This is a genomic window from Cystobacter fuscus DSM 2262 (genome assembly GCF_000335475.2).
Lineage (GTDB): Bacteria > Myxococcota > Myxococcia > Myxococcales > Myxococcaceae > Cystobacter > Cystobacter fuscus.
On sequence record NZ_ANAH02000074.1, the window covers coordinates 1 to 56,505 of the forward strand.

At 70.5% G+C, this 56,505-nt stretch carries 50 protein-coding genes and 1 pseudogene (1 of these 51 only partly in view); 35 read left to right on the forward strand and 16 right to left on the reverse strand.

The genetic code is table 11. From position 1 onward, the window contains the following. Positions 1–191 precede the first annotated feature (191 nt). From D187_RS48040 to D187_RS48050, 3 genes are all read left to right on the forward strand, one after another. A complete protein-coding gene (locus D187_RS48040) occupies positions 192–2,141 on the forward strand; it encodes an FG-GAP-like repeat-containing protein (RefSeq protein ID WP_002631751.1) in 1,950 nt (649 codons plus the stop codon). Positions 2,142–2,188: 47 nt separating this feature from the next. Then, complete coding sequence (locus D187_RS48045) at positions 2,189–3,613, forward strand: glycoside hydrolase family 76 protein (RefSeq protein ID WP_002631750.1); 1,425 nt, start codon at positions 2,189–2,191, stop codon at positions 3,611–3,613. Between the two features lie 118 nt (positions 3,614–3,731). Then, a complete protein-coding gene (locus D187_RS48050) occupies positions 3,732–4,322 on the forward strand; it encodes a hypothetical protein (protein ID WP_155894084.1) in 591 nt (196 codons plus the stop codon). 9 nt (positions 4,323–4,331) lie between these two features. On the opposite strand, the gene D187_RS48055 is transcribed toward D187_RS48050, so the two are convergent. Both D187_RS48055 and D187_RS48060 read right to left on the reverse strand, forming a co-directional pair. Further along, positions 4,332–8,378 (reverse strand): hypothetical protein, encoded by a 4,047-nt coding sequence (locus tag D187_RS48055; protein WP_020918776.1) that lies wholly within the window; start codon positions 8,376–8,378, stop codon positions 4,332–4,334. Between the two features lie 118 nt (positions 8,379–8,496). After that, a complete protein-coding gene (locus tag D187_RS48060; protein WP_002628781.1) occupies positions 8,497–8,733 on the reverse strand; it encodes a hypothetical protein in 237 nt (78 codons plus the stop codon). Between the two features lie 211 nt (positions 8,734–8,944). Between D187_RS48060 and D187_RS56910 the strand changes: the two genes are divergently transcribed. Beyond that, positions 8,945–9,115, forward strand: a complete 171-nt coding sequence (locus D187_RS56910; RefSeq protein ID WP_002628780.1) for a hypothetical protein — start codon at positions 8,945–8,947, stop codon at positions 9,113–9,115. On the opposite strand, the gene D187_RS48065 is transcribed toward D187_RS56910, so the two are convergent. Further along, positions 9,112–10,509, reverse strand: coding sequence for an RIO1 family regulatory kinase/ATPase domain-containing protein (locus D187_RS48065; protein WP_002628779.1), 1,398 nt, complete (start codon positions 10,507–10,509; stop codon positions 9,112–9,114). The two genes, D187_RS56910 and D187_RS48065, sit on opposite strands and share 4 nt — an antisense overlap. A 50-nt stretch (positions 10,510–10,559) precedes the next feature. Next, a complete protein-coding gene (locus tag D187_RS48070) occupies positions 10,560–12,134 on the reverse strand; it encodes a phytoene desaturase family protein (protein ID WP_043435770.1) in 1,575 nt (524 codons plus the stop codon). Positions 12,135–12,486: 352 nt separating this feature from the next. Between D187_RS48070 and D187_RS48075 the strand changes: the two genes are divergently transcribed. From D187_RS48075 to D187_RS48085, 3 genes are read left to right on the forward strand one after another with little or no spacing between them, the layout of a single operon-like run. Further along, the gene (locus D187_RS48075; RefSeq protein WP_002628777.1) at positions 12,487–13,779 is read left to right on the forward strand and encodes a PAS domain-containing sensor histidine kinase; all 1,293 of its coding nucleotides are present in this window, start codon (positions 12,487–12,489) and stop codon (positions 13,777–13,779) included. Positions 13,780–13,839: 60 nt separating this feature from the next. After that, on the forward strand, positions 13,840–16,038 hold the full coding sequence (locus tag D187_RS48080; protein ID WP_002628776.1) for a cation:proton antiporter domain-containing protein: 2,199 nt from the start codon (positions 13,840–13,842) through the stop codon (positions 16,036–16,038). A 35-nt stretch (positions 16,039–16,073) separates the two neighbouring features. Further along, positions 16,074–16,892, forward strand: a complete 819-nt coding sequence (locus D187_RS48085; protein ID WP_002628775.1) for a helix-turn-helix domain-containing protein — start codon at positions 16,074–16,076, stop codon at positions 16,890–16,892. Positions 16,893–16,904: 12 nt separating this feature from the next. Here the strand turns inward: D187_RS48085 and D187_RS48090 are convergent, their stop codons facing one another. Further along, a complete protein-coding gene (locus D187_RS48090) occupies positions 16,905–17,381 on the reverse strand; it encodes a response regulator (protein ID WP_002628774.1) in 477 nt (158 codons plus the stop codon). A gap of 232 nt (positions 17,382–17,613) precedes the next feature. Between D187_RS48090 and D187_RS48095 the strand changes: the two genes are divergently transcribed. From D187_RS48095 to cutA, 12 genes are all read left to right on the forward strand, one after another. Then, positions 17,614–18,090, forward strand: a complete 477-nt coding sequence (locus D187_RS48095) for a chemotaxis protein CheW (RefSeq protein ID WP_002628773.1) — start codon at positions 17,614–17,616, stop codon at positions 18,088–18,090. Beyond that, on the forward strand, positions 18,087–19,601 hold the full coding sequence (locus tag D187_RS48100; RefSeq protein WP_002628772.1) for a CheR family methyltransferase: 1,515 nt from the start codon (positions 18,087–18,089) through the stop codon (positions 19,599–19,601). Before D187_RS48095 ends, D187_RS48100 begins: the two co-directional genes overlap by 4 nt. Beyond that, the gene (locus tag D187_RS48105) at positions 19,601–20,230 is read left to right on the forward strand and encodes a chemotaxis protein CheW (protein WP_002628771.1); all 630 of its coding nucleotides are present in this window, start codon (positions 19,601–19,603) and stop codon (positions 20,228–20,230) included. The genes D187_RS48100 and D187_RS48105 overlap by 1 nt, the downstream gene beginning before the upstream one ends. After that, positions 20,227–21,876: a methyl-accepting chemotaxis protein gene (locus D187_RS48110; RefSeq protein WP_002628770.1), complete on the forward strand. Its 1,650-nt coding sequence runs from the start codon at positions 20,227–20,229 to the stop codon at positions 21,874–21,876. Before D187_RS48105 ends, D187_RS48110 begins: the two co-directional genes overlap by 4 nt. Before the next feature lie 2 nt (positions 21,877–21,878). Further along, positions 21,879–24,065, forward strand: a complete 2,187-nt coding sequence (locus tag D187_RS48115; RefSeq protein ID WP_043435721.1) for a hybrid sensor histidine kinase/response regulator — start codon at positions 21,879–21,881, stop codon at positions 24,063–24,065. Continuing rightward, positions 24,062–25,117 (forward strand): chemotaxis-specific protein-glutamate methyltransferase CheB, encoded by a 1,056-nt coding sequence (gene cheB, locus D187_RS48120; protein ID WP_002628768.1) that lies wholly within the window; start codon positions 24,062–24,064, stop codon positions 25,115–25,117. Before D187_RS48115 ends, cheB begins: the two co-directional genes overlap by 4 nt. Positions 25,118–25,253: 136 nt before the next feature. Beyond that, positions 25,254–26,945 carry an ATP-binding protein gene (locus D187_RS48125; protein WP_002628767.1) on the forward strand — a complete coding sequence of 564 codons (1,692 nt, stop codon included), beginning with the start codon at positions 25,254–25,256 and terminating at the stop codon, positions 26,943–26,945. Between the two features lie 29 nt (positions 26,946–26,974). After that, positions 26,975–27,637: a hypothetical protein gene (locus D187_RS48130; protein ID WP_002628766.1), complete on the forward strand. Its 663-nt coding sequence runs from the start codon at positions 26,975–26,977 to the stop codon at positions 27,635–27,637. Next, positions 27,634–29,037, forward strand: coding sequence for a glycoside hydrolase family 1 protein (locus D187_RS48135; RefSeq protein ID WP_002628765.1), 1,404 nt, complete (start codon positions 27,634–27,636; stop codon positions 29,035–29,037). Before D187_RS48130 ends, D187_RS48135 begins: the two co-directional genes overlap by 4 nt. 50 nt (positions 29,038–29,087) lie before the next feature. Further along, positions 29,088–29,579: a PilZ domain-containing protein gene (locus D187_RS48140; protein WP_002628764.1), complete on the forward strand. Its 492-nt coding sequence runs from the start codon at positions 29,088–29,090 to the stop codon at positions 29,577–29,579. Positions 29,580–29,625: 46 nt separating this feature from the next. Then, positions 29,626–30,111 (forward strand): PilZ domain-containing protein, encoded by a 486-nt coding sequence (locus D187_RS48145; RefSeq protein WP_002628763.1) that lies wholly within the window; start codon positions 29,626–29,628, stop codon positions 30,109–30,111. 15 nt (positions 30,112–30,126) lie between these two features. After that, positions 30,127–30,465 carry a divalent-cation tolerance protein CutA gene (cutA, locus tag D187_RS48150; protein WP_002628762.1) on the forward strand — a complete coding sequence of 113 codons (339 nt, stop codon included), beginning with the start codon at positions 30,127–30,129 and terminating at the stop codon, positions 30,463–30,465. A gap of 9 nt (positions 30,466–30,474) precedes the next feature. Here the strand turns inward: cutA and D187_RS48155 are convergent, their stop codons facing one another. From D187_RS48155 to D187_RS51495, 7 genes are all read right to left on the reverse strand, one after another. Next, positions 30,475–30,810 (reverse strand): nuclear transport factor 2 family protein, encoded by a 336-nt coding sequence (locus tag D187_RS48155; protein ID WP_081714146.1) that lies wholly within the window; start codon positions 30,808–30,810, stop codon positions 30,475–30,477. A 128-nt stretch (positions 30,811–30,938) separates the two neighbouring features. Next, positions 30,939–31,910, reverse strand: coding sequence for a hypothetical protein (locus D187_RS48160; RefSeq protein WP_002628760.1), 972 nt, complete (start codon positions 31,908–31,910; stop codon positions 30,939–30,941). Positions 31,911–32,113: 203 nt separating this feature from the next. Then, positions 32,114–32,791: a PAQR family membrane homeostasis protein TrhA gene (gene trhA / locus D187_RS48165; RefSeq protein ID WP_002628759.1), complete on the reverse strand. Its 678-nt coding sequence runs from the start codon at positions 32,789–32,791 to the stop codon at positions 32,114–32,116. Positions 32,792–32,958: 167 nt separating this feature from the next. Then, complete coding sequence (locus tag D187_RS48170; protein ID WP_043435724.1) at positions 32,959–34,251, reverse strand: hypothetical protein; 1,293 nt, start codon at positions 34,249–34,251, stop codon at positions 32,959–32,961. Positions 34,252–34,373: 122 nt separating this feature from the next. Continuing rightward, entirely contained in the window at positions 34,374–36,005 is a 1,632-nt protein-coding gene (locus D187_RS48175) for a sensor histidine kinase (RefSeq protein ID WP_051256860.1), read from the reverse strand. Then, complete coding sequence (locus D187_RS48180; RefSeq protein WP_002628755.1) at positions 36,002–36,454, reverse strand: response regulator; 453 nt, start codon at positions 36,452–36,454, stop codon at positions 36,002–36,004. The genes D187_RS48175 and D187_RS48180 overlap by 4 nt, the downstream gene beginning before the upstream one ends. Then, a complete protein-coding gene (locus tag D187_RS51495; RefSeq protein ID WP_002628754.1) occupies positions 36,451–37,875 on the reverse strand; it encodes a sensor histidine kinase in 1,425 nt (474 codons plus the stop codon). Before D187_RS51495 ends, D187_RS48180 begins: the two co-directional genes overlap by 4 nt. A 337-nt stretch (positions 37,876–38,212) precedes the next feature. Here D187_RS51495 and D187_RS48190 point away from each other — a divergent pair, with 337 nt between their 5' ends. From D187_RS48190 to D187_RS48215, 6 genes and pseudogenes are all read left to right on the forward strand, one after another. Continuing rightward, on the forward strand, positions 38,213–40,204 hold the full coding sequence (locus tag D187_RS48190) for a S9 family peptidase (protein WP_002628753.1): 1,992 nt from the start codon (positions 38,213–38,215) through the stop codon (positions 40,202–40,204). Between the two features lie 81 nt (positions 40,205–40,285). Beyond that, entirely contained in the window at positions 40,286–41,251 is a 966-nt protein-coding gene (locus D187_RS48195) for a TerC/Alx family metal homeostasis membrane protein (protein ID WP_020918778.1), read from the forward strand. Positions 41,252–41,451: 200 nt separating this feature from the next. Then, a complete protein-coding gene (locus D187_RS48200) occupies positions 41,452–41,901 on the forward strand; it encodes a Fur family transcriptional regulator (protein WP_002628751.1) in 450 nt (149 codons plus the stop codon). A 340-nt stretch (positions 41,902–42,241) separates the two neighbouring features. After that, positions 42,242–42,478, forward strand: a pseudogene (rpsR, locus tag D187_RS59130) (30S ribosomal protein S18); the annotation flags it as partial. 37 nt (positions 42,479–42,515) lie between these two features. Continuing rightward, on the forward strand, positions 42,516–42,680 hold the full coding sequence (gene rpmG, locus D187_RS48210; protein WP_002628749.1) for a 50S ribosomal protein L33: 165 nt from the start codon (positions 42,516–42,518) through the stop codon (positions 42,678–42,680). 32 nt (positions 42,681–42,712) lie between these two features. Beyond that, complete coding sequence (locus D187_RS48215) at positions 42,713–42,901, forward strand: hypothetical protein (protein WP_002628748.1); 189 nt, start codon at positions 42,713–42,715, stop codon at positions 42,899–42,901. A 69-nt stretch (positions 42,902–42,970) separates the two neighbouring features. Here the strand turns inward: D187_RS48215 and rpmB are convergent, their stop codons facing one another. Then, positions 42,971–43,207: a 50S ribosomal protein L28 gene (gene rpmB, locus D187_RS48220; RefSeq protein ID WP_002628747.1), complete on the reverse strand. Its 237-nt coding sequence runs from the start codon at positions 43,205–43,207 to the stop codon at positions 42,971–42,973. A 12-nt stretch (positions 43,208–43,219) separates the two neighbouring features. Next, positions 43,220–43,522, reverse strand: a complete 303-nt coding sequence (gene rpsN, locus D187_RS48225; protein WP_002628746.1) for a 30S ribosomal protein S14 — start codon at positions 43,520–43,522, stop codon at positions 43,220–43,222. A gap of 240 nt (positions 43,523–43,762) precedes the next feature. Between rpsN and D187_RS48230 the strand changes: the two genes are divergently transcribed. The 5 genes from D187_RS48230 to D187_RS48250 all read left to right on the forward strand — a co-directional run bounded on the left by D187_RS48230 (position 43,763) and on the right by D187_RS48250 (position 47,805). Then, positions 43,763–44,416, forward strand: coding sequence for a hypothetical protein (locus D187_RS48230; RefSeq protein ID WP_438356985.1), 654 nt, complete (start codon positions 43,763–43,765; stop codon positions 44,414–44,416). 59 nt (positions 44,417–44,475) lie between these two features. Next, positions 44,476–45,045 (forward strand): hypothetical protein, encoded by a 570-nt coding sequence (locus D187_RS48235; protein ID WP_002628744.1) that lies wholly within the window; start codon positions 44,476–44,478, stop codon positions 45,043–45,045. Between the two features lie 6 nt (positions 45,046–45,051). Next, entirely contained in the window at positions 45,052–45,702 is a 651-nt protein-coding gene (locus D187_RS48240) for a hypothetical protein (protein ID WP_002628743.1), read from the forward strand. Between the two features lie 43 nt (positions 45,703–45,745). After that, on the forward strand, positions 45,746–46,477 hold the full coding sequence (locus tag D187_RS48245) for a putative metal-binding motif-containing protein (RefSeq protein ID WP_002628742.1): 732 nt from the start codon (positions 45,746–45,748) through the stop codon (positions 46,475–46,477). A gap of 101 nt (positions 46,478–46,578) precedes the next feature. Beyond that, positions 46,579–47,805 carry an Ig-like domain-containing domain gene (locus tag D187_RS48250; protein WP_002628741.1) on the forward strand — a complete coding sequence of 409 codons (1,227 nt, stop codon included), beginning with the start codon at positions 46,579–46,581 and terminating at the stop codon, positions 47,803–47,805. A gap of 10 nt (positions 47,806–47,815) precedes the next feature. Here D187_RS48250 and D187_RS48255 read toward each other — a convergent pair whose 3' ends face one another. Both D187_RS48255 and D187_RS48260 read right to left on the reverse strand, forming a co-directional pair. Further along, positions 47,816–48,643, reverse strand: coding sequence for a hypothetical protein (locus D187_RS48255; protein WP_002628740.1), 828 nt, complete (start codon positions 48,641–48,643; stop codon positions 47,816–47,818). After that, positions 48,640–51,171 (reverse strand): TonB family protein, encoded by a 2,532-nt coding sequence (locus tag D187_RS48260; protein ID WP_043435732.1) that lies wholly within the window; start codon positions 51,169–51,171, stop codon positions 48,640–48,642. Before D187_RS48260 ends, D187_RS48255 begins: the two co-directional genes overlap by 4 nt. A gap of 67 nt (positions 51,172–51,238) precedes the next feature. Here D187_RS48260 and D187_RS48265 point away from each other — a divergent pair, with 67 nt between their 5' ends. The 5 genes from D187_RS48265 to D187_RS48285 all read left to right on the forward strand — a co-directional run. After that, positions 51,239–52,123: a hypothetical protein gene (locus D187_RS48265; protein WP_051256861.1), complete on the forward strand. Its 885-nt coding sequence runs from the start codon at positions 51,239–51,241 to the stop codon at positions 52,121–52,123. Positions 52,124–52,269: 146 nt separating this feature from the next. Further along, positions 52,270–52,971: a hypothetical protein gene (locus D187_RS48270; protein WP_002623788.1), complete on the forward strand. Its 702-nt coding sequence runs from the start codon at positions 52,270–52,272 to the stop codon at positions 52,969–52,971. A gap of 239 nt (positions 52,972–53,210) precedes the next feature. Beyond that, a complete protein-coding gene (locus D187_RS48275) occupies positions 53,211–54,659 on the forward strand; it encodes a hypothetical protein (protein WP_076606362.1) in 1,449 nt (482 codons plus the stop codon). 202 nt (positions 54,660–54,861) lie between these two features. Next, positions 54,862–55,776 carry a metallophosphoesterase gene (locus D187_RS48280; RefSeq protein WP_002623790.1) on the forward strand — a complete coding sequence of 305 codons (915 nt, stop codon included), beginning with the start codon at positions 54,862–54,864 and terminating at the stop codon, positions 55,774–55,776. 213 nt (positions 55,777–55,989) lie between these two features. Then, positions 55,990–56,505, forward strand: partial view of a hypothetical protein gene (locus D187_RS48285; protein ID WP_002623791.1) — the 5' portion only. 105 nt of this gene lie beyond the right edge of the window; the window shows 516 of its 621 coding nt (coding positions 1–516); the start codon lies at positions 55,990–55,992; its stop codon lies beyond the right edge, outside the window.

A 56,505-nucleotide genomic window follows, 5' to 3' on the forward strand; every position in this document is an offset into this window, starting at 1 on the left:
AATTCTGAATAATTGTGATGATGGACACTCTGTGGTATCCTGCGGAGGTGGCCCACTGTCTGGCGGGCTCGACGGGGCAGGTCGCGCATCGCAGGCACCGCGAAAGAGACAGTCCTTTTCTGGGACGGCGGCGCAGTCAGCCCCTCCTCAAGGACGAACCCCTAGCAGTTCCAGCATGACGCGGAGCACAGATGAACATCGAGACGAGGCGGCTGCGCAGGTATCTCAAGGGCCCGATCCTGATTGCCCTGGCCGCGTTGGAAGCCAGCTGTGGACCCGCGGTCCTGGACGACACCTGGTTGCAGGAACTCGCCGAGCGCGAGTCGGCGGCGACCGTGGCGGCAGTGGACCACCAGCCGTTCAAGGTGCTGACCTACAACGTCCGGCAGGTGAACGCGGATGACACCGGCCTCTACGCCTGGACGCAGCGCAGCCCCGGCGTCATCAAGCTCATCTCCACGAGGAACCCGGACCTCTTCGGTGTGCAGGAGGCCTCGGCCGCGGCCATTCAAAACGATCTCATCAATGCCTTCCAGGCGACCTACGGCTACTACAAGCCCGGGAACGGAAGCCCGAAGATGATTTTCTACCGCCGGAGCCGGTTCCAGTTGGCCGCCGGCACCGACGTGCAGGGGTACTTCAGCATCCCCAATCCCTATGCCACGAGCGACGCGTGCCATCCGAATGCGTCCGGGCGGACCGCGTCCTGGATCAAGCTCGATGACACGCTGACTGGCCGCCAGTATTTCGTGGTCAACTCGCACCCCGCCCATGCCGTGGCGTGCGGCCTGGCGCGTGAGAAGAACGCCGAGCAGATCCGCGCCATCATCACCCAGAAGGCCCTGGGCCGTTCCGTCATCGTGTTCGGTGATTTCAACTCCGACCCCCAGCACCCGAGCTCGACCAACGACGACTCCATCTCCCTGCTGGAGTCGGGGGGCTCTCCCGCGCTGTTCCGCTCGGAGCGGCATACCGGGGCCACCACCGAGGACACCGCGACCTTCAACAGCGCCTGGAAGTCCCCGGCCACCAACAGCAACCGGCTCGATTACATCTTCGTGAGCGGTGGAGACATGACCACGTCGGACTACGTGGTCGACAGGAGCACCTACAACGGCATCTCGCCGTCCGATCACTTCGCCGTCATGGCGACCGTGCGTCCCGCGGTGTTCCAGCCGGGCTCGACGGTGGACGCGCACGGCACGGGCAGTTCGGCGAGCACGCGGTTCTATTTCGCCGACGTGACGGGTGACGGCTGCGCGGACAAGATCGCCTGGAACCCCACGTTGCTCAACGGCGCGACCCAGGTCTTCCGCTCCACCTGCAACGGGGCCTTCGATGCCGGAGTCGTGAACGACAACGGAGGGAGCGCGTCCGATGCGACCACCTTCTATTTCGCGGATGTGAATGGGGATGCGTGCGCGGACAAGATCTACTGGAACCCCACCTTCGACACCGGCCACACGCGGGTCTACCTGTCGAACTGTGACGGAACCTTCCGTTGGACGAACTCGAACGACAACGGAACGAGCGAGTCCAGTGCGACCCGATTCTACTTCGCGGACCTGACGGGGGATAAGTGCGCGGACAAGATCTACTGGAACCCGACCTTCGACTCGGGCCATGCGCGCGTCTACCTGTCGAACTGTGACGGAACCTTCGTCTGGTCGAACTCGAACACCGACGCGGGCAGCAGCCAGAACAGCGAAGCGCACTTCTCCTTCGCGGACGTCACCGGCGATGGCCGCGCCGACAAGATCCTGTGGGATCCCGCGGCGGAGTCGGGACGCACCCGGATCTACGCCTCGAACGGCAACGGCACGTTCACCCTCTTGAGCGCGCACACGGCCGGCACGAGCGGCGTGCCCGAAACGCGCCTCTACTTCACGGACGTCAATGGCGATGGTCACGCCGACAAGCTCTTCTGGCGCCCGGACTATCGCGAGGGCCGCCTTCAGATCTATCTCGGCTCGGCCACGGGTTTCGCGGGCGCGCCCCTCATGGACAACACGGGCTGGAGCCAGTCCGCCAACACCCAGTTCTTCTTCGCCGACCTCGATGGCAGCGGTGCGGCGGACAAGGTCTACTGGAACCACGCCGCGACCGACAGCAACTCCCGCGCCTACCTGTCCCGGTATTGAGTCCCAAAGCCAATCGTTCACGCGACATCCATCCCCAGGGAGAAACCATGTCCAAAGTGCTGCACGGTGTCGGCGCCCTCGCGGCGCTCTTCGTGTCCGTGCCTTCGGTAGCCGCGGCGGCCATCTGTAACAAGTATTGCGATGGCCGGGACCCGGCGCTGTCGCCGACGGATCGCCAACCGGTCACCGCCACCATCCACTCGCGGACCCTCGTCCTGCACTTCGACGATGACGACGCGATGGCGTGGGCGTCCATCGAGAACGGCAACCCGGGTGACGAGGTCTGGCTCGACCGCTCCTTCGATGGGGGACGCTCCTGGGCCTCGGGCAGCAAGCTCGGGACCACGACGACTCCCCAGGGGAGCCGTGGCTGGCGCACCTCGATGTTCAACGTGGACGACTGGGGCGCCCGTGGCGTGGGGGCGATGCGCGCCTGCGGCAAGGCCGGCGACCGGCCCGAGATCGCCTGTACCCCCTGGGCCCGCACCACGTGGAATGCCTGGGACCGGCGCACCGCCGCGGCGACCGCGCTGATGCAGTTCTATGACAACAACACCGGCCTCTTCAGCACCACGGGTTGGTGGAACTCGGCCAACGCACTGACGTCGATCATCGACAACATCCGGGTGTCCGGCATGCAGAGCTACAGCTATGCCATCGCCAACACCTACGACCGCAACCGCTCCGCCCAGGGCGGCAACTTCACCAACGACTACATCGACGACACCGGCTGGTGGGGACTCGCGTGGGTCGCCGCGTATGACCTGACCCACGACCCCCGGTACCTGGACACCGCCCGGGCCGACGCCGATTACATGGCGCGTTATTGGGACAACCTGTGCGGCGGCGGTGTCTGGTGGAGCACGGCCAAGACGTACAAGAACGCGATCGCCAACAGCCTCTACCTGCAACTCACCGCCGCGCTGCACAACCGCATTCCGGGTGACACCGTCTATCTGCAGCGGGCCCGCGCGGAGTGGTCCTGGTTCCAGAGCACCGGAATGATCAACTCGTCGAACCTGGTGAATGACGGCGTCAACCTGAGCACCTGCCGGAACAACGGGGATGTCACCTGGTCATACAACCAGGGAGTCCTGATCGGCGCGCTCGTCGAGCTGTACCGCGCCACCGGTGACAGTGCGCTGTTGACCCGCGCGCGCCAGATCGCGGACGCGTCGACCACGAGCACGGCGCTCAACTCGAACGGAATCCTCCGCGAGCCGTGTGAGAATGGCGGCTGCGGCGGCGACGGCCCCTCGTTCAAGGGAGCGTATGTCCGTGGATTGGGCGCACTCAACTCGCTGCTGTCCGATCATCCCTACACCGCCTATCTGCGCCGTCAGGCGGACTCCGCCTACGCGAAGGATCGCAACACCCTGGACGCGTATGGCCTGCATTGGGCCGGGGGCCTGGACTCCACGGACGCGGCTCGTCAGCACAGCGTCGTCGATCTGCTGAACGCGACGCCCTGAGCCCACGACGCGGCACACGGATGCTGTTGATCTACTGGAACCATGCCGCGACCGACAGCAACTGCCGCGCCTACCTGTCCCGGTATTGAGATCTCCTCCCGTTGTAGGCTGTGGGCACGTGCGAACATCGACACACCCCTTCGTGACGCTGCCTGAGTTCCCTCTCCGGGAGGACGAGCCGCTGGCACGGGGCTTCCTCGCGCTCGGGTTGGGGAGCTTCGAAGCCGCGGCCCGGCACGTCTGGTCTCTGCCCCATGGGCGCAACTCGGACCCGACGGACTTCCGCCTCGTTCTGCCGGAGGGACGAGGCACCAGCGGCACCAAACACGCGCTCCTCGCCGCCCTGGCGCGCGCGCACGGACAGCCCGTCGAGTTGACGCTCGGCATCTACGAGATGCACGAGCGCAACACGCCGGGTGTGGGAGCCCTCCTGGAGCGCGAGGGTCTGTCGGGCATTCCCGAGGCGCACTGCTACCTGGTCGTGCGGCACCAGCGCCGCGTGGACCTCACGCGCGAGGAGCCCGCCAGCGAGTCCACGGCCGCCCTGGCGTGCTTCTTCGAGGAGGGTCCACTCGCGCCGGAGGACCTTGGTGCCCCCCTGGAGGAGCGGCTCCGTGCCTTCGTGCGGAACTGGGCGAAGAAACGAGGCCTGGACGCCGAGCGGGTCTGGCGCACGCGGGAGGCGTGCCGCGCCGCATTGGGACGCTGAGAGAGTGCGTCAGGCGCCGACGAGGCCGCGTTGGAACTCGTTGATGTCGCCAATCAAGTCCGAGGCTCCCTTGACGACCCGGGCCGTGCCGAGAATGGCCTGGAGCGGACCCGTGATGCTGTTGAGTCCGGGGAACACGCCCGCCACGTCCAGGCCGAGCTGACCGGCCGCCAGGGCGATGTTGAGCGCGTCCTTGGGCTCGGCCTTGATGGCGTCCACCAGGTCCTTGGCGCTGCCAATGGCGCTCACCCCGTTGACGATGTTGCCGAGCAGCGGCACCGACCGGAGGCCCGCCTTGGCGCCGAACTTCGCGGCCTCCGTGGCGATGCGCTCCTTGAGTTCCCCGGGCAGCGCGTCCACGAAGCGGCCGAACATCCGCGTGAGGTTCTCGATGCCCTGGCTCCCGAAGGGCAGCTCCTGGCCCGCCACCTTGAAGTGCTCGCCCTGGCCGAGCAGCGCCGTGCCCGTCTGGGCAATCTCACTGAGCGCCCCGCCGATGTCGCCGCGTCCGAGCTTCTCGGCCGCCTCGAAGATGTTGGTCACCGCGCCCGAGTCCACCATGGCCGCGTTGAGCTCGTGGTCCTCGAACAGTCGGCCGATGCTGCCCGGAATCTTGGACAGCGAGTTGAGGAAGGCCTTGGCCGCCTCGGGGGCCGTCTCGGCGATGGTCTTGCCCGTGGTGGCGATACCGGAGAGGAAGCCGCTCACGTCGCCGCGCTGGAGCGCGCCGAACGCATCCCCCAGCGCCTTGCCCACCTGCTCGTTGCCCAGCAGGCTCGCCGCCGCGGCGAGCGTGTCTCCGGCCCATTCCGGCACGTGGAGCTTGTCGGCCAGCGCGCCCACCATGCGTCCGCGCAGGTCCGGCGGGATGTCCCCCAGCGCCTTGCCCAGCGAGCGCAGGGCCTCGCCCGGCTTGCCCTGGGCGAACTGGGCTCCCGCCTCCATCACGTCGAAGGCCGTGCCGCCCAGCGCCGCCACGTCCGCGCCGCTCTGGATGCCGAACGGCTTGAGCTTCTCCATGAAGCCCGCGTTCTGGGCGAGCGCATGGGCCGCCGCGTCCCGCACCGTCGCGTTGCCGAGGATCTCCCGGGCCCCCTGCACCAGGTCGCCCGACATCATCTTGTTGAAGGAGGCGTGCAGCTCGGGGTTGGTGACGAGCTGGTGGACCAGATCCTTGTCGGTGAGCAGCGAGCGCGCGATGCCCGAGAAGGCGTTGTCCGGCAGCTTCGCGGCCGTCGTGGTGATGGCCTTCTCGACGATGGACGGCGGAATCTTCCCCGCCGCATTGCGCAGGTTGGTGATCGCGGCCTGGAAGTCCCCCTGGCCCAGTGCCTGACCCGCCTTGAGCAGATCCGGCAGCCCCTTGCCCGCCTGGATCAGCTCGGACGGGGTGATGCCCAGCGCGGTGATGTTGTTGCGCAGGCCCTCGGGCAGCTTGCTCACGAGCCGCTCGCCCAGCTTGTTCAGCAGCTCCGGCGCCGCCTCGGCCGCCTTGCTCAGCGCGTCGATGCCCTCGTTGATCTTCCCATCGGCGAACGACCGCGCCGCGTCGAACAGGTGCGGCGCGGCCGCCCCCGCCTCGACCAGGTCCTTGGGCTCCAGGCCCGCCTTCGCGAGCATGCCCTGGACTCCCGGATCCTTGCCGATGGCCGAGAGCGCCGCGTCGCGCGCGGCATCGTTGCCCAGCAGGCCACGCAGGCCCTCCATGCGCGTCTGCTCATTGAAGAGCTTGCCCACCTGGGAATGCAGGTCGCGGTTGGTCACCACCTGGCGCAGGAAGGCGTCGTCCGTCAGCAGCGACTTCGCCGCGCCGAGCTGCGGCGGCAACTGCTGCGCCAGCCCCTTCATCGCCTGGGTGGTCAGGTCCGGCGCCGAGATGGCCGCTTCGCGCAAGCCGTTGAAGGCCTTGCCCCAGTCTCCCTTGGAGGCCGCGTCCGCCGCCTCGTACAGGTGAGGCAGCGCCGGACCCGCCGAGCGCAACTGCTGCTCGGTGATGCCCAGCTTCTGGAACTGCGCCTTCACACTCTGGGGCAAGGCATTGACGACCTTCTCGCCAATCTTCGCCGCCAGTCCGGGCGCCGCCTGCACCGCCGCCTGCACCGACTCCAGTCCGCCCTTCACATCCCCCTGCTGGATCTTCTCGAACGCCTCCAGCAGCTTGGGCGCCGCTGCTCCGGCATCCACCAGGTCCTGCGGCGTCAGGCCAATGCGCTCCAGCTGCCCCTTCACCGTCGGGTCATTGCCGATGGCCGAGAGCGTGGCATTGCGCGCGGCGTCGTTGCCCAACAGGCCGCGCAGGCCCTCCATGCGCGTCTGCTCATTGAAGAGTTTGCCCACCTGGGAATGCAGATCGCGGTTGGTCACCACCTGCCGCAGGAAGGCATCGTCCGTCAGCAGCGACTTCACCGCGCCGAGCTGCGCGGGCAACTGCTGCGCCAGCCCCTTCATCGCCTGGGTGGTCAGGTCCGGCGCCGAGATGGCCGCCTCGCGCAAGCCATTGAAGGCCTTGCCCCAATCGCCCTTGGAGGCTGCGTCCGCCGCCTCGTACAGGTGGGGCAGTGCCGGACCCGCCGAGCGCAACTGCTGCTCGGTGATGCCCAGCTTCTGGAACTGCGCCTTCACACTCTGGGGCAAGGCATTGACGACCTTCTCGCCAATCTTCGCCGCCAGTCCGGGCGCCGCCTGTACCGCCGCCTGCACCGACTCCAGCCCGCCCTTCACGTCCCCCTGCTGGATCTTCTCGAACGCCTCCAGCAACTTGGGCGCCGCCGCTCCGGCCTCCACCAGGTCCTGCGGCGTCAGGCCAATGCGCTCCAACTGGCCCTTCACCGTCGGGTCATTGCCAATGGCCGAGAGCGTGGCGTTGCGCGCGGCATCGTTGCCCAACAGGCCGCGCAGGCCATCCATGCGCGTCTGCTCATTGAAGAGCTTGCCCACCTGGGAGTGCAGATCGCGGTTGGTCACCACCTGGCGCAGGAAGGCGTCGTCCGTCAGCAGCGACTTCGCCGCGCCGAGCTGCGCGGGCAACTGCTGCGCCAGCCCCTTCATCGCCTGGGTGGTCAGGTCCGGCGCCGAGATGGCCGCCTCGCGCAGGCCGTTGAAGGCCTTGCCCCAATCTCCCTTGGAGGCCGCGTCCGCCGCCTCGTACAGGTGCGGCAGCGCCGGACCCGCCGAGCGCAACTGCTGCTCGGTGATGCCCAGCTTCTGGAATTGCGCCTTCACGCTCTGGGGCAGCGCGTTGACGACCTTCTCGCCAATCTTCGCCGCCAGTCCGGGCGCCGCCTGTACCGCCGCCTGCACCGACTCCAGCCCGCCCTTCACGTCCCCCTGTTGGATCTTCTCGAACGCCTCCAGCAGCTTGGGCGCCGCCGCTCCGGCGTCCACCAGGTCCTGCGGCGTCAGCCCGATGCGCTCCAGCTGCCCCTTCACCGCCGGATCATTGCCCACCGCGCCCAGCACCGCGTCGCGCGCCGAGTTGTTGGAGAGCAGCTCGCGCAGGGCCCCCGTGTCCGTCGGGTTGCGCATGAGCTTGCCGAACGAGTCGTGCAGCCCCGCGTTGGTGATGAGCTCGCGGGCCACCCGGTCATCCGTCAGCAGCGACCGGCCCAGCCCGGGCGGAAGGTTCTGCGCCAACCCCTTGAGCGCCTTGGTGGCCACCTCGGGCGCGGCGAACGCCGCGTCGCGCAGGTGCCCCAGCGCCTGCTCGGGGTGTCCTTGCACCACGGACTCCGCCGCCTTTTGCAGGTGCGGCAGCGCCGGACCCGCCTTCTGCACGTCCTCCGCCGTCAGGCCCAGCTTCTCCAGCACCTTGCGGTCCGCGGCCGCCGGCGCCTGCGTCGGCGCCAACGCCGGGGTGGACCCCAACCGCTGCTGCTGCTGGGCGGGCGTCATGCCCCGCTCGAAACCATCCCGCCCCTTGGGCTGCTGCGGCTTCACCTGGTTGCGCGTCGGCACGGCCGGAGCCGCCGCGGGCCGGGCCGGTCCCTGGGCGGGCTTCGCCTCGGAGGCCCGGGTGGAGGCTTGGGGCTTGGAACCACCGGCCTTGTCGATCGCCATGATGCAACCTCTTGAAAAGATAGGGGCGCCCACCGGTCAGCCCGGCGGCGGGATGTATCCAAAAATACCGAGATGGTGGATTATCGAATCTCGAGAGCCGGGAGTTGCGCCGGGAGGATCAGCGCTTGCCGCCCGCGGCGATGCCCTGGTTCACCTGCTCCAGGGCCTTCTGGGTGAGTTCGAGCGCTTTGGCCTTGTGGCCGCCCTTGTCATCGGGCGCGGCGTTGAGCGCGGCCAGCGCATAACGCAGGTGGACGAGGGCCTCGTCCAGCTTGGGCTGCCCCTCGGCGAGGGCGTGCTGGGTGAAGCCACCGAGGAAAAAGGCGACGAGGGCGGCGAGGACGGTGCGGCGCATGGAAACCTCTCTGGGGTGGGACAGCGGACGACGGGTTGTAGGAACTTCAGTGTTCCAGACAGGCAATCCCACTCGGACGCAGATTCACGCGCACGGGCCAACGACGGACGGGACCTTTGAGACGTTCACGGCCGAACAGGCTGGTTCCACTCCCCCCGAGGGGCTCGGCAAACCCTTTGCAGAGGAGCGCAGCACACTGAAGGAGCGTGCCATGCGCGGAGTCATCACTGGACGAGAGGTGCTCGAGAACCTCGGCATCATCTACCGGGAGTTCGGAGCGGCCTGTGTCATGCGATGTCTCTGGGTCCTCGCCCGGGGTCGCAGTACCACCTTCCTCGAGGTGGCGTGCCAACCCGGCCTCAAGCAGACCCGCTACTCCTAGGACTCGTCGTCCGGCTTGGCGGGAAGCGCCGGGTTCTTCTGGACGTAGGAGACCTGGGGACTCGATCCTCCGCGCCCCGGATGAGGCCCACCGCGCTCGGGCCGATCGCCCCGGCGGTCCATCGGACGCCCCCGCGGGCCCGGTGGCTGCGAGGAGCGCGGACCCGAAAGCCCCGCCTGACGCTGAGCGTCTCCGTTGCCACGTGGAGGGCGATCGCCTCGCGGAGGACGCTGCTCCCGCGAGGGCTGCCCGTCACGCGGCGGCCGCTGCTCCCGAGGACCCTGTTGCTGCTGCTGGAAGGGCTGCCCGTCGCGAGGAGACCGCTGCTCCCGAGGCCCCTGTTGCTGCTGCTGCTGGAAGGGCTGCCCGTCGCGCGGCGGCCGCTGCTCCCGGGGACCCTGCTGCTGCTGGAAGGGCTGACCCTCGCGCGGCGGCCGCTGCTCCCGGGGGCCCTGCTGCTGCTGCTGGAAGGGCTGCCCGTCGCGAGGAGACCGCTGCTCCCGAGGCCCCTGCTGCTCCCGAGGCCCCTGGTCGCGCCAGGGCCGGGAACCCTCCGCCTCCCGGCGCGGCGGGCGATCCCCCGGGGGACGAGGACCCCGGCCCTCCTGCGAGCGTGGACCTCCCGAGAAGCGCCGCTCGCGCGAGGGCTCCTGGAAGCGCCCGGTGGGCTCGAAGTCCGGCGTCAGCTCGCGCTTGACGTAGGCCCGCCAGATCTCCGCCGCGTCGCCCGCGCGCGCGCGCAGGCTCGGGTCCACCGCCTCGAAGTAGCGGCGCAGGTTCTCGATGTCGCGCTTGAAGAAGAACTCGGCCTGGCTGTTGGCCGCCGCGCCCACCACCTGCGGAAGGTCGATGATGGTGGCGCCCCGGTTGCCCAGCAGGATGTTGAACGCGGACAGGTCGCCGTGGATCAAATCACAGCACAACATCCGGATGGCCTGGTTGCGCAGGTCGAAGTAGAGCGCCGAGGCCTCCTCGGGCGTCAGCTGCGCCTCCTCCAGCCGCGGTGCCGGGTGACCCTCCAGGTCCAGCACCAGTTCCATGAGGAGCACGCCCTCGTAGAACATCACCGGCCGGGGCACGCACACGCCCGCCGCGTGCAGCTTGAAGAGCGCCTCCACCTCGGCGGTCTTCCACGCGTCCTCCGCCGCCGCCACGCCGAAGCGGCTGCCCTTGGCGATGGCGCGCGCGGTGCGGCTGTTGCGCACCTGGCGACCCTCGCGGTAGCCCGAATTGTTGCGGAAGTTGCGGTGCTCGCGCTCCTTGTAGATCTTGGCGGCCACCACCTCGCCGCCATGACGCACAAGGTACACGTCCGCCTCCTTGCCACTCTTGAGGCGGCCCACGACTTCGTCAATCACACCATCGGTCAGCAGGACTTGGAGCGCTTCGTTCATTCGTTTTCGCGGCGAAGGTCCCTGGGTTCTATCACGTCTTTCCGGGTGGCTCAGCCCACTCGTGCACGTACTCCCTCGGACGCTCCCTCGATGGGCGGGACGTACGGCCAGTCAGCCAGCGCTCCCTTGCCTGCCTCCCGTGAGAGGTAATCCGCGGCGATGTTGGCGCTCTCCATGATGGTGAGCAGGCCACTCCCCGGGTGCGTGCCCCCCCCCACCCAGTAGAGGGACTCCACGCTGGGGCTCTTCACATGGGGGCGCAGCGGCCCGAGCTGCATCCAGGTGTGGGACAGGTTGAACACCGCGCCCCGGAAGACATTGAAGTCGTCCCGCCACGTCTCCGCGGTGAAGTAGCGCTCGGCGCGGATGTGCTCACGCACCCCCTTCAGGCCCACCTTTTCCAACATCGTGGGCAGGCGCTCGCGCAGCGTGCGCTCGGTGGCGGCCCAGTCCACGGGGCGCGAGGTGTTGGGCGTGGGCACCAGCACGTAGAGCGTGGAGTGGCCCGCGGGCGCCCCGCTCTTGTCCGTCACGCACGGGTTGCACACGTAGAAGGGCGGATCCTCCACGTCCACCTCACGGTCCTCCAGCGCGTCCGCGTCGGTGCGCCGCGCGCTCTCGGAGAGGTAGATGAGGTGGTGGGGCAGCTCGTCGTAGACGCGGTCCAGGCCGTAGTAGGCCATGAAGGTGCTGCACGAGTACTTCGCCTTCTGCAGCGCGGCGTCCGTCAGCCGGGTGCCCGCGCGAGACTCGGAGGGCACGAGCTGCTGGGCCGCGTAGGGCAGGTCCGCGTTGACCACCACCGCGTCCGCCTCCAGCCGCTCGCCGCCCTGAAGCCGCACGCCCGCCGCGCGGCCGTACTCCACCAGCACCTGCTCCACCGGCGTGCCCAGGCGGAAGGTGGCGCCCAGGTCCTCCGCGCACTTCATCATCCCGCGCGACAGGGCCCGGAAGCCTCCCTCCACGTGCCACACGCCAAAGGCCAGCTCCAGGTAGGGAATGACGCCGAACACCGAGGAGCAGTTGGTGGGGTGCAGCCCCAGGTACTTGGAGGGGTAGGCCAGCGCGTAGGTGATGCGATCGTCGTGGAAGAAGCCGTCCAGGTGCTTGTAGAGCGTCTGCCAGGGCTTGAAGCGCAGCGTGGGGAACAGGCGCCAGGGCGCGTAGTAGCCGAGGCTGTCGGCCGCGGTGGCCATGAACTTCTCGTAGGCGAGCGGGTACTTCTCCCGGCCCTCCTCCAGCCAGCGGCGCAGCGCGGGGGCCTTGTCGGGGCCGAACTTGGAGACCTCGCGCTCCATGCGCGCCGCGTCACGCGTGGTGTCCAGGTGGGTGCCGTCCCAGAAGTGCACCCGGGTGTTGGTGTCCAGCGGCACCAGCTTCACGTAGTCGGAGATGCGCTTGCCCGCGCGCGTGAAGATGCGCTCGAGCACCCCGGGGAGCTGGAGGATGGAGGGCCCCGTGTCCAGCGCGTACTCGCCCGCCTCCCCGAGGGTGAGCCCCTTCATCCGGCCCCCGGGCACCGGGTCCTTCTCCACCACGGTGACCTTCAAGCCCAGGCCCGCGAGGTTGATTGCCGCCGACAAGCCTCCGGGCCCCGCTCCCACGACGATGACGTGACGAACCATGTCCCACACGATGCCTGGAACCCAGGAGAGTTCCAGCCCTCCTGACGGGCGAGCTCCATCGCCGCCCTCCACCTGACACCCAGGGTACGGACTCCGGCCCTCCGGACGTTGTCCCGCACGGATGAAAAAGGCCGTCTCGGGTGTCATTCTCCAGGCTCTCAGGGCCCTCCGGACAGGCGGTGGCTCCCTCGCCATCCCTCAGCCGGTATGGGCTCGGCCAGGGCCCTGGAGCGCCGCCCCCCTGGGGCTCCCCGTCCCCACACGCAGAGTGATTACGCATGGAACGGGCCCGGGGGCTGGCGCCGAGCGGCCCTCGCGTCAGGAGCCCTCGCGAAAGGAGGCGAGCTCGCGCATGGAACGGCTGCTCACCGTGCTCTCCCAGGGCTACCTGGCGATGAACAACCTCACCGGGGCGCTGGGCGCCTGGCTCGTCCACCCGCCACGGCCGCGAGCACGGGCCCGCTCGCAGCCGGAGCGCTCGCACCCCCGCGAGCCCGCCGTGTCCCACGACAGGGGACAGCGGGCGTCGGTGCTGGAATTGCTCGTGGAGCAGAGTGGGGACGCCATCATGATGGCGGACGAGCGGGGGGTCATGCGCATCTTCAACGCGGAGGCCGAGCGCCAGCATGGCGTGTCGCGCCGGGAGGTGCACGCGCGGGACTGGACGGACACCTTCGGCCTGCTCACCATGGATGGCCACCCCATCCCCCTGGAGGAGCTGCCGCTCTACCGCGCCCTCAAGGGCGAGCACGTGAGGAACTCGCGCTGGATGGTGCGCCGCCCGGACGGCACCGTGCGCATCCTGAGCGGCACCGCCTTTCCGCTCCACCACCCGGATGGCTCGCCCGCGGGCGCCGTGCTCACCGCGCGCGACGAGACCGAGCGCCTGGAGATGGAGCGCCGATGCGCCGAGTCGCTCGAGCGGCTGCGCCGGACCGCCGAGTTCCGCGAGCGCTTCCTCGGCATCGTCGGGCATGACCTGCGCAATCCCCTGGGCGCCATCGACCTGTCGGCCCGCGTGCTCGACCGCTCCGGCCACCTGGACGAGAGCGAGCACCGCATGGTGGGGCGCATCCGCGCCAGCACCGAGCGGATGACGCGGATGATCGGCGAGCTGCTCGACTTCACCCGCAGCCGGCTGGGCGGCGGCATGCCCGTGCATCCCCAGGTGGCCGACCTCGCCGCCATCTGCCGCGAGGCGTTGGACGAGGTGCGCATGTCCCTGCCCGGAGCGCGCGTGTGCCTGCGCGTGCTCGGGCACGGCGCGGGCGAGTGGGACGCGGGACGGCTGAGCCAGGTCATCTCCAACCTGGTGAGCAACGCCGTCCACTACAGCCCCAAGCACAAGCCCGTGCGCGTCACCCTGCGGGGCGAGGGCGTGGAGGACGTGGTGATCACGGTCCACAACCACGGCCCCCCCATCCCCCCGGAGCTGCTGCCCGTGCTCTTCGAGCCCTTCCGCCGCGGCCCCGGCAGCGGGCCCTCCAACCGGGACGGGCTCGGGCTCGGGCTCTACATCGTGCGGCAGATCGTGCTCGCCCACGGCGGCCAGTTGGAGGTGAGCTCCAGCGCGGACAAGGGGACGACCTTCACCGTACGGCTGCCCCGCATCCATCCCCACCTGCCGCCACCTCCCTTGGGTTGACGCGTCTGGCCACTGGCTGGTAAGTGCTCACTTAACACCCAACCCGCCAGGAGGATCCAAGTGCACGCCTTTACCCTCAGCGCGGTCAGTCTGCTCATCGCCCAGTTCATCGTCATCATCGGCCTGTCACGGCTGCTGGGGCGGGCGGGGCGGTGGATGGGCCAGCCGCTGGTGATCGCCGAAGTGCTGGCCGGCATCCTCCTGGGCCCCTCGCTGCTCGGGTGGCTGTGGCCCTCGGCCATGGAGACGCTGTTTCCGGTGAGCTCCATGCCGGTGCTCAAGATGCTCAGCCAGGTCGGGCTCATCCTCTTCATGTTCCTCATCGGACTGGAGCTGGATCCGCGGCTGCTCAAGGGGCGGGGCCACGCCTCGGTGGTCATCAGCCACACGAGCATCGTGGTGCCCTTCGCGCTGGGCGCGGGAGCGGCGCTGTGGTTCTACCCGCGGCTGAGCGACCCGTCGGTGCCCTTCAGCTCGTTCGTGCTCTTCATGGGCGTGGCGATGAGCATCACGGCGTTTCCGGTGCTCGCGCGCATCCTCACCGAGCGGCGGCTGATGCAGTCGAAGGTGGGCGCGCTGGCCATCACCTGCGCGGCGGTGGACGACGTGACGGCGTGGTGCCTCTTGGCCTTCGTCGTCTCCATCGTGCGGGCCACCAACCTGGCCGAGGCGGCGGTCACGACGGTCGTCGCGCTGGGCTACATCGCCTTCATGCTGGGCGCGGTGCGGCCCTTCCTCGCCCGGCTGGGCGCGCGCGTGGCCAGCCGCGAGGGGCTCAACCAGAACGTGATGGCGCTCACGCTCATCATGCTGCTCGCCTCGAGCTTCGCCACGGAGCTCATCGGCATCCACGCGCTCTTCGGCGCCTTCCTCTTCGGCGCCATCATCCCCAAGGAGGGAGGCCTGGCCGAGGCGCTCGCGGAGAAGCTGGAGGACGTGGCGGTGGTGCTGCTCTTGCCGCTCTTCTTCGCCTTCAGCGGCCTGCGCACGCAGATTGGCCTGCTCAACAGCACCGACCACTGGCTCATGTGCGGCCTCATCATCCTCCTGGCGTGCCTGGGCAAGTTCGGCGGCAGCGCGGTGGCGGCGCGGCTGACGGGCTCGAACTGGCGCGAGGCGGGTGCCATCGGCATCCTGATGAACACGCGCGGGCTGATGGAGCTCATCGTGCTCAACCTCGGCCTGGACCTGGGCGTCATCTCGCCCACGCTCTTCACGATGATGGTGGTGATGGCGCTGGTGACCACGTTCCTCACCACGCCGCTCTTGCGCGTCATCTACCCGCCGGAGCAGCTCGCCCTGGAGCGTGCCGTCACGCCCGCGCCGCTGACGCTGCCCACCGTGCAGCCCTTCACCCTGCTCATGTGCGTGTCGCATGGTCAGGCGGGCGCGGGCATGGTGACGCTCGGGCGGGCGCTCACCGGAGGCACCGAGGCGCCCAGCTCGCTCTATGCCCTGCACCTCATTCCCCCCACCGAGCGCGCCTCCTTCCACCTGAAGCACACGCCGGAGCCCCAGGTGGAGCAGCGCGCGGGAGAGGAGGGCCCCATGGCGGCGCTGCTCGCGCGCGCGCGGCGCACGGGCCTGGAGGTGCGTCCGCTGTCCTTCGTGTCCGCCGAGCCCGGGCTCGACATCTGCCGCACCGCCGAGGCCAAGCGCGCGGACCTCATCGTGCTCGGCTGGCACAAGCCGCTCTTCGGCCAGACGGTGCTCGGCGGCACCGTGCACGAGGTGATGAGCGAGGCGGCCGCGGACGTGGCGGTGCTGGTGGACCGGGGCCTGGAGAACGTGCGCCGGGTGCTGGTGCCCTACAGCGGCAGTCGGCATGACCGGGCCGCGCTGGGACTGGCGCGGCGGCTGCTCAAGGGCGTGGGCGCGGAAGTGACGATCCTCCACGTGACGTCGCCCACGCCGCAGCCGGGCCGCACGCCGGCGCGGCTGCTCGTCGACGAGCTCTTCCCGGGGGCCTCTGGCCAGGTGCACCTCAAGGTGGTGGCGAACTCCTCGCCCGAGGACGCGGTGCTCGCCGAGGCCGCCCAGGGTGGCTACGACTTGATGGTGGTGGGCGTGGGCGCGGAGTGGGGTCTGGAGGGCCACCTCTTCGGCCTGCAGCGCGAGCGGCTCGTGCGTGACTCGAACCTGTCGATGCTCGTCGTGCGCCAGCCGAGGCCCGCCGAGAAGCCCGCCACCGAGGCCGCCCTGCCCGGCACCAACGCCCCGTCGGCCGAGCCCCTGCGGGCCGGCGGCGGTGCCTCCTGACTCCCGGCACCCGGAAACGGAGCCCCTCCGACACCATGCACCCGGGAGCCACCCTCCGTTTGTTGCGAGTGGACGCGGGCCTGAGCCTGCGTGACCTGGCGCGCCGCATCGGCGTGTCCAGCGCCTACCTGAGCCGCGTGGAGAACGGCGTGGACGCCGTGCCCACGCCCGAGCGGCTCGCCGCCATCGCCCGGGAGCTGGACGTGCCCCCCACGCTGCTCATGGACGTGGCGCACCGGCAGAGCCCCTTCGTGGCCAACTACCTGGAGGAGGTGCCCGGCGCCAGCGCGCTCCTGGTGGACGTGGCGCGCCGGCGCCTCACCTCCGAGCAACTGCTGCGCGTCCGGGCCTTCCTGGACGCGGAGTTTCCCACCCCCGCGCCCTGGCCCGACGTGCCCGCGCCGGCGCTAGGCCCGGTGCTCACCCCCGGCCGCATGGTGCTGCGCCTGACGTGCTCCGCGCTGGAGGACGCGCTGGACGTGGCGGCGGGGCGGCTCGCCGCGGACCTGCCCGGGGTGAGCGCCTCCCATCTCGTGGTGGAGCTGCGGCGGCGCGAGGCCGAGTCCTCCAACGCCGTGGGCAACGGGGTGGCGGTGCCCCATGCCTTCGTGGAGAACACCCCACCGCTCGCCGCCCTCGTCACCCTCGCCCAGCCCCTGCCCGACGAGACGCCTGACGGCGTGCCCCTGCGGCTGCTCGTGGTGCTCGTGGACGGAGAGCAGCGCACGCACCGGCTCATGCGGCTCGCCCACGTGGCCCGGCTGGCGAGCCATGGTCTGGCCGAGCGGCTCTCCGACGCGGAGCAGCCCTCCCAGGTGCAGTCGCGGCTCGCGGAGCTGGAATCCCTGCGCTGAACGCCGGCGCCCCTACTTGCGCGACACACCCCGCCACCGCTCCGCCGCCCCCACCTCGTCCTCGGGCCCCGCGGCCTGCGTGAACGCGGTACGCGCGGGGCCCTCCTCCCTCCGGGGCTCCTCCCGCAGCGGCTCGCAGTGCGTCCTCACCACGGTGTACAGCCGGTCGAGGTTGAAGGGCTTGCGCAGCACCGCCTGCACCTCGGGCAGGCGGATGTGCTCATCCACGGAGAGCAGGACGATGGGCACCGAGCGCAGCGTCGGCTCCTGGCGGATGAACCGGATGAGCCGCGCGCGCTCCATCTCCGGCAACGTCTCGTCCAACAGGACGAGCCCCGGCCTCCCCATCCGCGCCAGCGCCTCGAGCGCTCCCTTCGCGCCAATCACCGCGGCCACCCCATACCCCTCGAACTCCAAGGCCGCCTGGATGGCCTCGAGCACGTCGAGTTGGGCTTCGACCACGAGCACGGATGCGCAGGCAGGAAGCATGGAGACCGCTCACTTTCAGCGGAAAAAACGGGAAGGGTAGGACAGGCCGACCAGCCTGCAACAGCACGTGTCGAAAAGCCAACGATTCGAGACCCTGGCGATGGCGACTCCGGCGACATCACCACAGCTTCATCCACTGAACGAACACATGCCATCTTCGTGCCCGGGCCCGCTTCCCCCCGAGCCATCGAGGTAGGCACTGCGGTGCTGGACTGCATAGGATGAGAGGCCGATGGCGCCGCCCCCCGCTCGCGAAATCCTACTCTTCACGCTGGAGTCGCAGCGCTACGCGCTGCCGCTGGAGGACGTGCGAGAGCTGGTCCGGGCCGTCCGCCTCACCCCCCTGCCCCGGGCGCCCTCCGTCGTGGAGGGCCTGTTCAACCTGCGCGGAGAACTCATCCCCGTGCTGGACATGCGCCGCCGCTTCCGATTGCCCGCCCGCCGACTCCTGCCCTCCGACCACTTCATCATCACCCAGACGGGGCCCCGCGTCATGGCGCTGCGCGTCGATCGCGCCGAGGGCATGCAACCCCTCGAGCCGGGCGACCTGGACACGACGCCGCGGGAGCTGCCCGGCGTGGGCTACGTGGCCGGGGTGGTGAAGCGGCCCGACGGGCTCGTGCTCCTGCATGACCTGCGCACCTTCCTGTCGGAGGCGGAGGCACTCGAGCTGGAGGACGCGCTCACGCAGGAGGGTGCCGCGCGGTGAGCGACTCCACGCCCCCCTGGCGGCATTGGGGCTACACCGCGGTGCTCGAGTTCGTCGCCGCGCGCGCCGGCCTGCTCACGCCCAGCTGCCTCGCGGCCGCCCTGGAGGGCATCGACCGGGCCATGGCCCGCGCGGGACTCGCCGAGGACTTCACCGCCTACCTGCCGCGGCTGGAGGCGGATCGCGCCGCCCTGGATGATCTCCTCGTCGAGCTGACCGTGGGGGAGACGTACTTCTTCCGCAACCCCGAGCACTTCGACTTCCTGCGCCAGGAGGTGCTGCCGGACCTGCGCCAGCACCGGGGCGAGGGGCACGTGGTGCGCGGGTGGAGCGCGGGCTGTTCCTCGGGCGAGGAGCCCTACTCGCTGGCGGTGCTCCTGATGAAGGAGGGCCACGAGCGCATGGAGGTGCTGGGCACGGACGTGTCGCGCGCGGCGCTCGCGCGCTGCGAGGAGGCGAGCTACGGCGAGTGGTCCCTGCGCGGCCCGTGGACCGACCACATGCGGCCCTACCTGCACCCGGACGGCAAGCGCTACCGGCTCGCCCCCGAGGTGCGCTCCCACGTGCGCTTCGGCTACCTCAACCTCGCCGAGGACTCCTGGCCCTCCACCACCCAGGGCGTGTGGGGCATGGACATCATCTTCTGCCGCAACGTCCTCATCTACTTCAACCGCCCCACCATCGAGGGCGTGGCCCGGCGGCTCCACGCCACGCTCGCCGACGGCGGCTTCCTCATCACCGGCCCCTCGGATCCCCCGCTCAACGGGCTCGCCCCCTTCGAGACGATCGTCACCGAGTGGGGCATCGTCTACCACCGTCCGGACGCGACCCGGCCCACCCGGCTGCGCTCCTTCCGCCACACCCCGCTCCAGGTGGTGCCGCCCGCCTCCGACTTCCCTCACGCCCCGCCGCCCGCCGCGGCGCCTCCCCCGCGCGCCGAGCCGACCCCCGCCCCGACTCCCCTTCCCGCCCCGCTCCCGGCGCCCTCCGCGCCGCCGCCTCCCGCGGCCCCCGGGGGCGGCCTGGACGAGGCCCGACAGGCGCTGGCCCGGGGGGACTGGCGCGAGGCGGCGCGGCTGGCCGCGGCGATGCCGGACGACGCGGAGGCCGTGGGGGTGACGATCCGCGCCCTGGCCAACTTCGACGCGCCGGCCGCCCTGCGCGCCTGTGCCGAGGCGAGCGAGCGCCACCCGCTGGCCGTGGAGCCGCGCTACCTCGAGTCCCTGGTGCTCCTGGGCCAGGGCAAGCTGCGCGAGTCCGAGCGCGCCGCGCGCCAGGCGCTCTACCTGGAGCCGGGACTGGCGGTGGCGCACCTCATGTTGGGCCACATCCTGCGGCGCCAGGGCGAGCTGACGGGAGCACGGCGCGCCTTCTCCACCGCCGCCGGCCTGTGCGCGGCGCTGCCTCCCGAGCAGCCCGTGCCCCTCGGCGATGGCGAGCGCGCCGACCGGCTCATGCGCGTGGCGCGCGAGGAACTCCAGCGGATGGATGACTCCCAGGAGAAGGGCTGATGCCTGACGACGAGTACATGAAGCAGCGCGGGCTGGACTGGGGCGCCGCCTACCGGAGGCTGGCGCGGCTCGCCACCGCGACCGAGGCCTCCCTCGTGTCAGATCCCGAGCAGGAGCAGGCGGTGCTCGACGAGCGCGCGCGGCAACTGTCCCGCACCGCCACGCCCACGGCCGCGCCGGGCCACCTGCTCGAGCTCATCCTCTTCCACGTGGACGAGCAGGACTACGCGCTGGAGACGCGCTTCGTGCGCGAGGTGTTGCGCTCCTCGGAGCAGCGCGTGCTCCTGCCCGGCGCGCCCCCGCAGCTGCGCGGGGTCACCCTGCTGCACGGCGAGGTGCTCGCGGTGGTGGAGCTCGCGCCCCTGTTCGGCCGTCCCGCGCCCACCCAGCACGGCCCCGTGCTGGTGCTGGGCCCGAGCCGCGCGGAGCTGGGCCTGCGCGTGGACCACGTGCGGGAGGTGCTCTCGCTCACCCGCGACTCGTTCCTGCCGCCTCCCGCGGCGCTCAGTGGACAGGATCGAACGCTCGTGTCCGGCATCACCCGCGAGGGGATCATCGTGCTGGAGGGGGAGGCGCTCTTGGGGGATGGTCGCCTCTTCTTCGACCTCTCCGAGGAAAGGGTTACATGAGCATCGGGAAGAAGATCGCCCTCGGCTTCGGCCTGTCGCTGCTGGCACTGCTCGCCGTGGCCTCGGTGGCCTACCAGGGCGCGCAGCAGATCACCCAGACGACGACCCTGCTGCTCGAGAGCCGCGAGCAGGCCCGCCTCATGCGCGAGATCATCGCCAACCTGGTGGACACCGAGACGGGCCAGCGCGGCTTCTTGCTCACCGGAGACACCAGCTACCTGGAGCCCTACAACCAGGCGCGCAAGAACCTGGACGCCAACATCTCCAACCTGCGCGACTACCTGCGCGACGAGCCCGGACAACTGGCCCGGCTCGCCCGGCTCGAGCCCCTGGTGAACGACAAGCTCGCGGAGCTGGCGAAGACGATCGGCCTGCGTCAGCAGGGCCAGGCCGACGCGGGGCTCGCGCTCGTGCGCTCCGGCCAGGGCAAGGAGGGCATGGACCGCATCCGGGAGATCCTCAACGAGATGTTGCGGATAGAGGATCAGCGCTGGGTGGACAACGAGCAGCAGGCGAAGGAGAGCGCCCAGCGCAGCATCTGGGTGCTGGCGGTGGGCACGCTGCTCGGCTTCACCGTCGTCGGCCTGGGCAGTTGGCTCATCACCCGGAGCATCACCGGCCCCATGGACAAGCTGGTGGCGGGCGCGGATCAGATCGGCCGCGGCAACTTCGCCCACCGCATCGACGTGGTGAACGACGACGAGACGGGCGAGCTCGCCGCCGCCTTCAACGCCATGGCCGAGCGGCGCCAGCAGGCCGAGGCGCAGCTGGCCAGACAGGCCGCGGAGCGCGAGCACACCCTGCGGACGGTGGCCGATTTCGTCAACCAGCTCGCGGGCACCACGGCGGAGATATTGGTGAGCACCACCGAGCAGGTGGCCGGCGCCCAGGAGCAGGGCAGCGCGGTGGCCGAGACGGTGAGCACCGTCGAGCAGATCGCCCAGACGTCCGAGGAGGCGGCGGGGCGCGCGCGCACGGTGAGCGAGTCGGCCCGCCACGCCGAGGAGGTGGGCCGCAACGGCCGGCGCGCGGTGGACGAGGCCGTCACCTCCATGGTCGCCGTGCGCGAGCAGGTGGAGTCCATCGCCTCGCGCATCCTCGCCCTGGCCGAGCAGGCCCAGGCCATCGGCGACATCATCACCACCGTCAACGACATCTCCGAGCAGACGCACATGCTCGCCCTCAACGCCTCCATCGAGGCCAGCCGCGCGGGTGAGCACGGCCGGGGCTTCGCCGTGGTGGCCGCCGAGGTGAAGGCGCTCGCGGACCAGTCCAAGAAGGCCACCGCCCAGGTGCGGCAGATACTGGGGCAGATCCAGAAGGCCACCCAGGGCGCGGTGATGACCACGGAGGAGGGCACCAAGAGCGTGACCACCGCCACGCGCGTGGTGTCCCAGGCGGGCAGCACCATCCAGACGCTGGGGGACCTGCTCGGCCAGGCGTCGCTCACCGCGGCGCAGATTTCCGCCTCCGCCAACCAGCAGGCCACCGGCATCGGGCAGATCCGCCAGGCCATGCGCGACGTGAGCCAGGCCACCCAGCAGACGCTCACCAGCACCCGCCAGACCGAGCGCGCCATGCAGGACTTGAACGGCATGGGCCAGAAGCTCAAGAGCCTGTTGAGCGAGTACGGACGCGCCGCATGACGATGGACCGCGACCGCCTCGCCCAGGCCCTGATGGCCACGTTCCTCGAGGAGCTCGAGGGACACGTGGCCGCGCTGAATCGGGACTTGCTCGCGCTGGAGAAGGCCACGAGCCCCGCGCGGGCCGGCGAGCTGATGAACTCCCTGTTGCGCACGGTGCACAGCGTGAAGGGCGCCTCGCGCGCGGTGAGCGTGGGCCTCATCGAGACGGCGTGCCACCGGCTGGAGGAGGTGCTGGCCGCGGTGGACAACCAGGGCCCGGCCCACCCGGAGCTGATGGAGCTGTGCTTCGCCACCGCGGACGCGCTGGACGACGCGGGGCGCCGGCTCGCCACCAAGCAGGACTTGAAGGGCACGCCGCTCGAGGAGCTGCTGCCCCGGCTGGAGGACGCGGCCCAGTCCCCCGAGTCCCTGCGCGCCCGGGCGCTCGTGCCCACCCCGCCAGAGCCCGCTCGCCCAGCGCCCGCCACGCCTCCGCCCGCCTCCGTCACGCCCGCGCCCTCGCCCGTCACGGCGCCGCCCCCGCCGGAGTCCTCCGCACCGGCCGCGGAGGGGCTGCCGGTGCGCGTGTCGGCGCAGAAGCTGGACGCGCTCCTGGCGCGCAGTGGCGAGCTGCGCGTGGCGGGACTGCGGCTCGAGGGCCGGGTGGAGACGCTGGAGGCGGTGGGCGAGGAGCTGACCCACCTGCGCCAGCGCCTCACCGGCGCGGAGGCCCTGGTGGCGCGGCGGCTGGAGACGCGGCTGGCGCAGCTCGGCCGGGCGCTCGCGGCGGACCGGCGCACGCTCACGCAGGCCGCGAGTGGACTGGACGAGGAGGTGCGGCGCGCGCGCACCCTGCCCTTCGCGGAAGGGTGCGCGGGCCTGGAGCGCAACGCGAGGGACCTGGCGCGCGCGGCGGGCAAGCAGGTGCGGCTGGAGGTGCATGGCGGCGCGCTGGAGCTGGATCGCTCGCTGCTGCAAGGGCTGCGCGAGCCGCTGCTGCACCTGATGCGCAACGCGGTGGCGCACGGCGTGGAGACTCCGGCCGAGCGGCGCGAGGCGGGCAAGCCCGAGGAAGGCGTGGTGACGCTGACGGCGCGGCTGCGCGGCGGGCGGGTGCAGGTGGTGGTGGAGGACGACGGGCGGGGACTGGACGTGGGCGCCATCCGCGAGAAGGCGCGCGCACGCGGGCTGCCGGTGTTGGACGACGCGGGCGACGTGCGGCTCATCTTCATGTCCGGCCTGACCACGACCGAGGCGGTGACGGCGGTGTCCGGGCGCGGGGTGGGACTGGACGTGGTGCGCTCGCAGGTGGAGGCGCTGCGCGGCAGCGTGGACGTGTCCTTCGTCCCCGGCCAGGGCACGCGCTTCGTGATGGACGTGCCCCTCACGCTGAGCACCCTGCGGGTGTTGCTGGTGCTGGCGAGTGGCCAGACGTTCGCCGTGGCGGGCGAGAGCGTGGAGCGCCTCTTGCGACTGGATCCCGGGGACGTGCGGCGCGTGGAGGGCCGGCAGCTGTGGGCCGGACCCGAGGCGCTCCTCCCCCTGTCCACGCTCGCCCAGGTGCTGGGCCTGCCCGCGGGCACGCCGCGCCCGCACCCCAGCGCCCTCTTGCTGTCCGCGGGGGAGGTGCACGCCGTACTGGGCGTGGACGAGGTGGTGGCCGAGCAGGAGGTGCTCATCCGCGGCCTCGGCCCGCGCATCCGCCGCGCGCGCCACGTGTCCGGAGTGGCCGTGCTGCCCGATGGGCGCCTGGCCCCCCTGCTCAACGCCCCCTCGCTCGTGCGCGCCGCCGAGGGCCGCACCGCCTCCGTGGGCCTCTTCCCCGTCGCCGCGGCGCCCACCGCCCGCCGCCGCGTGCTGCTCGCCGACGACTCCATGACCACGCGCGCCCTGGAGCAGAGCATCCTCGAGGCGGCCGGCTACGAGGTCCTCGCGTGCTCGGACGGCCAGGAGGCGTGGGAGCGGCTCCAGGCGGAGGGCGCCGACGCGCTCGTCTCCGACGTGGAGATGCCCCGCATGGACGGCTTCACCCTCACCGAGGCGGTTCGCGGCTCCCCGCGCTTTGGCCGGCTGCCCGTGGTACTCGTCACCGCGCGCTCCTCCGACGAGGACAAGACCCGTGGGCTCCAGGTGGGCGCCAGCGCCTATCTCGTCAAGAGCGCGTTCGATCAATCCCATCTGCTGGAGACCCTGAGACAGCTCCTATGAAGCCCGACAAGCTCCGTGTCGTCGTCGCCGAGGACTCGCCCACCGCCCGGCGCCTGCTGGTGGAAATCCTGCGCGCGGACCCCACCTTCGACGTGGTGGGCGAGGCGAAGGATGGCGTGGAGGCGCTGGAGCTCACGCGCCGCCTGCGCCCGGACCTGGTCACCATGGACATCCAGATGCCGAACATGGATGGACTGGAGGCCACCAAGCGCATCATGACGGAGGTGCCCACGCCCGTGGTGGTGGTGAGCACCCTGGTGGAGCGCGACATCCAGACGTCCATGACGGCGCTGCGCTCCGGGGCGCTCGCGGTGTTGCAGAAGCTCGTGGGGCCCCAGGCGCCCGACTTCGACGCCGAGGCGCGGCGGCTGCGCGACACGGTGAAGGCCATGGCCGAGGTGAAGGTCATCCGCCACTGGCCCAGCCGCGATGGCGCCCCCACGCCCCGCGCGCCCCTCGTCACCGCGCGCCGGCGCAAGCCCGAGGTGGTCGTCATCGCCGCCTCCACCGGGGGCCCCGCGGCGCTGCACCGCATCCTCTCCGAGCTCCCCCCGCACTTCCCCCTGCCCATCCTCGTGGTGCAGCACATCGCCCTGGGCTTCGGCAAGGGCATGGCCACCTGGCTCGACAGCGTGTGCAAGCTGGAGGTGAAGGTGGCCGACGACGGCGAGCCCCTGCGCCCGGGCGTCGTCTACATCGCGCCGGATGATCGCCACCTGGGTATCCGGCCCGACAAGCACGTGGAGGTCTCCACCGCCGCGCCCGTGGGGGGCTTCCGGCCCTCGGGCACGTGGCTGTTCCGCTCGGCCTCGCGCGTCTATGGCGCGGGCATCGCCGCCGCCGTGCTCACCGGCATGGGCCAGGACGGCCTGGATGGCCTGCGCGAGGTGCACGAGACGGGCGGCTGGGTGATGGCCCAGGACGAGGCCACCAGCGTGGTGTACGGCATGCCGGGCGTGGCCGTGTCCGCCGGCGTCACCGACGAGGTGTTGCCCCTGGACAATTTCGCCCGCCGCTTGCGTGAGCTGGCGGGCATGACGGAGGGCGAGTAGCCCGGGGGAGTTGCGGATTCCACCCCCGGTCCTTACGTACCTTCGCGCGCTTGCCCGCCAGTCCGCTCTCGGCCTGGACTGCATTCCTTGGGCGTGAAATGAAGAGACTCTCCCCCTTGCTGGTTGTGGCGACACCATGAGCCCTCCCCCCTCCGGATTCGAACTGGCTTTCAGGGCCCAACCGGACCCGGCCTATCTCCTGGACGAAACGGGGCGGGTGCTGGCATGCAGTGATAAGGGAGCGCTCGTCCTCGGCATGCCCGCCGAGCTGCTGATCGGCCAGCCCTGGGCCCGGCTGGCCCCCCTGCTGGAGGAAGGCGCCCGCCTGGAGGCCGCGTGCGGCACTGCCCTGGCGCAAGGCAGCGCGCCCGTCCTGCAGGCCGTCTGGCCGAGCGCCTCGGGCGGCCCCCGGCCCCACAGCTTCAACATCACCGCGGTGCGCGAGGCGGGCACTCCGCCCCGGCTGCTGGTGATGGCGCGTCCGCTCACCGAGGCGGAGACGGTATACGCGCGCGCCCTGGGCCTGGAGCAGGCCGCGCGCGCCGAGGTGGAAGCCGCCGAGCGCCGCCAGTCCTTCCTCTACCAGGCGATGACGACGCTCTTCTCCCACGCGCCGGATCCCAAGGGCATGTACACGCTGCTCGCGCATCTGGCGGTGCCGGACCTGGCCGACTGGTGCATCGTGGACGCGGTGGAGCAGGGCCCGTGGGTCACCCGCGCCGCCGTGGCCCACCTGGACCCCACCCAGGGCGAGCAGGCCCGCGCGATGAGCGCCCGCTTCGAGCGCCGGCCCGCGCAGGTGGGCGTGCTGCGGGTGCTGCACACGGGCGAGTCGGAGCTGGTGTCGGCGGTGACGGACTCGCTCCTGCGCGCGGCCGCCAGCGAGCCCGAGCACCCGGAGATGCTCCAGCGCCTGCAGGCGTGCTCGTACATGATCGTCCCGCTCAAGGCGCGCGGGCACACGCTGGGCGCGGTGACGTTCATCTCCAGCACCTCGGGGCGCCGCTATGGCCCGAGCGACCTGGCGCTGGTGGAGGACCTGTGCGTGCGCGCCAGCCTCGCCATCGACAACGCGCGCCTGGTGGGTGAGTCGCGGCGGGCCACGCGCGCGCGCGAGGACTTGCTCGCGGTGGTGTCGCACGACTTGAAGAACCCGCTGGGCGTGGTGCAGCTGGCCTCGGCGCTGCTCATGCGCGGGGCCCAGGGCAAGCCGGGCGGCGAGCAGGTGCAGAAGCAGGCCAGCCGCATCCAGTCGGCGGGCGAGCGCATGGCGCGGCTCATCTCGGACCTGCTGGACTGGGGCCGCATCGAGGCGGGCGGGCTGCCGCTGGAGCCGTCCGAGCAGGACGTGGCGTCGCTGGCGAGCGAGGCACTCGAGAGCGTGCGTCCGCTCGCGGAGGCGCGCGGCCTGAAGGTCATGACGCAGCTGGCCGAGGACGACGTGCGGGTGCGCTGCGACCGGACGCGGGTGCTGCAGGTGTTCGGCAACCTGTTGGGCAACGCGGTGAAGTTCACCCCGGAGGGGGGCGAGCTGCTGGTGGGCGCGCGGGTGCAGCGCGGCGAGGTGCAGCTGTGGGTGCGCGACACCGGCGCCGGCATCCGCCCCGAGGCGCTGCCGCACATCTTCGAGCGCTACTGGCAGGCGAAGGAAGCGGAGAGCCGGGGCACGGGCCTGGGGCTCTACATCGCCAAGGGCATCGTCGAGGCCCATGGCGGCCGCATCTGGGCCCAGAGCGAGTGGGGCAAGGGCAGCACCTTCACCTTCACCCTGCCCCTGGCCGACCGCGCCGCCGCCCTCAACAACACGAGCGTCTATTCGGCGGGCTAGACACTCCGGGCTAGAGTGGGGGGCGCCCTATGCGCACCCCGCTTGCCCTGCTCCTGGCGCTCGCCGCCCCCTTCTCCGCGTCCGCGGGCGATGACGTCACCGCCCCCACGCCTCGTGCCCATGCCCCCGCACAGCTGCGCGCCGATGTGGGTGTGCTCTCCACCGGCCTCGTCGGCACGGGAAGCGCGTGGGCGGACACGATCACCGCCCAGGCCCTCTCGGGCCACGTGCTCTTCGGCGGACTCACGCTGGAAGGCGCGCTGCTGTCGCTCGTGCCCCTGCGGTCCGGCCGCACCGGCGCGAGCCTCACCCTCACCGCCCGCGTGGGCTACACCGGCGAGCTGTGGAGCCTCGTCGGCGGCCCCGTGGTGAACCTCGGCTATGGCTCGCGGCCCGCCGTCCAGGTGCTGCCCTCCCTCCAGGCCATGCGGAGTGTGGGCCCGGTGAACCTGCACGCCGGGCTGTTGGATCTCCACGGCCTCGTGCCCGCCCACCTCGGCGCCTCGTGGAAGGGCGTGGGCCTGGCCTATGTGCTGCCCGTGGGCGCGCGCGCCTGGGCCGCCATCCCCCTCACCTCCACGCTGGCCCTGCGCCTGGAGGGATTCTTCTTCCAGCTCACCGGTTCCCAGTCCGCCTTCCTCACCGTGGGCCTCTCGGCCCGCCCCCCTGCCTCCACCGGAGTGTCGCCATGAGCCGCCGTGCCCTGCTGTTGGGCCTCTCCCTCCTCGCGGGCTGCACCGGGCGGCCCTCGTTCGATCCCGCCACCATCAACGCCGCGCCCATCGGCCAGGGCCTGCCCCGCGGCTTCCTCCTGGGCGCCTCCACCGCCAGCCACCAGGTGGAGGGCAACAACCAGAACGACTGGACCGACTGGGAGACGAGCAGCTACCCGGACGGCTCACCCCACATCCACGACCGCAGCGTGTCCGGCATCGCCGCGGACTCGTGGAACCGCTTCGACGAGGACATCGCGCTCCTGAAGAAGCTGGGCGCCAACGCCTACCGCTTCAGCGTCGAGTGGAGCCGCCTGGAGCCCGAAAAGGGCCAGTGGAACACCGAGGCCTTCGAGCGCTACCGCCAGTGGGTCCGTGCCCTGCGCGCCAACGGCATCGAGCCCAACGTGACGCTGCACCACTTCACCCTGCCGCGCTGGGTGTCCGCCAAGGGCGGCTGGGAGAACCCCACCACCGTGGAGGACTTCGCGAGCTTCTCCGGCAAGGTGGCCGAGGAGCTCGGCGAGCAGGTGGACTGGTGGGGCACCATCAACGAGCCCAACGTCTACGCCGTGTTCGGCTACATGGACGGCGTGTGGCCCCCGGGCAAGCAGAGCACGGGCATCGCCGCCGAGGTGCTCGCGCGCCTGCTCGAGGCCCACGCCCGCTCCGCGCAGCAGGTGCGCGAGAACGACACCTGGGACGCCGATGGCGACGGCAAGAACAGCCTCATCGGGCTCGTCCACCACGTGCGCGTCTTCCAGCCGGCCACCGGCTCCACCACCGACACCGTGGTCACCGGCCTCACCGACTCCTTCTTCAACCAGAGCGTCACCGAGGCCCTGCGCACCGGTCACATCTCCATCCTCGTGCCCGGGGAGATCTCCATCGAGCGCGACGTGCCCGGCCTCAAGGGCTCCGCCGACTACCTCGGCATCAACTACTACACGCGCGATCACGTCCGGCAGGACTTCTCCCCGTCCTTCTCCCACAAATACGTACCCGAGGACCGCGAGACGAATGATCTCGGGTGGGAGATCTACCCCGAGGGCCTCTACATGTTCCTCAAGCGCTACGCGAACCTGGGCATGCCGCTGGTGGTGACGGAGAACGGCATGGATGATCGCACCGGGGAGCGTCGGCCCTACTTCCTGCGCAGCCACTTGTACGCGGTGGAGCGGGCGGTAGCGGAGGGCGTGCCGGTGCGCGGATACTTCCACTGGAGCCTCATGGACAACTTCGAGTGGGCCGAGGGCTACGAGCCCCGCTTCGGCCTGTTCCGGGTCGATTGGACTGGGGGACGAGATCGTCAGGTGACTCCCGCGGTGGAAGCCTTCCGCGACGTGGCGCGCAACCTCGGACTCACACCCACTCCCTGATGGCGGCAGGGCGAAAATCCCAGTAAGAACGAGGACACAGGAGCGACACCATGGGCGTGATCCAGTTCATCGATGAGTTCCGCGAACTCCACACCAAGGCGCGGCAGGGAAAGCTCGCGGAGCTGGAGCGGCCCGCCTACGTGGCGGCGCGCGAGCAGTTCGCGCGGGCGTTGCTCAACGCCCAGGGCCTGATGCTCGACGGGGCCGAGGCCCGGCGCCACTACCGCGTGGCGCACCAGTTGCCGGTGGAGTTGCAGATGGCCTACGGCAACGTGTGGACGAACACCCTGGACCTGTCGGCGGGTGGCTTCTCGGTGATGCTGCCGCACGCGGTGGACGTGAAGGAGCGGCCGAGCGCCCTGCTCTACCTGCCGGACGGCACGACGCTGGCGGGCACCGTGCGCGTGGTGTCCCAGTTCCAGCGGGCCGACAAGCACCGCGCCTCGTTCGCCTTCCTGGATCTGACCGAGCGCGAGTGCGATCTGCTCGAGGGATTCCTCATCGACTTCGCCCTGGAGCGCGTGGGTATCACCCCTCCGTGAGCCGTGGCTCGCGGTCCCTGTCTCCCTCGAGCCCCGGAGTCCCGGAATGAGCCCCAATCAATGGGTGGAACAGTTCCGGCGCCTGCACCAGCGGGCACGTCAGGGGCAGCTGTCGGAGAGCGAGCAGCGCAACTACCAGGCCGCGCGCGAGTACTTCGCCCGGGCGCTCACGGCGGCCCAGGGGCTGAGCGTGCCCGCGAGTCACTCGGCGCGCCGGATGTTCCGCGTCGCCCAGGGGCTGCAGGTGGACCTGACGTTCGCCGCGGGCGCCGTGCGGGCCGTGACGCTGGATGTGTCGGTGGGCGGCTTCTCGGTGATGATGCACAAGCCCCCGTCCGAGACCGAGGAGCCTGGATTCTCGCTGCGCCTGCCGGGCAATCAGGAGCCGGTGGTGGGCCGCGCCAGACAGGTGTCGATGCAGCGCAAGCTGGGCACCCACCGCGTCTCGTTCAACATCCTCGGCCTGTCGGAGAAGGAAGAGCAGCGCCTGGAGTCGACGCTGTTCGACCTGGCGCTCGAGCGCATCAAGTAGCCCAGGGAGGGGCCCATGAGCGAAGCCCACACCGATGCCATCCTCGTCCTGGTGACGGCGCCCACGGCGGACAAGGCCGCGGAGCTGGCCCGCGCGCTCGTGGAGGAGGGGCTGGCGGCATGCGGCAACGTGGTGCCCGGCCTGCGCTCCATCTACCGCTGGGAGGGCAAGGTGCACGACGAGCCCGAGGCGCTGCTCGTGCTCAAGTCCCGCGCGCCCCTCTTCGAGGCGCTGCGCGAGCGCGTCGTGGCGCTGCACCCCTATGAGTGCCCGGAGGTGCTGCGGCTGGACGTGGCGGCCGGCCACGCGCCCTACCTGCAATGGATTGTCGACAACGTGCGCGCCGGACCGTGAGCGTGTCGGTCAGGACGCGTCCATCGCCCTCGCCACCGCGAAGCTGTCCTCGAAGAGCCGGTAGCGGACGCTCAGCCCGTCCCGCACCCTCAGGTGCTGGGCGAACTCACTGTCGATGACCCTGCCCGTGCTCCTGACGCGTGACGACAGGGCCCCCAACACCACGGCCTCCTCGCCCTCGACGACGAGCGAGCGGAGCTCGAAGCGGAGCGGCTCGATCTGCTCCCGAAGAGCGCGGAAGAAGTCCGCGACGCCCACGCGCCCCTTTCGTCTGCCTATCCAGGGGACCCGCTGGGTGTCACCTGGGATGTCCCAGTCGACCTCCTCGCTGAACAGCGACGCGATGACGTCCGGCTCGCCCCCGCGCGCAGGTGCTCGAGATAGGCATTGGCGAGGGCGCGGGTCCTCGCGTGCACCGCGGCTTCACCCCGGAGCAGCCGCACGCGCACCACGTCCTCTCGTGAGCCAATCCCTCAGCTGAAGGTCGTGGTCAGGCTCAGCGGGCCGGCGGGGACGCCCACGTCGAGGCCCGCGGGGTTGTCCGAGGGCGTCTGCCAGGCATTGGCCTCCGTCACCGTCTTGCCCGTGGCGTCGTTCGAGATGGACATGCGGCCATTGTGGCCCGCGGGTTCAATCTGGCTGACGTCATAACCGCTCCAGCCCGTGCCGGCGTTCGCGAACGTCGCCTCGCCCCAGGTCTGGCCGGAGTTCGCGCCCGGATTCGCCGTGCCGTCCTTCGACACGCACCACGCGACACTGCTGTTGTTGTCGAACGCCACGGTCTGCGATTGACCGGGCTGCAGCGTGAACGTCTTCGGCGTGCTCTTGTCGAAGTACTGCCCGCTGTTCGGACCGCCGTCCTCGCCCGTCTTGTTCCAGAGCGTGACGGTCTGCGGCTCGTTCGTGTTGTTGGTGAACGTGTTGGTGTACTTGAACTGGTCCTTCTGGCTCGGGTCGATGAGCTGCATGTTGCTGTTGTACGGCGAGCCGACGTTGTTCTTGGCCAACCACGGCGTGCTCGGATCCACCTGCTCGGTGGACCCGGCCGAGGGCGGGCCAAACCCCGGACCCGCGTCACTGTCGTAGGTGGGGTGCGTCGGGCTGCTCGGCGTGTTCGAGGGGGCGACCCCCTGGGGCGGGGGGGCACCCTGGGGCGCGGGGGCACCCACCTCGGGTCCGGCGGCCAGGTCCTGCGGCGCCTCGAACGAATCGCCCCCCTGCAGCTCACTCAGCAACTGCGTGAGCTCGCCCAGCATCTGCGTCAGCTGCTCGAGGTTGCCCGGTCCCTGCTCGAAGGAGTCGGACAGGAAGTTCTGCCACACGTCGTTCACCGGCTGCGGCTCGGGGGGACGCGCCACGCTCTCGGCCGGAGAGGAGACCTGCTTGCTGTTGGAGGTGCTCCAGAGGGGAGAGGAGTACTGGGGGCGGTTGACCGAGATGGACATGTTCGAATCCGGGAGACCGAAAAGGGGAGGGTGAGCGCGAACAGAGCAGGACACGTGCCAACGCCCCACCCCCGCCGCTCACGAGGACACGGACTCCCCTCTTCTCGGGAAATCAGTCACTTGGACTGAGAGCCCCGCTCCCCCGCCCCACCCCGGCGTCGCGCGGCGGGATGACGGCATTCACCACCTGGTGTCTGGAGTCATCACCCGCCCCGCAGCACGTCGAGGATGACGGCGTAGTGCACGGAGGCCCCCGTGATGACCATGAGGTGGAAGATCTCATGGTAGCCGAAGAGGGTGGGACGGGGATCCGGCCACCGGCGCGCGTAGACCCCGGCGCCCAGGGCATAGACGACGGCGCCGAAGACGAGCCACCCGACGCGCACGGGGCCGATGACTTCGGGCAGCCGCAGCATCACCGGGACCGACACCGTCCCCAGCACGACATAGAGCACGGAGCGCAGCCCTCGCGGCCCGGAGTGGCCCAGCAGCGAGAGCCCCGCCCCCGTGAGCGCCGCGATCCACATCACCCACAGCATCCGAGGGCCCCAGCCCCCCGCCGCGTCCAGGACGGCGATGGGCGTGAAGGTGCCCGCGATGAGCATGTAGATGGCGGCATGGTCGCACCGCTGGAGGCGCTGATAGGTGACGGGGCTCCAGTTGGGGCAGTGGTACGTCGCGCTGACCCCGAACATCAGCACCAGGCTGGCGCCGAACACCAGGCCGGCCACGTGCCGCGCGCCCTCGGCCGGGGCCTGGGCCAGGAAGAAGCACCCGGCGAGCGCCGCCACGAACGCGAGCGCATGCGACACGCCGCGCAGCAGGGGCTTCACTTCCTCCTCTTCGATCCGGAGAGTCTCGATGCGCTCGGGGGATGCCATGACCTTTTCGTACCGCTAACAGGTCACCGCCATGTCACCGCGTGGCCCGCTCCTGTCCAGGCGCGGACGTCTGGCGCCAGGGTCTGCCGCCTCGTGCACACTGGCGCGGCGGTAGGGCCCGGCGAGGCGAACGTGCTATCCCCATGGCGCTCGGCTGGCCGCTGGGCTCAAGGATGCTTGTACTGGGTGATATCGAAGTGGGTGTAGTTCCGATCGAGGTACATCTCGTTGACGTGCGCCGTGAGCAACTCGCACATGTCGTTGTGATTCTTCGTCTTCCACTCGGCGGTGTTCGCGTCCATCAGACGGCACTCTCCGTCCGTCTTGTGCAGACCAATGACGTGTCCCCCATCCGGACCCTTCAAGCCAATCCGGTAGAAGCCATTCGCCGCGGTGTTCGTCTTGACATGATCCGTGAAGCCGTTGGCGAACTCCTTGAAGTCGTGAACCTGAGTGCCCGGCAATCCGCCACCACGCGCCGTCCGGAATTGATCCGTCTCCACATTCAGCGCGGCCTGCTTCTGTTGGAGTTGCGAGACGGCTCCCGGCAATGCGGCGTTGATGGCGCCGGCCTCCTGCCGCAAGGCCGCTTTCTGGTTCTTCAGCAGGACCTCCTTGCGCAGGGAAAGCGTGTCCACTCCCGCTCGCATGGGCTGTCCCGCCCGCATTTCCTTGTCCGCGTGCTCCAGGAACTTGTCGTTCCTGCGAAGCTGCTTGTTCATGTCCTTCTGCAGGGCCATCATCGACTTGGCATCATCCGCCGCGCCCTGGATGTCATCGGCCTGAGCCATGATGGCATTGTTCTTCTGCTTGATCTGGTCTCCATGCCGCATCTCGGCCACTTGAGCATTGGCGAGCTTGCCCACGTCGTTCTGGAGCACGGAGCCAAAGGCTTTCGAGGCATCGGCCTGGGAGTTCTGGGCCCCCAGCCGGATCCACTCCGCCGTCATGGCGCTGCACACGCCCTCCCTGGCCTCTTCTGGAATCTTCAGCCCGCCTTGATCCGTGTACTGAAGGATCTCCGCCCCCGGAACCTCCTGCTTCATGTTCTCACAGGCTTGCTTGATGAATTCCTGCGGCGCCCGCTCCATGGAGGGGACGTGAACGCCCTTGCGCAGCTCCGCGAGGGCGGCGGAGGTCGAATCCTGAGCGGCGGCGTGGCCCGAGGGCTTCGCGCCATACCCCAGCGAGGAGCGGCGCGTGTTCATCGCGGCGGCCGTTTCCCGCGAGGGGGGCGGGCTGTGGGCGGCGGGGTTCTGGGCCACCGGCTTCTGGGCGCCGAGCTGGTCCTTGTGCCAGTTGGCGGCGACCTGCGGCTGGGCGGGCGTGGCCGCGGCCGAGCCAGCGGCCCCGTTCGCGACGCCGCTCTTCGCGGGACCCGTCGGGCTGGCCGGCTGGCTCGTTCTCGCCGTGGTGTGTGCTGCCTGCGCGGGCCTGTTGTTGATGGGGCCAATGGGCATTCAGGTCTCCGGGACAGTGCATCGGCATCAGTCCAGCGCGACAAGCTGGTCAAGAAGCCGTCACAGGATACCCGCCTTCAGGCGCGGATGCCTCCCCCCGCCCGATGACGTGGGAAACCGGCTCACTCCACCCGGGCGGGCCGCAGGGGCAGCTCCAGGGTGAAGCGGGCCCCGCCGCCCTCGCGCTGCTCGGCCCACACGCGGCCCCCGTGCGCCTCGGCCGCGCGGCGCGCCACGTACAGCCCCAACCCCAGCCCTCCGTAGGAGCGCGAGGACACCGCCCGGCCGAAGCGCTCGAAGATGCGCTCGAGCTGGTCCTCCGGAATCCCGATGCCCCGGTCCTCCACCACCACCCGCGCCCCCCCTCGCTCCGCCCACACCCGCACCTCCACCGGACGGCGCGCCCCGAACTTGAAGGCATTGGCGAGCAGTCCGGACACCACCTGCTCCACCCGCATCCGGTCCCACTCGCCGACGAGCCCCGGAGTCACCTCCACCCGCAGCGCGCAGCCCATGGCCTGGGACTCCGCCTCGAAGCGCTCCAACACCTCGCGCACCACCTCGCCCAGGTCCATCCGCTCGGGTGACAGCGACAGCTCGCCGGTGGACAGGCGCGACACGTCCAGCAGCGTCTCCACCAGCGTGCCCAGGCGCCGCACCTGACGCAGGCCCCGATCCAACCGCTCCACCATGTCCAGGGCGGACTCGCGCCGCGCCCGCTGCACCAGCGAGCCCAACTGCAGGCCCAGCGAGGTGAGCGGGGTGCGCAGCTCGTGGGACGCCACGGCGAGGAACTCGTCACGCAGGCGGATGGCCTCCTGGGACTCGTGGTACAGGCGCGCGTTCTCCAGCGTCAGCGCGGCGCGGCGTGCCAGTTCCTGCGCCACGGGCATGTCCCGCTGGCAGAAGCGCGGCCGGCGCCCGGTGGTGCCGAGCGTCACCACGCCCAGCGTCCCCATGCGCCCCACCAACGGCACGTGGATGACGGAGCACAGCCCCAGGGCGAGGATGCGGCGCAGGTGCTCCGGAGAGCGCGCCAGCAGGGCCAGGCGCTCCTCGGGCACCTCCGTGAGCAGCAGCGGCTCGCCGGTGCGAAAGACACAGGGAGGGCCCGAGGGGGCCTCCAGGTCCATGGGAAAGAGCCGGTCCGTCTCGAGTCCCAGCGCCACCCGCGAGGGATCCTCGTGCGCCAGCGCCACCGTGCGCAGGTAGCGTCCCTCCTCGGGGAGGTAGACGGCGCACCAGTCCGCCAGCTCCGGCACCGGCACGCGCGCCACCCGCTCCAGCGTCGACTGGAAGTCCAGCGAGCCCACCAGCACCTCGCCGGCGCGCGCCAGCAGATCCCGATCCCTCGCGGCCCAGGCGCGCTCCTGGCGCAGCCGGGCCTGCTCCACCTCGCGCGCCACCGCGGCCGGCAGCCGGATGATGTTCGTCTTGGGGAAGTAGTCGCGCGCGCCGGCCTTCATCACCTCCACGCCCTCGTTCTCGCCCACGCTGCCGGACACGACGATGAAGGGAATGTCCAGGCCGCTGTCGAGCACGATGGCGAGCGCGCCAGGCGCATCGAAGCCGGGCAGGCTGTAGTCGGAGAGGATGATGTCCCAGCGCCCGGGCACGAGCGCCTCGCGCAGCTCCTCGGCCGACTGCACCCGGAGGATGTGCACCTCGTAGCCGCCATGGCGCAGCTCGCGCTCCACCAGATCCTGGTCGTCCGGGTTGTCCTCCACCATCAGGACTCGCAGCGGTGTCGTCATCCACGCCCCCCCGCGGGCGGCGAGCGGTTGAGCACCAGCCAGTAGACACCGAGCTGACGTGCCGCCTCGACGAACTCGTTGTAGCTCACCGGCTTGCGCACGTAGCTGTTGCAGCCATTGCTGTAGCTCTCCAACAGATCCTTCTCTTCGTCCGAGGAGGTGAGGACGACCACGGGAAGGAAGCGGGTGCGCGGGTTGGCGCGAATCTGGCGCAGCACCTCGTGCCCGTCCAGGCGCGGCAGCTTGAGATCCAACAGCACCAGCGCGGGCAGGGGCTCGCTGGCCCGGTGCGCGTAGGCCTCGCGGGCGAAGAGGTAGTCGAGCGCCTCGACGCCGTCCTCCACCACGGCCATCGGCTGGGTGAGGCCCGCGCGCTGGAAGGCGCGCCGCGTGAGGTCGACATCATCCGGGTTGTCCTCGACGAGGAGAATGGACCGTGGGCCGCTCATGCCTGCGTCTCCTGGAGGGTGAAGCGGAAGGTGGCGCCCGCGCCACGGGTGGCCTGGGCCGAGATGTCCCCGCCGTGCCGGTGGACGACGCGCTGCACCGTGGCCAGCCCGATGCCCGTGCCCGGGAAGTCCGAGGGCTTGTGCATCCGCTGGAAGGGACTGAAGAGCTTGCCCGCGTAGGCCATGTCGAACCCCACCCCGTTGTCGCGCACAACGTACTGGGTCACTCCGTCGACCGTCTCCGCGAAGAACTCGATGTGGGCCCCGGAGCGCTTGCTGGTGAACTTCCAGGCATTGCCCAGCAGGTTCTCCAGCAGCACCCGGAGCAGCCGCGCATCTCCCCGTGCGGGCAGGCCGGGTTGGATGGTGCACGTCACGTCACGCGTGGGCTCGCGCTGGCGCAGCTCCTGGAGCACGCTCGTGGCGAGCGCGCTCAAGTCCACCGGCTCGCGCTGCACCTCGGCGCGGGTGACGCGCGAGAGTTGCAACAAATCGTCGATGAGCTGGCCCATGCGCGTGGCGGCCGCCTGCAGGCGCGAGAGCAGCCGCAGTCCCTCGGACGACAGCTTCGGCCCCTCGTCCTCGAGCAGCGCCTGGGCGAAGCCGTCGATGGCGCGCAAGGGGGAGCGCAGGTCGTGCGAGACGGAGTAGCTGAAGGTCTCCAACTCCTTGTTGGCAACGGTGAGTTCGTGGGTGCGCAGGGCCACGCGCGACTCCAACCGGGCCTCGCTGGCGCGCAGGGCATCCGCCTGGGCGTGCACCTGGGCGAGACTGGTGTCGTACTCCCGGGCCAGGGAGATGAGCTGGCGCCGGCTGAACCAGGCCAGCAGCGTGCCCACCGCGAGCGTCCACAGCCCTCCGACGAGGAGCATGGTCCGGCCCGCGTGCTCGGCCTCGCGCCCCTGGAGGGTGGCGCGCTGGCGCGTCTCGGCGCCAATGGTATCCAGGGTCGCGCGGATCGCATCCATGCGGGCCTTGCCCGCGCCCGAGCGCACCAGGGACAGCCAGTCGCCCCCCTGGTGGAAGAGGGACAACTCCTCAACGGCGAACCGATCCCAATCCCGCCAGCGCTCGCGCAGTTGCGTCATCCAGGCGCGTTGTTCGGGCTCGCCCCCCAGGCTTTGCTCCAACGCATCGACCACCGCGGGGAGCTGCTGCCCGGCCGTCTGGTAGGGCTCCAGGAAGGCGGGTTTGCCGGTGAGGAGGTAGCCGCGCAAGCCCGTCTCCCGGTCGATGAGGAGCTGGCGCGCCCGCTCCAGCCGGGTCAGGGCCTCCTGGGAGTGCCGTGCCCCCTCCTGGGCACGGATGAGGTTGCCCACCGACCACAAGAGGATGCCCGCCAGCAGCAGCAACAGCCCCAACGGCAGCAGGACGGCGCGCAGCAACAGGTGGCGGAAGCGGCGTGGCTCGGTCTGGGGCATCACTCGTCGAAGGCAGAAGGCATGTTCCCGTGAAGGTTGGCGCCCGAAGGACGCCCTTCAACCCACTCCACCGGACACGACGGCGACAGCTCGGTAGGAGGGCCGCTCCGAGGAGCGGGCTCCAGGTCCGGCCGTCCACGGGCCGATCCGACCCCCATCGGATTCAACCCGGGGTGCGCTCGTTCCCACGCGGAGCGCGGGAGGGGAAAGTGACAGGTCGAGCAGAATCCGACATTTCCCTCCCCGCGGCCCCCCCCCTGCCTGGAGCGCGACGTCGCCTGGGGATGTTAGAAGCGGAGGAACGCTTCATTCATGCATTCCATGGAAGGGCCAGCACATGACGCTCGCAAGCCGGGAAGCGCCCTACGGCGCCTGGAAGTCCCCCCTCACCGCCGAGCTCATCGCCTCCCAGTCGCTCTCGCTGGGCGAGGTGGCCGTCGATGGGGAGGACGTGTACTGGCTGGAGGTGCGCGCCAACGAGGGGGGCCGGCACGTCATCGTGCGGCGCACCGCGGAGGGCACGCACGCGGACCTGCTGCCCGCGCCCACCGAGGGCCGCGCGGCCTATAGCGCGCGCAGTCTCGTGTACGGCCGGGGCGGCGGCTCGTTCACCGTGTCCGAGGGGCGGGTGGTGTTCGTCAACCACGCGAGCGGCGGCGCCCACCCGGATCAGCGCCTGTACCGGGTGAACCCGGGCCGCACGCCGGTGCCCATCACCCCGGACACGGGCGGCAAGCACCGCTACGCGGACCTGAGCATCGACCGGGCGCGCCACCGCGTGCTGTGCGTGCGCGAGGACTGGCGCAACCTCCAGGAAGGCCAGCCGCGCATCGCGCTCGTCGCGGTGGACATCGACGGGCAGAAGCAGACGGTGCTCGCGCAGGGGCGCGACTTCTACTCCTCGCCGGTGCTCAGCCCCAACGGGCGGCGCATCGCCTGGCTCGCGTGGGACTACCCGAGCATGCCGTGGGACGGGTGCGAGCTGTGGGTGGCGGACGTGGACGAGGAGGGGGAGCTGCGTCACGCGCGGCTGGTGGCCGGTGGCTCCACCGAGTCCATCTTCCAGCCCGAGTGGTCGCCCCAGGGCGAGCTGTACTTCGTGAGCGACCGCAACAACTGGTGGAACCTCTACCGGCTGCAGGGGCGCAACGTGGTGCCGGTGCTCGAGCGCCGGGCGGAGTTCGGCACGGCCCAGTGGAGCCTGGGCATGTCCACCTACACCTTCATCTCGCCCCGGCACGTGGTGTGCGCCTTCAACGAGCAGGGCCAGTGGAAGCTGGGGCGGCTGGACGTGGTGCTCGGCCAGTTCTCCGAGCTGGCCACGCCCTACACGGACATCTGCCATGTGCGCGGGGGCTTCGCCACGGCGTACTTCGTGGGCGGCGGGCCCGAGCAGCCCGCGAGCGTGGTGCGGCTGGACATGGAGTCGGGCAAGCCCCAGGTCATCAAGGCCGCGAGCACGGTGCCCGAGTCGCTCCTGCCCTACCTGTCGCGCCCCGAGCCCCTGCACTACCCCACCACCGAGCTGGGCGAGTCGCACGCCTGGTACTATCCCCCCACCCACCCGGACTTCCGCGCGCCCGCGGGCGAGAAGCCGCCCCTGCTCATCCTCAGCCACGGCGGTCCCACGGGCGCGGCCTCGACGAAGCTGGACTGGACCATCCAGTACTTCACCAGCCGGGGCTTCGGCGTGGTGGACGTCAACCACCGGGGCAGCACGGGCCATGGCCGCGACTACCGCCTGTCCCTGTACGGCAACTTCGGCGTCATGGACGTGGATGACTGCGCCAACGCCGCGCTGCGGCTGGTGCAGGAGGGCCGCGTGGATGCCCGGCGCCTGGTGGCGCGGGGCGCTGGCATGGGCGGCTACACCACCCTGTCGCTGCTCGCCTTCCGGGACATCCTGCGCTGTGGCACCAGCGTGGCGGGCGTGTCCAACCTGGAGTCCCTGGCGGACAACGCGGAGAAGTTCGAGGCGCACTACCTGGATCAGCTCCTCGGCCCCGTGCTCGAGTCCCGGCAGCTCTTGCATGACCGCTCCCCGGCGTTCCACGTGGACAACCTCAAGCGCAGCCCGCTCTTGTTCATCCAGGGCCGGCAGGACTCGCGGGTGCCCTCGCGGGAGACGGAGGAACTGGTGCGCAAGCTGCGCGCGCACGGGGTGCCCACGGCGCTGCTGCTCGTCGAGGGCGAGGCCCAGGCGCCCCGCGGCACCCCCGAGGCGCGCAAGGCCCTGGAGACCGAGCTGTCCTTCTACGCGCGCGTCATGGGGCTCACCCTGGCCGATCCCCTGGAGCCCGTGGTCATCGAGCCCTCGCCCGGCTCCTAGCCCCCCTGGGCACCGTCCGCCCACGGGCGGGCGGGCGGGCGGAAGTTGTGGTCGCCCCGGGCCATCTCCAGCTTCCCGGGAATGCAATCCAATCCGGTATCGCCATGGGAGTGGGGCCTGTTCGCGGTGCTCGTCCTCGGGATGATCATCGTCGATCTCAGGTCCCATCGCGGCACGCATGCCGAGTCGCGCAAGGCGGCCTATCTCTGGAGCGGCGCGTGGATCGCCGTGGGGCTCGGGTTCGCGGGCTTCGTGGCCTGGAGGCACGGAGGCGTGGCGGCACAGGAGTACCTGGGCGCCTACCTCATCGAGAAGAGCCTCAGCCTGGACAACCTGTTCGTCTTCCTCGTCATCTTCTCGAGCCTCGGGGTACGCGAGGATGACCAGCGCCGGGTGCTCTTCTGGGGCATCCTCGGGGCGCTCGTGTTGCGCGGGGTGTTCATCTTCGTGGGGCTGGAGGCGCTGGAGCGCTGGCACTGGGTGGTCTACGGCTTTGGCGCCCTGCTGCTCGTCGCCGCCTGGCGCGTGGCGCGCGCCCCGCACGGCCCGGGGTCGGGGGACAACAAGCTGGTGACGTGGCTGACGCGGCGCCTGCCCGTGACGCGGCACGCCCCGGACCGGGCCTTCTTCACGCGCACGAAGGACGGGTGGCAGGCCACGACCCTGTTCGTCGCGCTCGCCGCCATCGAGTTGTCGGACGTGGCGTTCGCCATCGACTCGGTCCCGGCCGCCCTGTCGGTGAGCCGCAACATGTTCGTGGTCTACACGTCCAACGTGTTCGCCATCCTCGGGCTGCGAGCGCTCTACATCGCGCTGGCCAGCTCGGCGCACGAGCTGCGCTACCTGCGCTTCGGGCTCGCGGCGGTGCTCGCGTTCGCCGCGCTGAAGATGATCCTCTCGGAGTGGATCGAAGTGCCCCCGCTGCCCTCCGTGGCCGTCATCGTGGTGTGCATCGGCACCGCGGTGGGCTTCAGCCTCCGGGCGCGCCACCGGGACACCCACGGACGAGGGCCCCACGACGGGCAGCACGCAGAGGCCCGGGCGTAGGCCCTGCCCCGCTTGCCCTCCGGACGAAAGGGGGGACGAGCGCACAGGCGCCCTGTCTGTCGGGGGAGGAACACGGAGCAGGGGTTCAGGAGTCTCGCACCTGCCTGGAGGGAGGGGGCGGCGCCGGGGACGGTGGGTCCGCGAGGCATCCGGAGCAACCCAGGTGCAAGCGCGCGGAAGTTGGGTTATTCGATAAGACGATGGCCGCCAGGAAAACCACATCTCCACCGACCCTGGGCGAATACCAGGAGCTGCTGCGCTCCTCGGGGCTGCGCAGCACGGCGGCTCGGATCGCCGTCCTCCGGGAACTTGAAGCCGCCACCACGCCGCTGAGTCACGCGGACCTGGTGGACGCGCTCAAGGACGAGGGCTACGACCGCGTCACGCTCTACCGCAACCTCACGGACCTGACCGAGGTAGGCCTCGTGGTGCGCACGGACCTGGGAGACCGGGTGTGGCGCTTCGAGATCAAGCGCGACACGTCGGGCCACCACGACCCGCACCCGCACTTCACCTGCACGGACTGCGGCGCCGTGTCGTGCCTGCCGGCCAAGTCCGTCCGCCTCGCGCCCACCAAGGGCATGCCCAAGTCCGTGGCGGACAGCACGGTGGACATCCAGTTGCGCGGCCTGTGTGACCGCTGCGGCTAGGCCCGCGCGTCCCTCGCCCCCGCGCGGCCTCCGCCTGTCCGCGTGAAGACGCGGGCGCCCCCCGTGCGCCCGCCGCTCCCCTCCCCCTCCTCCAGAGCAGCTCCCCACGGCCCGCGGCCGAGGGCCCCGTCTCGCGCTCGGCGGCCGCCTCCGGGCGCGTCCGCGCCGTGCCAGCCCGAGCCTCATGCAACTGAGTTGCAGAAGCGGGGGAACCCGGGTAACAGATGCAATCCGATTGCACGAATGCCGGGCGTGTTTCCGGCCGCGAGAGGAGCGTGTGCGGATGGCGATACAGACGAGGCACGAGGAGCGCGAGTCCCGGCAACCGGGGCCACCGCGGGGCGACGATGACCGGCGCGGGGCGCGCGGTGGGCGCCGCAAGCCCAACCCGCTCGGAGCGGCGGAGACGGTGGACTTCAAGGACGTGCAGTTGCTCAAGTACTTCGTGTCCGAGCGGGGCAAGTTGCTGCCCCGGCGCATCACCGGCGTGACGGCGAAGCAGCAGCGGCGGGTGGCCCAGGCCGTCAAACGCGCGCGGCACCTCGGCCTGCTGCCCTACCTCCACCTGGTCGGCTAGCCCGACGCCCCCCTCACCCAGACAGGAAGAGCGCACCATGCCCAAGGGCAACCGAACCATCGTCCACCTCGTCTCGAGCGCCGGCAGCGGCTACGTCTACACGACGACGAAGAACAAGCGGAAGTCGCAGGAGAAGCTCCAGCTCAAGAAGTACGACCCCCGCGTGCGCAAGCACGTGCTGTTCGTGGAAGGCAAGCCATGAGGAGGCGGTCCCGGCGTGGAGGAGGAGCCGGAGTGGCGCCCTCGCCGGGGCCGGGCGCGGCCCGGACGCGCGAGCGCTTCCGGGAGTTCTTGCCCCCGGAGCTCATCGACGTGGCGCCGCCCGGCGAGGACGAGGACGGCGAGGACGAGGCCACGCGTGAGCGGCCCAGACACCTGCGGCTCGTGCGCTCCACGGAGCGCGTCTCCGAGCCGGTGTCCTGAAAGACAGACGGGGGGAGGCGCGGGCTGGCGGGCCCGGGCCTCCCCCCGTTGTGGCATCTGGCGTCCCGCTCAGAACTTCTCGCCGCGCTCGCGCAGCTCCGCGATGACGCGATCAATGCCCCGCTTGTTGATGATGCGGATGCCGTGGGCGCTCACGCGCAGCCGCACGAAGCGGCCGAGGCTCGGCACCCAGAAGCGATGCGTCTGGATGTTCGGCAGCGAGCGCGTCTTCGTCTTGTTGTTGGCATGGCTGACGTTGTTGCCCACCAACGGCCGCTTCCCGGTGACCTGACAGACCTTGGACATGGGTGTGGCTCCTCACCAGCTCGACTTGATGACCCCGGGGATTTCCCCGGCCAGGGCCTTCTCGCGGAACGCGATGCGCGACAGACCGAAGCGGCGCAGGTAGCCGCGGGGACGGCCTGTGAGCGTGCACCGATTCGTCACCCGGTTGGGATTGGAGTCGCGCGGCAGCTTGCCCAGCGCCGTCTGCGCCCGCATCCGCTCATCCATCGTGGCCGCCGCGCGGATGGCCTCCTTGAGGGCGGTCCGCCGCTCCGCGTACCGCTTCACCAGCGCCGCGCGCTGCTTGTTCTTCTCGATCTTGCTCGTCTTCGCCATCCGCTGACCGCCTCCTCTTGGGTCATTGAGGGTCCAGGGCCCCAGGCAGTAACCCGGAACCCCTCCACATGCAACCGAGTTGCATTAGAACACGACCAACACCCGAAAAGAACGCCCCACTCAAATGCAACTTGATTGCGTTTGCATGCTGATGGCATAAGCACGGTGTTTCCGCCGAAGGACCGGAAGTCCGGGAGGATCGCGGTGTCACGAATCGTGTGGAGCGTGGGAGTGGGAGGCTTGGCGTTGGCGCTCCTCGCCGCGCCGTGGCTCAGCCAGCCGGGAGACGGAGTCACGGCCGTGCCGGTGGCGGCGGAGCCCCTACCCGAGCCCGTGGCCCCACCGTCCCAGGCCGCGCCGCCCCCGCCTCCCCAGGCCGCGGACCTCGCGCCCCCTCATCCCGAGTCCGTCGCGGCCTCCGCCGTGCACTCTTCCTCGCCCCTGCTCCCGCCGGAACCCAGCCGCGCCGCGAGGCGCTGGCCGCTGACGTCCCGCTCTCTGCACAAGCTGCCCGAGCAGCGCCAGCGCATCGTGAGCGCGCTGCGCGGCCGCTACGCCACCCCGCTCGAGCGCCGCGACGCCGTGCTCGCCGCCTTCGTGTCCTCGGGCGTGAGCCAGGCGGAGTGGACGAGGCAGGGCCGCGAGGCGCTGGCCACCTGGCGCTCCCGCATCGAGGAGCAGGTGCTGCCCATCCGCGCCGAGTCGCCCCGCTGCTACGCCGCCGGGTGCGTGACGCGCGTCACCTTCCCGGACGCGGCCTCCTACGAGGAGGCCCGCCAGCGCGTCCCCAGGCTGGAGCTGAGCGGCGTGGGGCCCCACATGCAACTGCCCCCCGAGTACCTGCCCTCGGGCGAGGTCTCCGTGTCCTGGGCCGTGCTGCCCCCCGAGCGCTGAGCGGCCATCCCTTTTCCACGCATCACCCAGCAGTCCCCCCACCACAAAGGAGTCGCACCATGAAGAACCTGCTCAAGACGGGCCTGTCCACCTGCGCCCTGGCGATGCTGATGACCGGTTGTGGCACCACGGAGGCCCAGGACGCGGCCGCCATGGAGCTGGCCACCGAGCAGCAGGAGCTCGCCGCTCAGTGTGATCCGGCCGAGACGGAGGAAATCATCGAGCACTCCTGCATCCACGCGGAGAGCGGCCCGTTCCAGGCCGTGACCGCCGCGGCGCTGGGCACCGTGCCGTTCGTGGACGTGAACCTCCCCCACACCGCCTACAACGTCACGCTGCCTGGCAGCTGCGACCAGTACGGCGGCTCGGTCATCTTCACCGCCGAGGAGAGCACCGAGTACGCCTTCCTCCAGTCGCGCTACCAGGGCCTGCGCATCTTCGACGGCACCACCGAGATCGGTCTGGAGTGCCGCTCGTACATCTCGGCCAGCGCGTGCGGCGCGCTCAAGAACATCGCCATCGCCCCGCTCGAGGCGGGCAAGGACTACCGGCTCGAGTTCCGCGCCACCCGCGCGAGCGATGCCCAGTTCACGCTCCTGGTCGAGGAAGCCGCTCACGAGCACGAGTAAGCCCCCATGCGCCTGAACTCCCTCCTGCTGCTGACGGCCTGCGCGGCCCTCACCGCCTGCGACCCGACCACGCCCGAGCCGGACGACCCAACACCCCAACCCCAGGGAGATCCCTGCGCCCCGTATGGACACATCCATCGCGAGGCCACGGGGGACTGGTGCCACTGTGATCGCGGCTACCTCGCGGCCACCGAGCGCCTCGCCTGCGTGGTGGATCCGAACTACGTGCCACGCACGGGGTTCGACTTCGGCGACAAGGGCGAGCACGCCTGCTGGCACGTCACGAATGGCCCCTACGCCACGGTGATGGCGAGCACCACGGCCCAGCCCCGCGTGGACGCCTTCCACACGTTCTACACCGTGAAGCTGCGCCCGGAGGGAGGCCAGTACGTGGGCACCTTCCAGTTCAAGTCCTACGCCACCGGCGACTTCATCGCCTACCTGAGCCACGAGGGCGTGCCCTTCTCCTTCCACGAGGGCACGAAGCTCGTGGAGCCGGCCGCCACCGAGCCCATCCCCCCCGAGCTGCGCGACGGCGCATGCCAGGGGGAGCTGGTGCGGATGGTCGGCTACGAGCTGACGGACAAGGTCCAGTACACCGTCACCGTCGGCCCCACGGAACTCTCCGAGCTCTCCCTCGTCATCGAGCACCTGTAGTCCCCGCGGCATCCGCCGCATCACCACGAAAGAGAACGACACCATGAAGCCGACGCGACACATCGCCTGGAGCGCGCTCCTGGGCATGGCCCTCTCCGCCTGCGGTCCCGCTCCCGATGGCGAGGAGATGGAACTCACCTCTCAGGAGCAGGGACTCGAGGCGGGCTGCACCGCCCTCAGCCCCTCCATCGCCAGCCACTCCTGCCTGCACTCGAACACCAGCGCCGACCACGTGGCCGTGACCGCCACGAGCGGCTCCACCGCCTCGACGCCGTCCCTCACCGGCACCCACAAGCAGTTCGACGTGACGCTGCCCGCCGGCGCCACGGGCACGGTGAAGTTCACCCCGGGCACCACGGGCTCCTGGGCCTTCTACCTGAACAAGAGCATCACCTTCACCGCCAAGAGCGGCGCCACGACGCTCGCCTCCGCCCTGGCCAAGACGGTGAGCACGAGCTGCGGTCTGACGAACTACACCGTCTACAACCTCACCGCCGGCACCACGTACACGCTGGAGCTGGGCACCGCCTCGGGCAACCTCGTGGGCGTCATCCCCGAGCGCGTCGAGGACTACAACACCCGCTACTACCAGGACGCGGACGGTGACGCCTACGGCAACAACAACGTCTCCATCCTCTCCGCCTGCGTGCCGCCGGCCGGCTACGTCACAGCCCGGTACGACTGCAACGACAGCAACGCCAGCATCAACCCCGGGGCCGCCGAGGTCACGGGCAACAGCGTGGACGAGAACTGCAACGGCTCGCTGAGCAACTGATCGTCCCCGAGTGAAGCGCGCCGGGGCGGCCTCCCTCTGCTGGGGGGCCGCCCTGGTCGCGTTCGTGTCCTGTCCTTCACCCTCCCGAGGAGTTCCCAACGATGCGTCGCGCGCCCCTTCTGTCCACCGTGCTGTCCTCCTGCCTGCTGGCCCTGTCCGCCTGTGGCGATGCTCCCCCCGCTCCCGTGAACCCCAACCCGGAGCCGGGTAGGCCCTCGGTGACGGCCACCTCGCCCGCCAGTGGCGACGAGGCGCGGCTCCCCGGGGCCCTCACCCAGGTGTCCCTCACCTTCAGCGGGCCCATGGACACGTCCAGGGGAACGCTGCGGCCCTCCTCCGGGCTGGTGCTCGGCGCGCCCACCTGGTCCGGCAACACGCTCACCGCGCCCATCACGCGCATCGGCCATGACGAGGAGCACACGCTCACGCTCGAGGGCTTCCAGGATGCCGAGGGCCGACCCGTGGAGCACACGCTGCGCTTCCGCACCGGGACGGATCGCCCGCGTCCGGTCGTCACCGCCTCCAGCATTCCGGAGGGCGCCCAGGACGTGTATCCCCTGGAGCTGTACTTCGACCACGAGGCGCGCCGCCCGGGCATCTACCCGCGCAAGCAACTGTCGCTGCGCTTCAGCGTCCCCATGCGCACCACCGACGCCCAGGTGAAGCTGGAGAACCACACCGACCCGAGCATCGCGCCGCGCGTCATCACCGGCCAGTGGCGTGACGAGGGCCGCGAGCTGCTGCTCACCCTGCCCGCGCCCGAGGACGGTGGCCCCGGTGGCGCCACCCTGGAGGAGAAGTCCCGCTACACCCTGGACCTGTCCGCCCTGCGCGGCGCCGAGGTGGGCAACCGGCTCGACTCCGTGGCGTTCCTCGGGGACGGCCGGCTGGACTTCACGACCTCGGAGCGGAACGGAGAGCTGGAGCACGCCTGCACCCACGCGCTCGCGAACGAGGCGGAGGCGATCCAGGCCACGACGGGCGAGGCGCCCCCGTTCGGCTTCGCCCCCCTCACCGACACGGGCCACTCGCGCTACCGCGTCACGCTGCCCGGCGAGCAGCAGCACGGCTATACCTCGCTCGTCTCGAAGCCGGACCAGGACGAGCACATCGTGCTCTACCTCGACCGGGAACTCGCCGTGGGCGCCTACGACGGCATGGAGTTCAAGGACGTCGCCGTGAAGGTCGAGGCCGCCCGGCCCGTGTGCACGGGCATCACCCACGTGGCCTCGTTCGCCGCGACCCAGGGCAACCGCGACTATTTCCTGCGCTTCGGGCCCACGCCGGGCGCGGTGTTCGAGTTCATCCTCGAGCGCCACGCCCACTGAGTGAGCCGGGCTACTCCCACGCCGCGGAGAACGCGGTGTGCCGCCGCAGGTTGACGAACAGCGCGCGGTACACCTGGCTCTCCGCGGCCACCTTCACCCGCGTCCCCTCCTCGGGCACCTCCAGGCGCTCGAAGAGGGCCCCCTCGAACCAGCGCCGGGGCTGAAGCTCCAGCACGAACAGCCCCTCCTCCTCCAGCTCCACCTCGATGGGCACGAAGTCCACCCGCTGCATCTCCACCGGCGCGGGGAAGTCCACCGTCACGAGGAAGGGCACGCGCTGCCCCTCGCGCTCGGCAGTCCCCTCCAGCCACACCGAGTGCCCCTCCAGCGCCGCTGCCTCCGCGCCCAGGGCCCTCGAGGGCGGCTGGAGCAACAGCGACAGGGAACGCGCCCGGCCGGCGATCCCCGGCGAGCGCCCGAGCACCCGCGCCTGCCCCGGCTCCGCCAACAGGTCGAACACCACCTCGCGATCCCACTCCCCGAGCACCCGGCCGCCGGAGAAGAAGGACTCGTGCGCGTACGCGCTGGGCACGAGCACCTCGCCCAGGCGGCGCCACCACCGTCCCGTGGGCGCCGGCTGCAAGGGGGAGGCGTTCTCGAAGAGGTAGATGGGACCGAGCACCATGCGCGCGGCCGTGAGCTCCACGCGCCAGCCGGTGTCGGTGGTGAAGTGTCCCGGGCGCGTCTCCCCCGGAGCAATCGCGGTGCGCAGGCCCATGCGGAAGACGATGCCCCGGCCGCCGGTGCCCGAACCCCCACACGCAGCCCCCGCGCCGAGCAGCGCGGCCCCGAGCAGGGTGGTGAAGGCACGGCGGGTGGTGCGTGGTGTCGGGGTCATGGCACGGCCTCCTGCAAGTCCAGATGAACGGTGAGCGTGGCGAGCACGGTGCGAGGTGCGCCCGCGGAGAAGTGGCGCGTGGCCATCAGCGAGGCCGGGGCATCCGGGCCACGGAAGTTGGAGACGTAATTGAACTCGGCCTCGCGCCAGCGCGCGTCGAGCAGGTTCTCCACCGACACGCCCAGCTCCAGCGCCTTCCACCGGGCGCTCGCGGCCACATCGAAGAGGAAGATGGGCTCGCTGAAGCGATCGAGCGGCAGCGGCTTCGGGCCGATGGCGCTGTGGCCCAGCGCGAGCATCCAGCTCACCGGGAAGGTGCCCACGTCGAGCTGGCCGCGCAACGACGCATCCACCCGGCCGATGAGCTGGGGGATGTAGGGCATCACCGTGCCCTCCCAGACCTTCCAGGACGGAGCGCCGGGGGCCGGCAGCGTCGCGTGGGCCCAGGCCAGACTGCCCTGCACGTCCAGGCGCTCGAGCAGGGTGAAGCGCGAGGTGGCGAAGGCCCCCAGGCGCTGGGAGGGACCCACGGGCTGGTTGCGGCCCGCCGTCTCGTCGAAGACGAGGTCTTGCGACACGCGGGTGGTGAACACGGCGCCGCGCGCCTCGAACTCATAGGGCTGCCCCTCCCCGCCGAGCCGCCAACCCAGGCCCGTCTCCACGGCCGTCACGCGCGCATAGGGGGCAAGCTCCGCGTCGGACAGGGCCGCCGCGTCACTGGAGCGCGCGCCCAGGCCCGCGCTGGTGAGCCAGGTGAGATGGGGGGACAGCCGCACCTCGGCGGTGGCGCGGGGGCTCGCGAAGAAGCCATACGCCTCGATGGACTCCTCGGGGATGCGCGGGCCCTGCCGATCCGAGGCGGGCCGGTTCTGGTCCTCCACGGCGAAGAGGAAGGTGTCCAGCCGCACCCCGCCGCGCAGGGTGAGCCAGGACAGCGGCGCGTGCCGCAGCGAGGCGTAGGCCCCCACGTTCGTGGTGCGCACCTGGTTGTCGAAGAGGGTGCCGTAGGGGGCTCCCCCTTGCGCGCGCAGCCGCCGCGAGCGCGTGAGGACGTCGTCGAAGCGCGCGATGTAGCCCAGTTCCAGGGGCAGGGGCTGATCGCCCAGGCGCACGCCCGGCGTGTAGCGGCCGCGCAGGCCCACGGTGAGGCCGCGGTAGGTCTGCTCGGTGGCATCGCCCCGCTGGGACTCGCCAATGGGCGGCACGTCGTTGAGGAAGCCGGTGAAGTTCTCCCGGATGCGCATCTGCCGCATCACCGCGAAGCCCTGCTGTACGAAGCGCCCGCCCCCGCTCAGCCGCGAGCGCAGCTCCGCGGATACGAGGTGCCGCTGCGCCGCCCCACCCTGGTTCGGATCATAGAGGCAGAAGAACTGCGAGTCCGCGTCGGCCTCGCACGGCATGCGCCCGTCCACCACGTCCGTCTCCCGCACCACGCCCGCCGAGGAGAAGCGCGCCGCGTAGCTCGACCCCAACAGCCGCAGCCGCGTCTCGTCGCCCAGGCGCAGCTCCATCTGGGCCATCACCCCCGCGTTGGCATAGGCCCGGTTGGGACCGAAGCCGGGCCCCTGGCGCACGAGCAGCCCCACGAAGTTGGCCTCGCTCGACCCCGGAGGGCCGTACACCAACGACAGCCGCCGCGAGGCGTAGCTGCCCGTGCTCGCCGAGGCGGTGAGGCCGCGCCGCTTCAGGCCGAGCTGGTACTCCACCGTGCCCGCCACCCCGAAGTCGCCCTGCGACGGGTCATAGGGCCCCTCGGTGACGCGCAGCGAGTCCACCAGCTCGGGGATGATGAAGTAGGTGTCCGCGTAGCCATGCCCGTGCGCGTGCGACACCTCGTTGAGCGGCACGCCCTCCAGGCGCAGCTCCACGTCCTTGCCCTCGCCCGCGTCGAAGCCCCGGATGAAGATGGTCTCCGCGTGGCCCTCGCCCCCGTGGTTGGCGAGCATGACGCCCGGAGCCAGCAACATCAGATCCGAGGCGGAGTGGCGCGGCACGTCGGCGAGCTGGCCCACGGAGATTTGAAAGTCTCCCACCGCGGCCGGGGGCGGCGCGGCGGCCTTGCCCCGCACCGTGGTGGCGAACGCGGGCTTCTCCGGCTCGGGGGGCTCGGCGGGAGGCGGCTCGGCGGGTGGAGGCTCGGACGGGGGCGGCGCCTGCTCGGGTTCGCTCACGGCGGGCGGCTCCGAGGGAGGCTCCGGGGGCGGCGCGAGCGGGGGCTCGAAGGTGACGGGCACATCGGCCTGCACCTCCACCGCCACCTCCCCCTGCCTCGCGGGCTGGAAGCGCCAGCGCAGGGCGGCGGCCATGGCGGAGCGATCGAACGCGGGCCCGGCGGACTCGCGCACGTCCACGCGCGACACCTCGCCCTCCTCGTCGATGGTCAGACGCAGGAGCACCACGACGGGCGCCACCGGCGCGGGCTCCCCGGCGGGCAACACGGGAGGCGCGATCTCCACCGCGACGGGAGGGGTCACGGGCTGCGCGGCCACGGCCCCCAGGAGGCAGAACACCAGACAGGAGGTCCACATGGGTCGACTGCCGGGTATACCACCGTCCGCTTGACTTGCAACACAGTTGCAACTACTCCCCGGTTGCATGAGCACACGATCGTGGATGAAGCGGGGCGCGCTGTTCGGGGTGCTGGCACTCGGGGGCGTGGGCTGCGAGCCCGCGGCCGAGGGCGAGGTGCGCGTGACGCTGAGCGGCGGGGACGGAACCCAGCGCGGCTACAATGACCACCTCTTCCAGGATGGCTGGTCCGTGCAGTTCACGAAGTACCTGGTGTCGGTGGGGGACTTCACGCTGACGTCCGCCACCGGGGAGAAGCGCACCGCGGCCGGCCAGGTGCTGGTGGACGTGCAGAAGGGCGACATGCCGCTCGCGCACCTCGAGGGGCTCGCCGCGGGACGCTGGAGCGTGGGCTTCCGCGTGGCCCCTCCCGGCGCGGACACGACACTGCCGGACGGCAACGTGTCCCCGGAGGACCTGGAGCGCATGCGCTCGAAGGGCTACAGCTACTGGGTGGAGGGGATCGCGACCAAGGCGAACGTGGGCGTCTACACCTTCCGCATGGGCTTTCCCGTCAACGCGCGCATGGTGGACTGTGTCAACGGGGTGGACGGCACGCTGGGCATCGTGGTGCCGGAGAACTCCGTGGCCCAGACGGAGGTCACCATCCACGCCGAGCACATGTTCTATGATCGGCTGGGCACCCACCGCGGGGTGCTGCTGCGCTTCGACGCCCTGGCCGCCACCGCCAACGCCGACAAGGTCATCACCCCCGAGGGACTCGCCTCGCAGCGGCTGCTCGACCTGCGGGACTCGGAGGGCCGCGAGCTGAAAGACGCCCAGGGCAAGCCCGTGGTCTACGAGCCGGGCGCCTACACCGTGAAAACGCTCCAGGAGTTCGTCACCCAGAGCATCGTGGACCAGGCGCACCTGAATGGCGGAGGCGTCTGCACCGTGGCCCACGAGGGCTAGACACGGCTCGTTCGGCCGCCCGCCCTCCTCCCGGGCGGCGAATCCCCTCCTGAGGTCGCATGGGTCGGGTTGGCACCCCGGAGTGCCGTCCCCAACGTTTCGCGGCAGGCCATTGAGGCCACTGAACCAACCCTGGAGGGGTCACCATGAAGAAGCTTCTCACCGCCCTGGTCATCACGCTGAGCACCGCCGCCATGGCCCAACAGGCGGACGACACCCAGGCTCAACAGGAGCAGAAGCGCAACGAGGGCCGCCGCATCTCCACTGGCGTGGATGCCACCGACGTGGGACCGGCCATCGGCAACACCGCCAAGGACGTGGGGCAGGCGGTCGGCGGGAGCGGCCAGGCCGCCAAGGAGGACGTGAGCGAGGCGGCCCGGGACGTCAAGAAGGACACGAGCGAGGCGGCCCGGGACGTCAAGAAGGACGCGAGCGAGGTGGCTCGGGACGTCAAGCAGGACACCGAGAAGACGGCGGACAAGCTCGCCCAGAAGGCGGGGATGGCCACCGCCAGCCAGGGCACCTTCAAGAAGGACAAGGCCTTCAGCACCAGCGGCACCTTGAAGAACACCGGCGGCGGCGGCGTGACGCTCGTGCGTCAGGGCCTGCCGGACGCCAACCTGGACGTGCGCCAGGAGACCATCGTGATGCTCGACGGGAAGAAGGTCGACTCGAGCGTCATCCCCGAGGGAGCGCAGGTGCGCGCCCGCTTCCAGCTCGAGGGGGAGGAGATCGTCGCCGTGGAGCTCAACGCCACCAGCCCCAAGGGTGTGAAGAGCAAGGCCCCGGTGAGCCCAAGCACTTCCCAGCCGAGCACCCCGGCGACCCAGCCGCTTCCCCAGCCGTAACACCTCTCACGTTCCCCTAGGGACGTGCGCCGGGCCCGTTTCCCTCTCGGGGAGCGGGCCCGGCCCTTTTTCCACCCCTCGTGCGGCGGTGCGAGGACCTGGGGAGTGAAAATCCTTTCCCTCCCTGGGGAGCCCCCTGCCACGGGCGTTCCCTCCACGGGCAACTGTCCTGCTGGGCATGGCGCTTGCTGTACTCCGGACAGGGCCCGTACCGGGCCCACGGAAGAAGAGGACGGAACATGCGCGGATGGGTGGGGGCGTGGGCGTTGGGAGCGTTCGTGGCGACGGGATGCGGGATGCCGGAGGAACCGGTGACTCCACCGGAGGGCAATGGAACGCCCATCGTCGCCGAGGAGCCTCCTCCAACGAGCGAGCCCGTGACGAACCCCGGGCCCGTCGAGCCACCTCCTCCCACGGAGGAGCCGAACACCCCGGTGCAGCCGCCCCCCACCGAGCCACCGCCTCCCGTGGCGGAGCCCACCGTGGGCCCGTGGCCGGACGAGGCGCTCGTCAACTACTCCAGCCGCTACGGGCTCGGCGCCAGCATCCAGGGCGTGGCGGTGGATGACGCCTACAACATCTGGCTGCTCGATGGGGAGCGCATCGGCGTGCTGCGGCCCGGCGACAGCGCGCCCCGGTGGACGAGCGGCGTGGGCCAGGCGGCCGGAGGGTTTGGGTATGACCAGCGGGCCCTGGGCTCGAGCGTCATCTGCGGTGGCAGCGCGGGCCGGGCCTACGTGGGCTACCTCACCTACGAGCTGGACACCGCCTTCATCTACAGCCCGGATGGCAGCGACTTCCCCAACTACAACAACCCGGATCCCACGCGCTTCGACCCCGTGAAGTACGAGGAGTACCTGAAGGGGGACCTGGACGTGGTGAAGCTCGGGGCGGAGGGCCAGGTGGTGCTCGAGGAGCACCTGAGCCGCTCGGCGCGCAGCAACGGGCCGCGCGACATCGGCATCCGCAACACGAATGATCACCACTTCGACGAGGACCGCTCCGTCTTCACCTGCGTGAAGGTGATGCGCGGCCAGCACCGGGGAGACCTCTACATCGGCACCAACCACGGCGTCACCCGCATCCGGGGGCTCGAGTACAACAGCCACCGGCACCCGGTGTGGTTCAAGCCCAAGCCCGATGGCGGCCAGACGCAGATGGCGGGCTATACCTATGGCCTGGGCATCGCGCAGAACGGGGACGTGCTCATCGGCAATGACTGGAACCTCGGCGTGGTGACGCCCTCGGTGGCGCTGGCGGACTGGGACCGGACGAACGACACCCTCAACCCCGAGAAGCTCAATTCCTATCTGCCCGAACTCAACTCGCTGGAGGACAAGGACTTCTGGCGCTCGCTGCAGCAGACGACGGACGGGAGCTACTACGCGGCCAGCAAGGACTTCGGCCTGTGGAAGTTCACCATCGCCCGCCGCTCGGAGGCCCATGGCACCAAGGTGACGGGGCTGCCCACGGACGCGCTCAGCTCGCTCGCCGCCACGGATGACGGCTCGCTCTTCATCGGCACGCGGGGCTTCGGGCTGTGGAAGCTGGATGCCCAGAAGCAGCTCACCCACGTGGAGGGAGTGGACGGGGTGAGCGTGACGCAGCTCGTCTATGATCCCACGGTGAAGCCGGCGATGCTCTACGTGCTCACCAACGCGGGCCTCACGGTGCTGCGCGGGAACTGAGAGCCGGCTGCTCGATGCCCCTCCCCTCGGGCCAGGGGAGGTGTGCGTTCGGCGAGGGTGGGAATTTCTTTCCACCCTCCCGCCTTTTGCTGGGGCTCGCTGTCACCGGCTGGAGACCGGGCGAGCGGACACAAGCCCCCCTGTCGTCGAGGGTGGCCGGTGTCCTCTACACTGCCAGCCGTTCCGTGACGGAAGGAAATGCATGGCCCTGAGACTCGCCCGCCGCCGCTCCGCCCTTGAGACCGCCCCGACCGCTTCTGGCTCCGCCGCGCTGTCCCTGCAGCGCAACACCATGCGGCGCAACGAGCTCAAAGCGCCGGGGCCGGATCCGCTGCGGCCCGAGGCGCGGCTGCGCTGGAGGGACCACTTCACGCTGTCGGAGAACGTGCTGCACGTGCCGGGGATGCACCGGGAGCATGACGGGCTGCGGATCGCGCACCTGTCGGACATCCACGTGGGGCAGGCGACGTCGGCGGTGCGCATCCGGCGCGCGGTGGCCGAGGTGAACGCGCGCGAGCCGGACGTCATCTTCCTCACGGGCGACTACGTGACGCACAGCCCCAAGCCGCTGCCGCGCGTCATCGAGTTGCTGGCGGGCTTCAACCGGCCGGTGTTCGCGGTGCTGGGCAATCATGACCATTGGGTGGACGCGCACTACCTGCGCACGGGCTTCGAGCGCCTGGGCTACACGGTGTTGCAGAACGAGCACCGGGTGGTGCAGGTGCGCGGCGCGCCGCTGACGGTGCTGGGCATCGACGATGGGCGCACGCACCGGGACGACGTGGAGGCGACGTTCCGGGGGGCGCCCGAGTCGGGCACGCGGCTGGTGCTCACGCACACGCCGCCCACCGTCGAGAAGCTGCCCGAGAATGGCAATCTGGTGCAGTTCTCCGGGCACACGCACGGCGGGCAGTTCGTGGTGCGAGGGCTCACGGAGGCCATCTTCCGGCGCGCGGGCCAGCCGTACATCCAGGGCCACTACCACGTGCGTGGCAATCAATTGTACGTGAACATGGGTCTGGGTTTTGGCTTTGGCGGTCCGTACCTGCGCCGCGGCACCTATCCCGAGGTGGCCTTCTTCACCCTGCGCCACGCCGAGGCGGCGAGCGCGCACTGAAGTTGCCGTAGCTTCGTCTGATCCGAAAAGCAGACCACGCACCTCGGACAGTGGCGCAACGCGCTGTCCGAGGGTGAGGTGCACGGAGAGGACGAGGAAGCCGTCGTCCAAAGGACTGGCGAAGTCCCGAGCTCGGTCGGAATGTTGACCGAGGGACGGGGTGTGCTGGGCTGCCCTGGAGAACCCCGTCCAGGAAGAGGAACACCGCGCCCCATGCCCACAGCCCCCTTTGAAGCACTCGAATCCCTTGGGCAGCGCTGGGAAGAGGCATCTTCTCCAGAAGAGAAGGAACGGCTCCTCCTCGCCATGGATGCGCTCAGGTTCGTGTTGGCGACCGGCCAGACCTACGACCTCCAAGCCTATCGCGAGAGTCTTGAGGCCCAGGCGCCTCCTCTCGTGGTCGCGACCTTCGACACGCGCGAGGCGGCTGATGCCTGGCTGAAGGCCACCCCCAGGCCACCGCATCATGCCTATGTGTTGATCGCGGGCGAGTATCACGTCGTCATGTATGTCCCGGAGCTGAATCACCGCAGGCTGATCTCGCACCCCGTTTTGGAGTTCTATCTCGCGGACACGATTCGAGAGGGGCTTCCCGCTCCGGTCGCGACCTTCAAGACGAACGAGGAAGCCCAGGCGTGGCTTGACCATCAACCCGAGCCACCACGTCAGGTCTTCATCACCATCGCAGGCGACTACTACCTCGTCGTGTACAACCACCGGGTGAATCTC

Excerpts from the sequence above, each read along its gene's own strand:
- D187_RS48040 (WP_002631751.1), top strand. The coding sequence starts at position 192 with ATGAACATCGAGACGAGGCGGCTGCGCAGGTATCTCAAGGGCCCGATC.
- D187_RS48045 (WP_002631750.1), top strand. The coding sequence starts at position 2,189 with ATGTCCAAAGTGCTGCACGGTGTCGGCGCCCTCGCGGCGCTCTTCGTG.
- D187_RS48055 (WP_020918776.1), bottom strand. The coding sequence starts at position 8,378 with ATGGCGATCGACAAGGCCGGTGGTTCCAAGCCCCAAGCCTCCACCCGG.
- D187_RS48060 (WP_002628781.1), bottom strand. The coding sequence starts at position 8,733 with ATGCGCCGCACCGTCCTCGCCGCCCTCGTCGCCTTTTTCCTCGGTGGC.
- D187_RS56910 (WP_002628780.1), top strand. The coding sequence starts at position 8,945 with ATGCGCGGAGTCATCACTGGACGAGAGGTGCTCGAGAACCTCGGCATC.
- D187_RS48065 (WP_002628779.1), bottom strand. The coding sequence starts at position 10,509 with ATGAACGAAGCGCTCCAAGTCCTGCTGACCGATGGTGTGATTGACGAA.
- D187_RS48070 (WP_043435770.1), bottom strand. The coding sequence starts at position 12,134 with ATGGTTCGTCACGTCATCGTCGTGGGAGCGGGGCCCGGAGGCTTGTCG.
- D187_RS48075 (WP_002628777.1), top strand. The coding sequence starts at position 12,487 with ATGGAACGGCTGCTCACCGTGCTCTCCCAGGGCTACCTGGCGATGAAC.
- D187_RS48085 (WP_002628775.1), top strand. The coding sequence starts at position 16,074 with ATGCACCCGGGAGCCACCCTCCGTTTGTTGCGAGTGGACGCGGGCCTG.
- D187_RS48090 (WP_002628774.1), bottom strand. The coding sequence starts at position 17,381 with ATGCTTCCTGCCTGCGCATCCGTGCTCGTGGTCGAAGCCCAACTCGAC.
- D187_RS48095 (WP_002628773.1), top strand. The coding sequence starts at position 17,614 with ATGGCGCCGCCCCCCGCTCGCGAAATCCTACTCTTCACGCTGGAGTCG.
- D187_RS48105 (WP_002628771.1), top strand. The coding sequence starts at position 19,601 with ATGCCTGACGACGAGTACATGAAGCAGCGCGGGCTGGACTGGGGCGCC.
- D187_RS48110 (WP_002628770.1), top strand. The coding sequence starts at position 20,227 with ATGAGCATCGGGAAGAAGATCGCCCTCGGCTTCGGCCTGTCGCTGCTG.
- D187_RS48115 (WP_043435721.1), top strand. The coding sequence starts at position 21,879 with ATGGACCGCGACCGCCTCGCCCAGGCCCTGATGGCCACGTTCCTCGAG.
- cheB (WP_002628768.1), top strand. The coding sequence starts at position 24,062 with ATGAAGCCCGACAAGCTCCGTGTCGTCGTCGCCGAGGACTCGCCCACC.
- D187_RS48125 (WP_002628767.1), top strand. The coding sequence starts at position 25,254 with ATGAGCCCTCCCCCCTCCGGATTCGAACTGGCTTTCAGGGCCCAACCG.
- D187_RS48130 (WP_002628766.1), top strand. The coding sequence starts at position 26,975 with ATGCGCACCCCGCTTGCCCTGCTCCTGGCGCTCGCCGCCCCCTTCTCC.
- D187_RS48135 (WP_002628765.1), top strand. The coding sequence starts at position 27,634 with ATGAGCCGCCGTGCCCTGCTGTTGGGCCTCTCCCTCCTCGCGGGCTGC.
- D187_RS48140 (WP_002628764.1), top strand. The coding sequence starts at position 29,088 with ATGGGCGTGATCCAGTTCATCGATGAGTTCCGCGAACTCCACACCAAG.
- D187_RS48145 (WP_002628763.1), top strand. The coding sequence starts at position 29,626 with ATGAGCCCCAATCAATGGGTGGAACAGTTCCGGCGCCTGCACCAGCGG.
- cutA (WP_002628762.1), top strand. The coding sequence starts at position 30,127 with ATGAGCGAAGCCCACACCGATGCCATCCTCGTCCTGGTGACGGCGCCC.
- D187_RS48160 (WP_002628760.1), bottom strand. The coding sequence starts at position 31,910 with ATGTCCATCTCGGTCAACCGCCCCCAGTACTCCTCTCCCCTCTGGAGC.
- trhA (WP_002628759.1), bottom strand. The coding sequence starts at position 32,791 with ATGGCATCCCCCGAGCGCATCGAGACTCTCCGGATCGAAGAGGAGGAA.
- D187_RS48170 (WP_043435724.1), bottom strand. The coding sequence starts at position 34,251 with ATGCCCATTGGCCCCATCAACAACAGGCCCGCGCAGGCAGCACACACC.
- D187_RS48175 (WP_051256860.1), bottom strand. The coding sequence starts at position 36,005 with ATGACGACACCGCTGCGAGTCCTGATGGTGGAGGACAACCCGGACGAC.
- D187_RS48180 (WP_002628755.1), bottom strand. The coding sequence starts at position 36,454 with ATGAGCGGCCCACGGTCCATTCTCCTCGTCGAGGACAACCCGGATGAT.
- D187_RS51495 (WP_002628754.1), bottom strand. The coding sequence starts at position 37,875 with ATGCCCCAGACCGAGCCACGCCGCTTCCGCCACCTGTTGCTGCGCGCC.
- D187_RS48190 (WP_002628753.1), top strand. The coding sequence starts at position 38,213 with ATGACGCTCGCAAGCCGGGAAGCGCCCTACGGCGCCTGGAAGTCCCCC.
- D187_RS48195 (WP_020918778.1), top strand. The coding sequence starts at position 40,286 with ATGCAATCCAATCCGGTATCGCCATGGGAGTGGGGCCTGTTCGCGGTG.
- D187_RS48200 (WP_002628751.1), top strand. The coding sequence starts at position 41,452 with ATGGCCGCCAGGAAAACCACATCTCCACCGACCCTGGGCGAATACCAG.
- rpmG (WP_002628749.1), top strand. The coding sequence starts at position 42,516 with ATGCCCAAGGGCAACCGAACCATCGTCCACCTCGTCTCGAGCGCCGGC.
- rpmB (WP_002628747.1), bottom strand. The coding sequence starts at position 43,207 with ATGTCCAAGGTCTGTCAGGTCACCGGGAAGCGGCCGTTGGTGGGCAAC.
- rpsN (WP_002628746.1), bottom strand. The coding sequence starts at position 43,522 with ATGGCGAAGACGAGCAAGATCGAGAAGAACAAGCAGCGCGCGGCGCTG.
- D187_RS48235 (WP_002628744.1), top strand. The coding sequence starts at position 44,476 with ATGAAGAACCTGCTCAAGACGGGCCTGTCCACCTGCGCCCTGGCGATG.
- D187_RS48240 (WP_002628743.1), top strand. The coding sequence starts at position 45,052 with ATGCGCCTGAACTCCCTCCTGCTGCTGACGGCCTGCGCGGCCCTCACC.
- D187_RS48245 (WP_002628742.1), top strand. The coding sequence starts at position 45,746 with ATGAAGCCGACGCGACACATCGCCTGGAGCGCGCTCCTGGGCATGGCC.
- D187_RS48250 (WP_002628741.1), top strand. The coding sequence starts at position 46,579 with ATGCGTCGCGCGCCCCTTCTGTCCACCGTGCTGTCCTCCTGCCTGCTG.
- D187_RS48255 (WP_002628740.1), bottom strand. The coding sequence starts at position 48,643 with ATGACCCCGACACCACGCACCACCCGCCGTGCCTTCACCACCCTGCTC.
- D187_RS48260 (WP_043435732.1), bottom strand. The coding sequence starts at position 51,171 with ATGTGGACCTCCTGTCTGGTGTTCTGCCTCCTGGGGGCCGTGGCCGCG.
- D187_RS48265 (WP_051256861.1), top strand. The coding sequence starts at position 51,239 with ATGAGCACACGATCGTGGATGAAGCGGGGCGCGCTGTTCGGGGTGCTG.
- D187_RS48270 (WP_002623788.1), top strand. The coding sequence starts at position 52,270 with ATGAAGAAGCTTCTCACCGCCCTGGTCATCACGCTGAGCACCGCCGCC.
- D187_RS48275 (WP_076606362.1), top strand. The coding sequence starts at position 53,211 with ATGCGCGGATGGGTGGGGGCGTGGGCGTTGGGAGCGTTCGTGGCGACG.
- D187_RS48280 (WP_002623790.1), top strand. The coding sequence starts at position 54,862 with ATGGCCCTGAGACTCGCCCGCCGCCGCTCCGCCCTTGAGACCGCCCCG.